This window comes from Actinacidiphila cocklensis (assembly GCF_907177275.1).
In the GTDB taxonomy this organism is placed as follows: domain Bacteria; phylum Actinomycetota; class Actinomycetes; order Streptomycetales; family Streptomycetaceae; genus Actinacidiphila; species Actinacidiphila cocklensis.
This window is the reverse complement of sequence record NZ_CAJSLV010000060.1, coordinates 57414-115084: the sequence shown is the minus strand read 5'-3', so window position 1 is coordinate 115084 and position 57671 is coordinate 57414. Positions and strand designations below refer to the sequence as shown.

29 protein-coding genes and 6 pseudogenes are annotated in these 57671 nt (G+C 70.1%); 30 read left to right on the top strand and 5 right to left on the bottom strand.

Annotated elements, in window-relative coordinates:
* Nucleotides 1-22 precede the first annotated feature (22 nt).
* From NFU81_RS21500 to NFU81_RS21420, 16 genes and pseudogenes are all read left to right on the top strand, one after another.
* Nucleotides 23-863: pseudogene (locus tag NFU81_RS21500) on the top strand (NF041680 family putative transposase); the annotation flags it as partial.
* A gap of 166 nt (nucleotides 864-1029) precedes the next feature.
* Nucleotides 1030-2121: an integrase core domain-containing protein gene (locus NFU81_RS21495; RefSeq protein ID WP_251492319.1), complete on the top strand. Its 1092-nt coding sequence runs from the start codon at nucleotides 1030-1032 to the stop codon at nucleotides 2119-2121.
* Between the two features lie 895 nt (nucleotides 2122-3016).
* Nucleotides 3017-4762 carry a glycoside hydrolase family 27 protein gene (locus NFU81_RS21490; RefSeq protein ID WP_251492317.1) on the top strand — a complete coding sequence of 582 codons (1746 nt, stop codon included), beginning with the start codon at nucleotides 3017-3019 and terminating at the stop codon, nucleotides 4760-4762.
* A gap of 1107 nt (nucleotides 4763-5869) precedes the next feature.
* On the top strand, nucleotides 5870-9898 hold the full coding sequence (eccCa, locus tag NFU81_RS21480; RefSeq protein ID WP_422665245.1) for a type VII secretion protein EccCa: 4029 nt from the start codon (nucleotides 5870-5872) through the stop codon (nucleotides 9896-9898).
* On the top strand, nucleotides 9895-11289 hold the full coding sequence (gene eccD / locus NFU81_RS21475) for a type VII secretion integral membrane protein EccD (protein ID WP_251492315.1): 1395 nt from the start codon (nucleotides 9895-9897) through the stop codon (nucleotides 11287-11289). The genes eccCa and eccD overlap by 4 nt, the downstream gene beginning before the upstream one ends.
* Nucleotides 11290-11299: 10 nt before the next feature.
* Entirely contained in the window at nucleotides 11300-12592 is a 1293-nt protein-coding gene (gene eccB / locus NFU81_RS21470) for a type VII secretion protein EccB (protein ID WP_251492313.1), read from the top strand.
* A gap of 5 nt (nucleotides 12593-12597) precedes the next feature.
* Nucleotides 12598-14874 (top strand): hypothetical protein, encoded by a 2277-nt coding sequence (locus tag NFU81_RS21465; RefSeq protein WP_251492311.1) that lies wholly within the window; start codon nucleotides 12598-12600, stop codon nucleotides 14872-14874.
* Nucleotides 14871-17948, top strand: coding sequence for a right-handed parallel beta-helix repeat-containing protein (locus NFU81_RS21460; protein WP_251492310.1), 3078 nt, complete (start codon nucleotides 14871-14873; stop codon nucleotides 17946-17948). Before NFU81_RS21465 ends, NFU81_RS21460 begins: the two co-directional genes overlap by 4 nt.
* 127 nt (nucleotides 17949-18075) lie before the next feature.
* A complete protein-coding gene (locus NFU81_RS21455; RefSeq protein WP_251492308.1) occupies nucleotides 18076-18411 on the top strand; it encodes a WXG100 family type VII secretion target in 336 nt (111 codons plus the stop codon).
* 67 nt (nucleotides 18412-18478) lie between these two features.
* Nucleotides 18479-18769, top strand: coding sequence for a WXG100 family type VII secretion target (locus NFU81_RS21450; RefSeq protein WP_251492306.1), 291 nt, complete (start codon nucleotides 18479-18481; stop codon nucleotides 18767-18769).
* Nucleotide 18770: 1 nt separating this feature from the next.
* The gene (locus tag NFU81_RS21445; protein ID WP_251492304.1) at nucleotides 18771-19394 is read left to right on the top strand and encodes a hypothetical protein; all 624 of its coding nucleotides are present in this window, start codon (nucleotides 18771-18773) and stop codon (nucleotides 19392-19394) included.
* Nucleotides 19395-19466: 72 nt separating this feature from the next.
* Nucleotides 19467-21581 (top strand): hypothetical protein, encoded by a 2115-nt coding sequence (locus tag NFU81_RS21440; RefSeq protein ID WP_251492302.1) that lies wholly within the window; start codon nucleotides 19467-19469, stop codon nucleotides 21579-21581.
* A 49-nt stretch (nucleotides 21582-21630) separates the two neighbouring features.
* On the top strand, nucleotides 21631-22062 hold the full coding sequence (locus tag NFU81_RS21435) for a YbaB/EbfC family nucleoid-associated protein (RefSeq protein ID WP_251492300.1): 432 nt from the start codon (nucleotides 21631-21633) through the stop codon (nucleotides 22060-22062).
* Nucleotides 22055-22441: a hypothetical protein gene (locus NFU81_RS21430; protein WP_251492299.1), complete on the top strand. Its 387-nt coding sequence runs from the start codon at nucleotides 22055-22057 to the stop codon at nucleotides 22439-22441. The genes NFU81_RS21435 and NFU81_RS21430 overlap by 8 nt, the downstream gene beginning before the upstream one ends.
* 56 nt (nucleotides 22442-22497) lie before the next feature.
* The gene (locus NFU81_RS21425) at nucleotides 22498-34311 is read left to right on the top strand and encodes a WXG100-like domain-containing protein (protein ID WP_251492298.1); all 11814 of its coding nucleotides are present in this window, start codon (nucleotides 22498-22500) and stop codon (nucleotides 34309-34311) included.
* 88 nt (nucleotides 34312-34399) lie between these two features.
* Nucleotides 34400-35551: a ricin-type beta-trefoil lectin domain protein gene (locus NFU81_RS21420; protein WP_251492296.1), complete on the top strand. Its 1152-nt coding sequence runs from the start codon at nucleotides 34400-34402 to the stop codon at nucleotides 35549-35551.
* Between the two features lie 36 nt (nucleotides 35552-35587).
* Here NFU81_RS21420 and NFU81_RS21415 read toward each other — a convergent pair whose 3' ends face one another.
* On the bottom strand, nucleotides 35588-35749 hold the full coding sequence (locus NFU81_RS21415; RefSeq protein ID WP_251492294.1) for a hypothetical protein: 162 nt from the start codon (nucleotides 35747-35749) through the stop codon (nucleotides 35588-35590).
* A gap of 479 nt (nucleotides 35750-36228) precedes the next feature.
* Between NFU81_RS21415 and NFU81_RS21410 the strand changes: the two genes are divergently transcribed.
* Nucleotides 36229-37284, top strand: a complete 1056-nt coding sequence (locus NFU81_RS21410; RefSeq protein ID WP_251492292.1) for an integrase core domain-containing protein — start codon at nucleotides 36229-36231, stop codon at nucleotides 37282-37284.
* Between the two features lie 355 nt (nucleotides 37285-37639).
* On the opposite strand, the pseudogene NFU81_RS21405 reads toward NFU81_RS21410, so the two are convergent.
* Together NFU81_RS21405 and NFU81_RS21400 are read right to left on the bottom strand one after the other, a co-directional pair.
* A pseudogene (locus NFU81_RS21405) lies at nucleotides 37640-37876 on the bottom strand (helix-turn-helix domain-containing protein); the annotation flags it as partial.
* A gap of 82 nt (nucleotides 37877-37958) precedes the next feature.
* Nucleotides 37959-38273, bottom strand: a complete 315-nt coding sequence (locus NFU81_RS21400; protein WP_251492288.1) for a hypothetical protein — start codon at nucleotides 38271-38273, stop codon at nucleotides 37959-37961.
* Nucleotides 38274-38354: 81 nt separating this feature from the next.
* Here NFU81_RS21400 and NFU81_RS21395 point away from each other — a divergent pair, with 81 nt between their 5' ends.
* The 4 genes from NFU81_RS21395 to NFU81_RS21385 all read left to right on the top strand — a co-directional run bounded on the left by NFU81_RS21395 (nucleotide 38355) and on the right by NFU81_RS21385 (nucleotide 41499).
* Nucleotides 38355-39647, top strand: a complete 1293-nt coding sequence (locus NFU81_RS21395) for an IS256 family transposase (protein ID WP_251492286.1) — start codon at nucleotides 38355-38357, stop codon at nucleotides 39645-39647.
* Nucleotides 39648-39973: 326 nt separating this feature from the next.
* On the top strand, nucleotides 39974-40768 hold the full coding sequence (locus NFU81_RS21390; protein WP_308208313.1) for a helix-turn-helix domain-containing protein: 795 nt from the start codon (nucleotides 39974-39976) through the stop codon (nucleotides 40766-40768).
* A gap of 23 nt (nucleotides 40769-40791) precedes the next feature.
* A complete protein-coding gene (locus NFU81_RS41015) occupies nucleotides 40792-41055 on the top strand; it encodes an integrase core domain-containing protein (protein ID WP_308208312.1) in 264 nt (87 codons plus the stop codon).
* A 285-nt stretch (nucleotides 41056-41340) separates the two neighbouring features.
* Nucleotides 41341-41499, top strand: a complete 159-nt coding sequence (locus NFU81_RS21385; RefSeq protein ID WP_251492284.1) for a hypothetical protein — start codon at nucleotides 41341-41343, stop codon at nucleotides 41497-41499.
* 256 nt (nucleotides 41500-41755) lie between these two features.
* Here the strand turns inward: NFU81_RS21385 and NFU81_RS21380 are convergent, their stop codons facing one another.
* Complete coding sequence (locus tag NFU81_RS21380; protein ID WP_251492282.1) at nucleotides 41756-42145, bottom strand: hypothetical protein; 390 nt, start codon at nucleotides 42143-42145, stop codon at nucleotides 41756-41758.
* 194 nt (nucleotides 42146-42339) lie between these two features.
* Between NFU81_RS21380 and NFU81_RS21375 the strand changes: the two genes are divergently transcribed.
* The 9 genes and pseudogenes from NFU81_RS21375 (at nucleotide 42340) to NFU81_RS21335 (ending at nucleotide 56953) form a co-directional block, all read left to right on the top strand.
* Nucleotides 42340-43050 carry a helix-turn-helix domain-containing protein gene (locus NFU81_RS21375; RefSeq protein WP_308208311.1) on the top strand — a complete coding sequence of 237 codons (711 nt, stop codon included), beginning with the start codon at nucleotides 42340-42342 and terminating at the stop codon, nucleotides 43048-43050.
* Nucleotides 43051-43578: 528 nt separating this feature from the next.
* Nucleotides 43579-45048: a non-reducing end alpha-L-arabinofuranosidase family hydrolase gene (locus tag NFU81_RS21370; RefSeq protein ID WP_422665244.1), complete on the top strand. Its 1470-nt coding sequence runs from the start codon at nucleotides 43579-43581 to the stop codon at nucleotides 45046-45048.
* Nucleotides 45049-45482: 434 nt separating this feature from the next.
* Nucleotides 45483-46578 (top strand): annotated as a pseudogene (locus NFU81_RS21365) (integrase core domain-containing protein).
* 708 nt (nucleotides 46579-47286) lie between these two features.
* A complete protein-coding gene (locus NFU81_RS21360) occupies nucleotides 47287-47754 on the top strand; it encodes an integrase core domain-containing protein (protein WP_251492280.1) in 468 nt (155 codons plus the stop codon).
* A 368-nt stretch (nucleotides 47755-48122) separates the two neighbouring features.
* Nucleotides 48123-49379 (top strand): annotated as a pseudogene (locus tag NFU81_RS21355) (IS256 family transposase).
* 408 nt (nucleotides 49380-49787) lie between these two features.
* The gene (lacZ, locus tag NFU81_RS21350; protein WP_422665243.1) at nucleotides 49788-53528 is read left to right on the top strand and encodes a beta-galactosidase, LacZ type; all 3741 of its coding nucleotides are present in this window, start codon (nucleotides 49788-49790) and stop codon (nucleotides 53526-53528) included.
* Between the two features lie 208 nt (nucleotides 53529-53736).
* Nucleotides 53737-54824, top strand: a pseudogene (locus NFU81_RS21345) (integrase core domain-containing protein).
* A gap of 39 nt (nucleotides 54825-54863) precedes the next feature.
* A pseudogene (locus NFU81_RS21340) lies at nucleotides 54864-55169 on the top strand (cytochrome P450); the annotation flags it as partial.
* Complete coding sequence (locus NFU81_RS21335) at nucleotides 55166-56953, top strand: enoyl-CoA hydratase/isomerase family protein (RefSeq protein ID WP_251492274.1); 1788 nt, start codon at nucleotides 55166-55168, stop codon at nucleotides 56951-56953. The pseudogene NFU81_RS21340 and the gene NFU81_RS21335, both read left to right, overlap by 4 nt.
* 132 nt (nucleotides 56954-57085) lie before the next feature.
* Here the strand turns inward: NFU81_RS21335 and NFU81_RS21330 are convergent, their stop codons facing one another.
* Nucleotides 57086-57619 carry a CbrC family protein gene (locus NFU81_RS21330; RefSeq protein WP_251492272.1) on the bottom strand — a complete coding sequence of 178 codons (534 nt, stop codon included), beginning with the start codon at nucleotides 57617-57619 and terminating at the stop codon, nucleotides 57086-57088.
* Nucleotides 57620-57671 lie beyond the last annotated feature (52 nt).

Here is a 57671-nt window from a genome sequence, read left to right as displayed (position 1 = left end):
ATGAGGTTATCGGCAAGGGCACGGCTACGACCTGGCCCGTCTGGCCTTCCTGCTCGCCGACCTGCCCGTGGAGGTATGCGGCAGGCTCCGCTCGGACCGCGTCCTGGCCCGTGACCCCCGCCCCGCACAACGCGGCACCCCGGCCGGGCCGCCCCCGCATGCACGGCGCCCCGTTCGCCCTGGCCAGGCCCACCACCTGGGGGGACCCGCAGACCGAGACCCGAACCGACACCACCCGCAACGGCACCGCGACCGCCCAGGCATGGGACCGGCTCCACCCCCGGCTCACCCGCCGCTCGGCCTGGATCACCGACCAGAACGTCGAACTCCCCCTCCTGCACGGCCTCGTGATCCGCCTCACTGTCGAGCACCTGCCCGGCGGACGCAATCCCGACCCGGTGTGGCTGTGGTCCTCCCGAACCGGAGCCGACCCCTCCCACGTCGACCAACTGTGGCAGGCCTACCTGCGCAGATTCGACCTGGAACACACCTTCCGCCTGATGAAGCAGACACTGGGCTGGACCGTGCCCAAGCTCCGCGACCCGACCAGCGCGGACCTGTGGACGAGGCTCATCATCGCCGCACACACCCAACTGTGGCTCGCCCGACCAGCCGCGACGGACCTGCGCCGCCCATGGGAACGCCCGCTTCCCTCCCGCAAGTTGACACCCGCCCGGGTCCGGCGAGGGTTTCGCAACATCCACGCGAAGACCGCCCGCCCCGCGGCAGCGCCAAAACCCTCCCGCCCCGGCCCAGGACGCCCCCGCGGATCGAGCAACCCTACGAGAGCACCCCGCCACACACCGGGGAAAACCGCCAAACGCGCCGAATCACTCGAAGTGCACTACGGCCGCCGACGATAAAGATCAAGCTAATGCCCGAGCACGAGCAACTCAGCGTCCTCTGCTCCCCGCTGCGGCACTGTGGGTGCCGATAAATCATCCGCCCAGGTCACGGCCTTGATCGCTGGTCTGCTGCTGGCCCTCGATGTCTGCACCTGCGCACGGCATCGAGGCATCATGATCTATCGTGCTCCCGCGCCTGGCCTATCTCGCCGCGACCAACGCCTTCGCCGTCCTTCGCCTGCTACCGGTGTGCGATCGCGACAATGACATCGAGATCCTTGCCCTCCGGCATCAACTGCTGGTTCTCCAAAGCCAGGTCGGCAAGCCCACCTTCACCGACACCGACCGGGTGATCCTCTCCGGCCTGCTCCATCACCTCCCGACGGACAAGCTCCGGAACTTCCTGCTGCTGCTACGTCCCGACACGATCATGCGATGGCACCGCGACCTACTCAAACGGCGCCACGCCGCGACCTGTGCACCCAAGCGGCGCGGACGACCACCCACTGTCCGCTCCATCCGCGCCCTCATCCTCCGTCTGGTTCGCGAGAACTCCTCGTGGGGGTATCGGCGCATCCACGGCGAGCTCGCCGCCCTGGGCATCAAGGTCGCCGCGTCCACCGTCTGGGAGATCCTCAAGGACCACGGCATCCCACCGGCTCCGGAACGCCAGAACACCACCTGGGCCGCCTTCCTGCGCGGCCAGGCCAGCGCCCTGCTCGCCTGCGACTTCTTCGAGAGCTGCACCCTGACCGGGGCGCGCCTGTACGTCTTCGCCGTCATCGAGCACTCCACCCGCCGCATCCGGATCCTGGGCGCCACCGCACACCCCACCGCAGGGTGGGTGGTACAGCTCGGCCGCAACCTCCTCATGGACCTCCAAGACGCAAGCAGCACAGCCAAGTTCCTCATCCGCGACCGCGACTCCAAGTTCACCGCCGCCTTCGACGCCCTGCTCGCCGACGCCGGAATCGAGATCGTCAAGAGCGGTGTCCGGATGCCGCGCATGAACTCCATCATGGAGCGCTGGATACAGACCTGCCGGCACGAACTCCTCGACAGAACCCTGATCTGGCGCCAGAGCCACCTCCTCCACGCACTCGAGGAGTTCGAGACCTTCTACAACGGGCACAGACCCCACCGGGCCCTGGACCAAGCCGCTCCACTCCGACCACTCTCCCACCCACTCAACGAACCAGCACAGATCAGACGTCTCGAAGTCCATCGACGAGACCGACTCGGCGGGACACTCCACCAGTACCACCATGCCGCGTGACCAGGCCGGATGATTTATAGGCACCCGCAGGGCCGAACGCCCCTCCCCCGCGCCCCCGACATGAGCCTCGGCCACCAGGGACCCGGCGAAGAGAACGCGTACGTCCGTCTTCCCTGTCGAGCTGGAGAATCGGCGGATGCCTTGACCAGCGCATGCGGGAGTCCTACTGTCATCCCCGCTCATATATGAGATTTTTGGGACCGTCGCCGCCTGGACGCCCCGGGAGCGGCCACTGCTCGCCGTAGGTCACTGTCGACGCGTCGCGCAGCTGCGCACTCTCCCGCCGTGGGCTGTTTGCTTCTGTGCTCTTTTTCCGAGAGCCCCTGACCGAGAAACAAGCACGACAGCACGCTACGCACCAGCTTCTCCGACGAACGCCGCCGACTACCTCTCGGTGGCCGCCAACGTGGCCACCGTGGCCGGCCACGAGGCGCCGGCGATGTGAAATCCGGCCGCCGGTGCTTCGTCCTCGGCTCCAGCCCGACCGGCTGGATCACCGACGACACCATGTACGCCGGCGCCAGCTCGCCGAGCGGACCATGGAGCGCCAACCGCACCTTGGCCCCCGCGGGCACCTGGACCGCGTACTCCTCCGTGCCCCGCGACGACGAGGAGCTCACAGCCGTGCCGGGAAACTCCCGGCCTGTCCCGCTCGGAAGCAAGAGTCTGGGCCAGGCCGCCCAAGCGCACCGCCGCTGCAACATCACCGCCGCAGCAACCACTTGGCCAGACCCACCGATCAACGAACTACAGCTGCCGTGGCCGTCCGCAACTGAATTAATCTGTCCGATCACGTTCACTTGGGTGGATGTATTGACACCTGATCGAACACTAGGGCTCAATACGGAACCGTATAAAACACCTGACGGGAAGTGAACCGACTCGAAGGAGAGTCATGTCCAAGCGCGCGCTCGTCGCGACGGTTGCCCTGGTGTCGTCGCTCTTCATGTCCACCCTGGCGGGCTCGCCGCCCGCGCAAGCCCAGGACAACGGTGCGTCGCGGACGCCGCCGATGGGCTGGAGCAGTTGGAGCTCCATCAGAAACAACCCGACCGAGGCCAAGATCAAGGCCCAGGCTCAGGCGATGCACGACTCGGGCCTGATGTCTGCGGGTTACAAGTACATCAACCTGGACGACTACTACATCAAGAACCCCGGCACCACCGTCGATCAGTACGGTCGCTGGGTCGTCGACACCGGCAAGTTCCCGGACGGCATGAAGAACCTGGGCGACTTCATCCATGGCCTGGGTGAGAAGTTCGGCATGTACGTGACGCCGGGCATCCCGAAGGCGGCGTACGACCAGAACACCCCGATCGAGGGCACGTCGTACCACGCACGGGACATCGTCTCGAGTACGTCGACCTTCGAGTCGAACTACGGCGGGTTCGGCGATGTCATGTACTTCATCGACTACAACAAGAACCCCACCGCGGCACAGGCGTTCGTGAACTCGTGGGCGAACCTGTTCGCCTCCTACGGGGTCGACTACATCAAGATCGACGGCGTGCACACCAGCGACCAGAACGACGTCATCGCCTGGTCGAAGGCGCTGAACCAGACCGGCCGCACCATCCACCTGGGCCTGTCGAACACCCTGGACATCAACAACATCAAGACCTGGCAGCAGTACTCCAACAGCTGGCGGACGGGTGGGGACATCGAGTGCTACTGCTCGACCCTCACCACCTGGAGCAACGTCGGGCCCCGTTGGGCGAACCTGGCTCAGTGGGGGCAGTACGCCGGTCCGGGTGGCTGGAACGACCCGGACTCGATCGAAGTCGGCAACGGTGACCACAATGGTCTGACCGTGAACGAGCGGCAGAGCCAGATCACTCTGTGGGCGATCACGCGGTCGGTGATGATGCTGGGGAGCGACCTGACCAACCTGGACGCCGGTGACCTCAACATGCTGAAGAACGCCGAGGTCACCAACGTCAACCAGACCGACTCCGTGGTGGCGAGCCAGATCTCGAACAACAACGACCTGCAGGTGTGGGCCACGAGGCAGAAGAACCCGGACGGCAGCTACACGGTGGCGTTGTTCAACCGTTCCGACCGGGCCGGCAACGCGACGGTGACGGCTAACTTCTCCGACCTCGGGTTCAGCGGTTCCGCCACGGTGCGCAACCTTTGGGGCAAGTCGAACGAGACCCTCACCAACTCCGTCAGCCGGAGTCTGGCCCCGCACGAGTCCGCGTTGTTCAAGGTCACCCCGTCCGGCTCCTCGACTCCGGTCGGCGGCAACCTGACCAGTGGCCTCTCCGGCCGCTGTGCCGACGACCCGAACAGCACCCTGGTGAACGGCACTCAGATGGCCGTGTGGGACTGCAACGGCGGCGCCAACCAGAAGATCACCTACAGCTCCTCGGCCAAGACGCTGAAGGTGCTGGGCAAGTGCTTCGACGCCCACGGCGGCGCTACCACCGCCGGTACGCACGTTGAGATCTACGACTGCAACGGCGGCACCAACCAGCAGTGGAACGTCAACTCCGACGGCACGATCACCGGCGTTCAGTCCGGGCTCTGCCTCGACGTCACCGGGGCCACCAACCCCAACGGCTCCGGCCTGGAGTTGTGGAACTGCAACGGAGGCGCCAACCAGAAGTGGACCCTCGGGTCCGGCGTCAAGGTGGCCTGACGAACCGAGTCGTGACCATCGTTCCTGATTGAACGGGCTGTTCGCACGGACCGACTTCTGGTCCGTGCGAACAGCCCGTTCAGATGAAGGCAGAACTGGACGGGCTCAAGTCCCGATGCCGTGAAGCAGTACTGGCGCGGCAGCTGAACGGGCGACGGGGCGGATTCACAGCGGGCGATCGAGCATTTCTGGCAGCGCTCCTGCACGGCCTCCCGAAGGGTGTTCTTCGGCGCTTGCGGCTACTGGTGCGCCCGGGACACGGTCCTGCGCCGGCACCGTGACCAGGTCACCCGCCGGCACGCCGCCCGATCCCGACCCCACCGCGGAGGCCGACCGCGGTAAAAAATCCTGAAGGACGCCGGCATCCCACCGCGCCCTGGGGTGCCGGTGTTCGCCGAGGGCTGGGGGGTGACCCCGGTGCGAACGGGACGGCCCGGGTGATGTTCTGGGGCACAGCACGATCGACCGGCGCGTGATCGAAGACGGCCATGACGACACCGAACAGGCCGCCTCCGGCGCCGGTCGCGGCCGTCGACCTCGCCGTGGTCAGGAGGAGTCCCTGTGAGTCGCGCCCTTGCTGTTGCCAGTCAGCACAACTTCCTTGTCTCTGGGGACCGCGGAGGCGCTCGGCCTCGCGGCCGGCGGCCACGACCCGGCCCTCGTGCGGCTGCACGGCTACCCGCGGACCTGGCGGGAGGTCATGCCGGCCGCGACCGGTGTCACCGCGGTGGTCGTCCCGAGCTCCGGCCGCCGGTCGTACGGGGAGCACTTGGCCGAGATGAGCGGGATCCTTCCTGGCCTCCTGGCTTCATGGGCCGGTCATGACCGTTCCCCAGCCGGGCTCGGGGCCGGGTCTCCTTCCGACGTCAGGACCGCCGCGGAGCCTTGCGCGCGCTGCTGTCCGCGCGGCCTCCGGCCCGGCAGCTCGATCCTCGCGGCCGCACCCGTGCGGCGTGCGTGTGCCGGGTCTGCCCGTTCGGCCAACTTGCCTGCCTCCCGGGGCGGAAAACGCCCGCGGGGGCGGGGTGGCCGAAGGTGCTCTGCCTAGGCTCCAGACGAGGTCAGCAGGCCGTAGGCCGTAGAGAGAGCAGGAAGCGGGAGAGCAGGGTGAGCACCGCAGTTGCCAAGCGCGCTCCGCGCGCCGAAGGCCCGCCCATGCCGGAGGGGCAGGTCGAACTCGCCGAGCCTCCCGTGCTCGGAGAGCCGGCCGGCGCCGACTTCGGCTCGGTGATGATGTACCTCCCCATGGGCCTGGGAACCGGGGCCATGGTGATGATGTTCTCGGTCGGCAACGCAGGGCCGTCCACCTACCTGATGTCCGGAATGATGGGCATCGCCATGGTCGGCATGACCTTCACACAGGTCGGCCGCCAGGGCTCGGACCGGCGCCGCCGCATGCGGGCGGAACGACGGGACTACCTGCGCTACCTCGGCCAGAAACGCAAGCAGGCCCGCCAGGAGGCCGAGCGGCAGCGTGCGGCGCTGATGTGGGACAACCCGGCACCCGGCGATCTGTGGGCGTTCGCCAGGGGACCTCGTCTGTGGGAACGCCGTCCGGGCCATGAGGACTTCGCCCGCGTCCGGATCGGACTCGGCACCCGCCGCGCGGCCTTGGAGTTCGTGCCGCCGCAGACCAGGCCGGTGGAGGACCTGGAGCCGCTGTGCGCGATCTCGCTGCGCCGGTTCACCAAGGCGCACCAGACGGTGCCCCTGCTGCCCGTGCCCGTGTCGCTGCAGCGTTTCACCAGCGTGGAGTTCACCGGTGAGACCGACGGTGCACTCGCCCTGGCCCGCGCGATGCTCGGCCAGCTCGCGGTTCTGCACTCCCCCGACGAACTGCGGATCGCCGTGCTCGGCGATGCCGGCGCGCACCGCGAGTGGGACTGGCTCAAATGGCTTCCGCACAACGCCCATCCGCACGAGGAGGACGGTGCGGGACCTGTCCGACTGGCGGCCGGCGACCACGACTCGCTGCTCGGCCTGCTCGGACCCGACGTGCGCGACCGCCCTGACCACGACCCCGAGTCCTCGCCGAGCGTCGCCGAGCCGTTAACGGTGGTCGTCGCCCAAGGCGTGCAGATTCCCGCCGCCTCCCGGCTGCTGGGCGCCGGCATACGCGGGGTGGTGCTGCTCGATCTCACCGGCGCGGTACCCGGAGGCCCGAAGGTCCTCCGGCTCGCCGTCCACGGCGACCGGGTCGACTTCCCCGTCGACACCGAGATCGCCTCCGGCCTTGCCGACCGGCTCGGCTCCACGGAGGCGGAGACCCTGGGCCGTGTCCTGGCCCCCATGCGCACCAGCGGTGGCGTCGATCTCGTGGACCGTCCGCTGGAGTCCGACTTCGACCTGACCACCATGCTCAACATCCGTGACGTGCGCCGTTTCGACGTCCACAGCACATGGCGCCCGCGGCTGGCCCAGCACGCCCGGCTCAAGGTGCCGATCGGCGTCACCGAGGACGGGGAGGTCGTCGAACTCGACCTCAAGGAGTCCGCGCAGGGCGGCATGGGCCCGCACGGGCTGCTGATCGGTGCGACCGGCTCCGGCAAGAGCGAGCTGCTGCGCACGCTCGTGATGGGACTGGCCGCAACCCACTCCTCGGAGATCCTCAACCTGGTCCTGGTGGACTTCAAGGGCGGCGCCACCTTCCTCCACCTGGATCGGCTGCCGCACACTTCGGCTGTCATCACCAACCTCGCCGACGAGCTGCCCCTCGTCGACCGCATGCGGGACTCGATCAACGGCGAGATGATCCGCCGCCAGGAGCTGCTGCGCGAAGCCGGTTTCGCCTCGCTCTACGAGTACGAGAAGGCGCGTGGTGCGGGCGCCACGCTGGCCCCGCTTCCGTCCTTGCTGATCATCGTGGACGAGTTCTCCGAACTGCTCGCCGGCAAACCGGAGTTCGTCGAGCTGTTCGTGTCGATCGGCCGTCTCGGACGCAGCCTCGGCGTCCACCTGCTGCTTGCCTCCCAGCGCTTGGACGAGTCGCGCATCCACCGGGTCGAGGGCCATCTGTCGTACCGGATCGCGCTGCGCACCTTCTCCTCCATGGAGTCCCGCAGCGTGATCGGCGCCTCCAGCGCCTACGAGCTGCCCTCCGCCCCCGGCAACGGCTACCTCAAGGTCGACACCACCAACCTCGTACGGTTCAAGGCCGCGTACGTCTCCGGCGCCGCTCCCGCACCCCCCGGCCCCGAGGAAGCCGTGCGACGGGAGGGAGCCGTCCTCGAAGTGACGGCGTTCGGCCTGGAGCAGCAGGGCCGGCTCGCCTCGGCCCGCGCGGAGGAGGAGCAGGCGGCCCTGCTCCTCCTCGCCGAGGGAGCACGGCGCGACCAGGGCACCGAGGCCGGTACGGCCGCCGACGGCGGCGACAGCAGGGACGACAGCCTGCTCGACATCCTCGTCGGACGGCTGGAGGAGAGCGGACCCCCGGCCCGGCAGGTGTGGCTGTCCCCGCTGTCCGAGTCACCCGCCCTGGACCAGCTGCTTCCCGGCATCGTCCCTGACCCCGAGCGCGGCATGGGCGCGGCCGACCCCCGTGTCCAAGGCGCCCTGCGGGTACCGCTGGGGCTGGTGGACCGGCCCTTCGAGCAGCTGCGCGAACTCCTGGTTGCCGACCTTTCAGGGGCCGACGGGCACATCGGTCTCGTCGGTGCGCCGCAGACCGGCAAGTCGACGCTGCTGCGGACCCTGATCCTGTCGCTCGCGCTGACCCACACGCCCGCGGAAGTCCAGTTCTACTGCCTGGACTTCGGCGGCGGCGGCCTGGTGTCCACCGCCGGCCTCCCGCACGTCGGCTCGGTGGCCACCCGCCTGGAGCGCGACCGGGTCCTGCGCACTGTCGAGGAGCTCTCCCAGCTCGTCGAGCAGCGGGAGCAGCTGTTCACCTCCAGGGGGCTGGAGTCGATGGCCGCCTTCCGGGCGCTGTGCGCCGACGGCGTGGTCGAAGACCCCTACGGAGACGTCTTCCTGGTGGTCGACGGCTGGGCCACGCTCCGTCAGGACTTCGAGGACCTGGAGCAGCGGGTGATGGAACTCGCGGCCCGCGGGCTGTCGTTCGGCCTGCACATCGTGGTGTCGGCGGTGCGGTGGTCCGAAGTGCGGCCCCGGGTGCGGGATCTGCTCGGCACCAAGCTGGAACTGCGCCTGGGCGACGCGATGGAGTCCGAGGTCGGCACCCGGGCCGCGGCCGGCGTGCCCCATCAGCCCGGCCGGGGCCTGACGGAGGCCGGGCACCACTTCCTGTCCGCGCTGCCCCGCCTGGACAGTTCCTCGGGCACCGACGACCTGACGGCCGCGACCAAGGCCGCGGTGGCCGAGATCGGCACGTTCTGGAACGGCGGCAACGCCCCGGGCGTACGCCTGCTCCCGACCGCCCTGGACGCCCGCCGGCTTCCGGCGCCCGCGGACACGCGCGACCTGAAGTTCTGCCTCGGTTGGGACGAGCAGCGGCTCGCCCCCCTCTGGCACGACTTCGGCGCCACCCCCCACCTGCTCGTCTACGGCGATGGCGAGACCGGCAAGACCAACGCCCTGCGGCTGGCGATCCGTGCCGTCACCAGCCGCTACGGCCCCGAGGAGGCCCGGATCCTGCTGGCCGACCCCGGACGCGGACTGCTCAAGGAGGTGCCCGAGAGCTACCGCGTCGGCTACGTTGTCGACAGCGACGGGCTCGGCAGGCTCTCCGAGAGCGCGGCGGCCTCCGTGGACGGGCGGCTGCCCGGCGCCGACGTGACCCCCGAGCAGCTGGACAAGCGTGATTGGTGGGCCGGTCCGCAGCTGTTCGTCCTCGTCGACGACTACGACCTCCTCGTCGGCGCGCCCGGTTCGCCGTCGCCGATGAGCCCCCTGGTGCCGCTGCTCGCACAGGGCCTCCACATCGGGCTGCACCTGATCGTCGCGCGCAGCACCTCGGGCGCGATGCGCTCCGTGATGGACCCGCTGATCCGCCGCATGTGGGAGCTGGGCAACCCGGCGCTGCTGTTCTCCTACCCCAAGGAGGAGGGCAAGTTCATCGGTGAGGCCAGACCCCGCACCCTGCCGCCCGGGCGGGCACAGCTCGTCACCCGGCGCACCGTCAGGCTCGTCCAGACCGGCCTCGTGCCGGCGGGCCCCGTCCCCACAGGAGCACGATGACCACGGCCGCACCGCTGACGGGCAGGCCGACCGAGGTCTGCCGCGTCACCGTCGAGACTCCTGATGGCCGGGCCGACCTGTCCGTGCCGGTCACCACCTCGGTGTCCGCCCTGATCCCGCTACTGCTCAAGCGCCTTCCCGACGCGGCCGCCGCGAACGGCACCGCGTGGGTCCTGCAGCGGCTCGGCGAGGAACCCCTCGCGCCGGACACCACCCCGGAGAGCGCCGGCCTGCGCCATGGCGACATCCTGCACCTGCGCCCGGCCGACTCGCCGCTGCCCGCCGTCCACTTCGACGACCTCGCCGACGGCGTCGCACGCACTGTCGGCGACGGGCTGGGAAGATGGCGCCCCGAACTCACCCGGAACCTCGCCCTCGTCCTGGCGTGCCTGGCTCTGGCCGGCCTCGCCGCGGCGCTGCTCGGCCGGGGCGTCGACCACCGCACGGCTCCCGTCGCCGGTGTCGTCGCCGTGGTGCTCGGCATCACCTGCGCGACGACGGCCTGGCTGCGCGCCGACCGCAACAGCGTCCTGGTCGCCGGGCTCGGCGCGTTCGGCTTCGCGGGCCTCGCCGGGACGACGCTGCGCGAGAGTCCGGCCGGCGGCCACACCCCGGGACCGACAGGTGTGCTGCTCGGCGCAGGATGCGTGATCGCGCTGTCCGGCGTGCTGTTCGCGCTGCGTGCACTGCCGCTGGTGGTACCCGGCGCCTTCCTGCTGACCGCGGCCGCCGCGGCGGCGGGGGCCGGACTGGCCGAAGGCGTCCCGCTGCGTGGTGACCGGGCGGCCGCAGTGGTCGCCGTCGCCCTGTTCCTGCTCGGCCACGCCGCACCGCGGCTGGCCCTGCGTACGGCCCGGCTGCGCGTGCCCCGGCTGCCGCACGACGCCGAGGAACTCCAGCAGGACATCGAGCCGGAGACGGGCACTCAGGTCTCCGACCGGGTCCGCGTCGCCACCGCCTGCCTCGACGCGATCAGCATCGCGTCGGCGCTGGTCTGGGCGGTCTCGCTGTGGCTGCTCGCGGTGCACGAGCACGAGTGGGCGGGATGGCTGCTGCCTCTCGTACTCAGCCTGGCGGTACTGCTGCGCGCGCGTGGCACCAACGGCACCCTCCAGCGGGTGCCCGCCGTCCTGGCCGGAACGTACGGGCTGGGGATCGTCGTCGTGCGGGCCGCGCACGCCGGAGCGGCGGGGCGGGCGGCCGCCCTGGCGGTCCTGCTGGCCGCCGCTGTCCTGCTGCTGGTCGGTGCCTGGCGGCTGCCGCGTGCCCGGCTGCTTCCGGTCTGGGGCCACCTCGGCGACCTGGTGGAGATCGTCGCGGTGATCGCCCTGCTGCCGCTGCTGCTGCAGGTACTCCACGTGTACGCGTACTTCCGCGGTCTCGCGGGATAGGCGGGCGGACGTGCAGACACGACGTGATCACGTGCAGGCCTACCAGTTCGCGATGGGCCGCCTGGCCTCCGCGCTCGTCAGCGGCGACGCGGGCCGGGGGGAGAGCCCTACCCGGCGGTCCGCGCTGGGCTCGGTCTTCGGGGCGGCCCTGGTGGTCCTGCTGTGCGCGGGGTTCGGCGTGTACGGCCTGATCCGGCCCGCCCCGAAGAGCGACTGGCGCAAGGACGGCACCGTCGTCCTGGAGGAGGACACCGGCAACCGCTACGTGTACGTGGGCGGTGTCCTGCGCCCCCTGCGCAACTACGCCTCCGCGCTGCTCATCACGGGCGAGCGGACCGCCCCTGAGACGCTCTCCGCGAACGCGCTGGCCGGGATCGCGCACGGCGCGCCGGTGGGTATCCCCGGCGCGCCCGACACCGTGCCCGAGGCGTCCGCGCTGGCGGCCGGTCCCTGGGCGCGCTGCCTGCCCGGCCCCGGGTCCGGCGGAGCCGGGCAGAGCCTTGCCTTCGGCCCTTCCACCACCGCTCTGCGCCCCCTGCCTGCCGACCGGCAGATCCTCGTCAGCGACCCCGGCGGTACCCGTTACCTGGTCCTGCGCTCGGTCAAGTACCCGGTTCCCGACCGCGCCGCCCTCATCGCCCTCGGCCTCGACGACCAGGCCGCCTTCACGGCCACCGCCGACTGGCTCGGATCCCTCCCTACCGGCGCCCCTCTCGCGGCACCCCCGCTGCCGGGGGCCGGGACGGCAGCGGGCGAGGTCGCCGGCCGTGCCGCCCGGGTCGGGCAGCTCTTCCGCACCAGCACGGGCGGCACCGAGCGCCACTACCTCCTCCGCCCCGACGGGCTCGTCCCGGTCAGCCCGACCGCGTACGCGCTGCTCGCCGCCCGCCCCGGAGCGCCCGAGCCCAGGCAGGTCGAGCAGACGGACATCGCACTCGCCCCGGTCTCGGCGAACCGTGCTGCCACCGACCGGATCCCGGACGTCCTGGGCGTCCGCCCCCTGCGGGACGAGACCGTCTGCGTGGAGCAACTCCCCGGCGGACGGCGGACGCTGACCGTCGGCCGCACCGGTCCCTTGCGGGTCCTCCTGCCCGCGGGCGGGGGCGTCCTGGCCGTACCGGCCGGCGGCCGCAGCCTGTACCTCATCACCGAACAGGGGCTGAAGTACCTGATCGCCGACGACGACGCGGCCCGCGCCCTCGGCATCGGCGGGACCAGCAGGCGCATCTCCCTGCCGCCGGGCGTCCTCGCCCTCCTGCCCGACGGTCCTGTGCTGAGCCGGTCCGCGGCGGGGAAGGGGTGAGCCGGGTGGGCAGGCTCCGATTGCGGGCGACACCGGTCGGCGACGCCGTACTGATCCATCCCCGGGAGCGCATCGACGCGCGAGCGGCCGGTTTCGCGGGCGGGCTCGCACGCGACCCGCAGCACACCCTCGTCGTCGTGGACCTGCCCGCGGGCGCCCTCGCCGAGGAGTGGCCCGCGGTGGCCAGGATGCTGTCGTCCTCCCGGTACGGCGGGTTGCGGATGGTCTTCGGCCGGGACACGGGCGAGGACGTACGCCGGGCCGCGGGGAAGATCGCCGACCGGCTCGGCCGCGAGGTGGTCGCCCCCGACGGTGCCGTCCTCCCGACCGCCGGGGGCGGCCTGTTCGTACCCGGTGACGACGCCGCCTGGCTCCGGTTCCGGCCGGGCCTGGCCGCCGAGACCGACTCCCACCGGTTCCCCACGCCGGATTGGGAGTTCTCCCTGCCGGGCCGTGCCCGGGCGGTCGGCCGCCACACGACCGCCCAGCCCGTCGCGTCCGGCGTGTGGCTGCGCCACACCGACCGCGGCCGGCTCGCCGAACACCACCGGCGCGCGGTGGTGACCGTCCCCACCGACCCGCGCCGGCTCCTGGTCGTCCTCGGCAGCCCCGACGCGCCGCCCCTGCCTCTCGACGACGTGGCCCGCTACTGGGAAAGCGTCCTGCCCGACGCCCGGTCCGCGGTCAGGTTCCATCTGTACGGCACGCTCGACATCCCCGAGTCCCTCGCTCCCGGCCAGTGCCTCGCGGACGCTCTCGACCACGAGGTGATTCTCTGCGCCGAGCTGCCGTCCGGCGCGCCTGGACGGGCTGCGGACGAGGAATCGCCGGCCTACGTCCCGGCCGGGGGCGGCGCCTCACCCCTCGGGCCGGACGAGGCGGCCGGGGACACGCGGATGCCGCCGGCCGGAGAGGCACCGTACGCCCCCGACGGCCAGCCGGACACTCTGCCCGGCGAGGGCGGCATCGGTGCGGGTACGGCTCCCGCCGGGGTGGCCGGCGGGGAGGAGATCACGGCCGCCGCCGTTTCCCCGCCCCCGGCGGCGGGTGCGGCAGTGCCCGCAGCCGAGCCGCCGCCCGCCGAACAGGCCCTGCCGCGCGTGCAGACGGAGTCCGGACGCGCGACAACCCAGGCCGCCGCCGCACGCGAGATACCGGCACCGCAGGCTCCGGGCACCGAGTCCGGCTCCGGCCTGGCTCCGGACCTCACCCCACCGCTCCTCGAAGCTGTCACGGCTGCGGCCGGAAGCCCCGAGCCGCAGGCCGCAGGTCGGCATCCGGCCGCTGCGTCCGAAGCCGGGCCGCGGCCCGCACCGCCCCAGCGGACCGTACGGCCGGCAGCCCCCCGCTTCCGGCTGGAGTCCGGCATACCCGCGGCGGAGTCGGAAGCGGTCCGCGAGCCGCAGGCCGGTCCGCACCCGTCGCCCGCCGCTGTTCCGTCCCCCGACCCGGTGGCCGCCCGGCCGGCTGAGGCCGGAGGCGTCACGGTGCAGCCCGTTCCCGACACCGCCGCGTGCGCGATACCCCCCGAGCGGGGGATCGCCAGGGAACGGGACTGGATGCGCAGGACGTTCAGCGATCAGTACAACGCCATCGCCGGCTCCGTGCAGCGGGTGATGTCCGAATCGCCGGGACTGCGCGGCGGCTCCAGGACGGAGGCCGCGGAGGCGCTGACCGAACTGGTCGCCGTGCGACTGTACTTGTCCGGCGACAGCCGCCGCGTCGACGCCGCCGTACGCACGGCCGCCGCGGGACCCCACGTGCCGCTGGCCCGCCTGGTGACGGCCGGACTGCGCAGGCTGCCCTCCTACCGGGGACCCGCCCTGCTGCGGACCCGGCTCACCGACGCGGAGCGCTCCTGGTACCGGGAGGGCCGGCCGGTCACCGAATGGGGGTTCTGCCACGCCCGTACGTCGCTGCACACGGGGCCGCGCGGCAAGGGCGCCACCGACATCCTGATCTGGTCCATGACCGCCCGGCGGACCGGTTCGCTGGACCCGGATCCGGCCGACCGGGTGCTGTTCCTGCCGGGAACCACCTTCAAGGTGCTGCGCACGGAAGGCAGCACCGTTCTGATGCGGGAGCTCTCGCCGTCGGAGACCCGCGGCGACGGCGGCCGGCCCACGAGTTACGACGAGATCGCCCTCAAGGGTCTGGGGAACATCCTGGACGCTCTGGAGAAGGCAGCCACCGACGCGACGGCGCAGAGCGCGGATCCGCCCGGACTGGTCCTCGACCCCGATCCGGGCCGCACAGGCGGCACAGAAGGAGCCAAGCCGTGAGCAGGCAGCTGCTGTTGGTGTCCCCTGACCGCCCGGGAGCCCACCGTTCGATCGCCGGGGCGCTGGCCGAGGCGGCCGACGGAGCGCTGATCACGATCGCCCCCGGACGGTACGAGGAGGCCCTGGACATCACCCGTGCGGTCACCCTGGCCACCGAGTCCGGCGCGGGGACCGTACGGGTGCACTCGGCGGCCGGGAGCACCGTCGTCGTGGACGCGGAGGCGGTCCGGCTCACCGGCCTGGTCCTGTCCTGCGCCGACGCCGAGGCCCCCGTCCTCGACCTGCGGCGCGGACAGTCCGAGCTGGACGGCTGTGTGATCGAGGGCGCGGCATGGACCGCGGTGCTGGCGTGGAACGAGGGCGTCCTGGCGGCCCGCGGCTGCCGGGTGGCCAACCCGAACGGCGCGGGCGTCGTCGTCACCTCGCGCGGCGGCAACGTCATCGAGGACACGGAGATGACCGGGACCGGATCGTCGGCGGTCGTGGTCGCCGAGCAGGGCCGGCTGGACGTACGGGAATGCCGTCTGGACCGCCCCGGCGGCAACGGCATCTGTGTCAACGGCCAGGCGAGCGCGACCGTGGAGTCCACCCGGATCACCGGCAGTGCCAAGCCCGCCGTCGCCGTCGAGCAGGAGGCACGAGCCGCACTGCTGCGGGTGACCGTCTCCGGCAGCGCGGTGGCGGACGCGTACCTGACCGGGCGGGGGGAAACCACCCTCACCGACTGCGACTTCTCCGGATCGGCGGGGCAGTCCGTGCACATCGCCGACGGCGCCACGCCCCACCTGCGCCGCTGCACGGTGGCCGGAGCGGCACGCGGCGGCATCCAGGTCACAGCGGGCGCCCGCCCGCGCTTCGAGGACTGCGAGATCACCGGCTCCCCTGTGGGGCTCCACATCACCGGTGCCGGAACCACCGCCAGTGCCCAGGGACTTGCCGTCCGGGACGCCGCGACCGTTGCCGTCCAGGTCGCCGACTCCGCCGCCGCGGAATTCGAGCGGCTCACCGTCACCGGCACCCATGGCGCCGGTATGCGGGCACAGGGCCGCGCGCAAGTGACCCTGCGGGACAGCGCGATCGACCTGAGCGGGGACGGCCCGGGCGTCGCGCTGACCGAGGCCGCCAGTGCCTTCCTGGCCGGCTGCACACTGCACGGCTGCGGTGCTGTCGTCGGCGAGGGCACCGAAATGGTCGCCCACGACAGCGAGTTCACCGACTCAGCCACCGATGCGATCCGGGTACTCGGCAACGGAACGCTCACCGCGTTCGGCTGCCGGATGACGGGCGCGCGCGGGCACGGGGTCAACGCCCACGCCGACGCGCGCGCCGACCTGAGCAACTGCCTTGTCGCGGACAACGCCCGGGACCGGCCGGCCGCCGCGGGCCGGCACGAGCAGGGCGACGTCATGCCGGAGGCTCCCGTCACCCGGCAGGGGCCAGCCGGCGGTTCCGACACCGGGCCACTGGCCGAACTGGAGTCCCTGGTCGGCCTGGAGAGCGTGAAACACGAGGTCACCGGGCTGATCAACCTCAACAAGATGACCCAGCGGCGTACCGAGATGGGCCTGCCCATGCCGCCGATGAGCCGGCACCTGGTCTTCGCCGGCCCGCCCGGCACCGGCAAGACCACCGTGGCCAGACTGTACGGGGCGGTCCTCGCCGAACTCGGCATCCTCAGCGAGGGGCACATCGTCGAGGTGGCCCGCGCCGACCTGGTCGCCCAGATCATCGGCGGCACCGCCATCAAGACCACCGAGGTCTTCCACCGTGCCCTGGGCGGGGTGCTCTTCATCGACGAGGCCTACACGCTCACCAACCAGTCGCGCGGGACCGGCCCGGACTTCGGCCAGGAAGCGGTCGAGTCGCTGATGAAGCTGATGGAGGACCACCGCGACGAGATCGTGGTGATCGCGGCGGGCTACTCCGAGCACATGGACCGCTTCCTGGCCTCCAACCCGGGCATGGCCTCGCGTTTCGCCCGCACGGTCGAATTCCCCAACTACTCCTCGGACGAGCTGGTCACCATCGTCCGCAATCTGTGCGCCAAGCACTGCTACGAGCTGGCCGACGACGCGGTGGGCGCCGTGCACCGCTACTTCGAGGATGTCCCCAAGGGCTCGACCTTCGGTAACGGCCGTGTCGCCCGGCAGGTGTTCGAGACGATGATCAGTACCCAGGCGTCCCGGCTGGCCACGCAAGCCGGCGATCACGACGGTGAGTTGAGCCGCCTGGTCGCCGCCGACGTTCCTCGGGCGCCCCAGGCGGCTGCCCCGGTCGCATCCCCGACAGCGGACCCCGCTCCCGCGGTCACCACGCCCGTCCCGGCCGCTGCGGCTCCCCGCCACCTCGCCGCGCTGACCGGTGTCGGACCGGTGTCCGAGGCGCTGACCGCCCGTGCCGACCTCCTGTCCAAGCTCGGCCAGGGAGCCGCCGGTCTGGCGGATGTCGTCCTGGAAGGCCCACCGGGCAGCGGACGCAGGGCGGTGGCCGCGGCCTACGGCCGGGACCTCGCCGAGTGCGGTGTGGTCCCGTCGGGGGCGATCGCACACCTGCCGCTGTCAACCGTCCCCGCCCGTTGGCCTGTTCAGCCACGCCGCTATCTGGCTCATACCTTCAGGCAGGCGTCGGGCGGCGTCCTGGTGGCCGAACTCGACCCCGCCTTCGAGGACCGCCCGCCCGGCGAACGCGACACGGTCATCGACGCGCTGGCAGAGGAAGCCGCCGCCCGCGACTCCGGAAGCGCCGTGCTCATCCTGTCCGGGAGCGGGGCGGGCCTGATGGAGCTGATGCACGAACGCGCAGACCTGGCAGCGGCGTTCGCCGAGTACCTGCGCCTGCCGGCCTGGACCGGTGACGGTCTCGCCGAACTGACCCGCCGGCGGCTTGCCGCACTCGGGTTCACCATGAGCGACGAGATCGTGGAGGCACTGGCGGCACAGGACCCTGACCACGGAGCCCGCGGAGCGCACCGGCTCGCGGACCGTATCGCCGGACGGGCCCGAGCCGGCGAGCTGGTCCTCGACGACCTGATCGCCGAACTCCCCTCGGTGGCGGACCGCCAGGCGGTCCGCTGACCGGAAGAAGAGGCAGACAGACGGCTCGGCAGGGCAGCCGGCCCACCATCGGGCCGGGTTGCCCGGCCGATCTCACGGACCATTGTCATGACAAGCACGAACCACACTGATCAGAAGAGGAGTGGCCATGGCCGGCAATGCCGAGACCTCGGTGAACCTCGCGGGTATGAAGTCCGCGCAGAGCAGTTTCCAGACCGCCCTGGACGAGGCCAACAGCTCGTACACCCAGATGGCGAGCCAGATCGAGGCCCTGCGAGCCAGTTGGACCGGCGACGCGTCCAGCACCTTCCAGAGCGCCATGGACAGCTGGCTCCAGGACTTCTCCGCGGTCCGCAGCCAGCTCGGCCTGATGCTCGAGAAGCTGCAGGCCAACACGGGCAGCTACGCCAACACCCACGAGACCACCGTCACCGCGGCCGGAACACTGCAGAGCGGCATGTCCCAGCGGCTGCCCGGCTTCTAGAACCGCTTGCACCCCCGCACCTCTGCAACCCGTCCCCCGACACCCCGACACCCCGAGGAACGTCACCATGCCCACTTACACCGTGCAGATGGACCAGGTCGAGTACGTCGTCGGCGAGATGGCCGCGATCAGCAAGAAGCTGCAGGAGACCCTGACCAACCTGGACGACGCATCCAGGATGAACCTCAGCGAATGGACCAGCGACGCGCGCGGCACGTACGACGTGGTCAAGGCCAAGTGGGACGCCGCTGCCGCCGACATGGTCGTCCAGTCCCAGAACGCCACGAGCGCGCTCGGCGACATCAACGACGCCTACCACTCGGGTGAGCGCCAGGGCATGAGCCTGTGGGAGCAGTGACATGAGTGCTCCCGATCCCTTCGCGGGAGTGAGCTCCAACCCCAACCCCGCCCCCTCCGCTCCGCCCCCCAGCCCACCCGCCTCCTCACCCGGGCTCACCCAGAACACGCCCCATGCCGCCCCGACCACCCCGGACGTCCTGCACCACGGCTACGTCCCGGATCCGCGGTCGTTCGTGCCGCCGCCCGTGCCCGGTGCCAAAGGCGCATCGGGCGGGACGTCGGTCAGCACCCCGTCGCTCGACCTGCTCGCCCAGAACATCGACATGCTGATCGCGCCGGTGCGCGAGGCCATCCTTCGTCTCGCCACCGTCAACATCGCCCCGGGTGCCTTCTACCACGCCAACACCATGCGGCAGAAGGTCAACGGTCCCAACGACGACGCGGGCCTCATGAAGAGCCTCGGCGATTCCCTGAAGGCCCTGTCCACCGGCCTCACCGACATGCGGGACGGGGTACGGAAGCTGAGCCACGACTACACGACGACGGAGGACGCCAACGGCATGAAGGCAGAGGACCTGGCCAAGGCGCTCGGCAACACGCCGGTCGACTTCAACACCATGATGACCGCCGCCGGCGGCTCCGCGCCGAACAGCAGCAGCGACCCGCAGCCGCCAACGGCCTGACGTGGATCCGCCGTTCCGCCGGGCGCCCGCCGGGACACCGGCGGGCCGGTGGGCGCACAGAGGAGAACGACGATGGTGGATTACAACAGCGGCGGTTTCGTCGAGGACGGCAACGGAGTCATCTTCGGTAACCCCGACGGGACTTCCAACGGCAGCGTCGCCGATTACGACACCTGGGACTGGAAGCAGATCAAGGCGGCCATCTGCGGCATGGCGTCAGGACCCGTCACGCCAGAGAACATGACCCACGCGCGGGACGTCGCCAATCCCCAGTCGCTGCAGGACGCCGCCGTCATATTCCACCACGTCCAGCGGGTTCTGGAGGGCGTGGCGAAGAGCCTGGTCGACCAGACGGCCGCGCTGGCGGGCGACGACGGCCCCTGGAAGGGCGGCGCAGCCGACTCCTTCGTCGTCATGACGACCAACTTCTCGAACCAGGTGAAGGCGAACGCCGCCGTTCTGTCGGGTGGTTCGACCGGCTACGACTCGGTTCCCCAGCAGCTGGCCGACAACGCCGCCGCCCTCCAGAGCGCGCAGAACAAGATCGTCGAGATCGAGTCCTGGTACGTCCAGCAGGCCATCAACATGGGCGTCTCGTCGAGTGGCACCACGGTCTCGGTGAGCCAGGCGCAGGGGGTCGTCCCGATGATGAACCAGGACATGCGGAGCGTGCTCAAGAGCCTGGCCTCCGCATACCAGGTCACGGTGGACAAGATCATCACGCCCGTCCCGGTGAAGCCCCCGACGTCCGGCGGCGGGGATCCGGGCGGTGGAAATCCCAGCGGCATCGACCCAGGCGGCGTGGATCCGAGCGGCATTGATCCGGGCGGCGTGGATCCGAGCGGCCTGGACCTGGGCGGCGGAGATCCGGGCAGTGGCGGCCTCGCGGGCATGCCGGGTGGACCCGACCCCCAGAGTCTTGCGGGCTTGTCGGCCATGCCCGACACCGGAATAGACACCGGAGTCGGCGCGGGGGGCGGCATCGGCGATCTCGGCGGTGGCCCCGGCCCCCTCGGCGGTGCAGCCGCGTTCCCTGCCGGCCTGGACGTCACCGGCGGGAGCGGATTCGACGGTACGGGCTTCGATGGCGCCGGTAACGGCGGCTTCGACCCGTCGGCCCTCGACAACGCGATCAACCCGTCCGCCTACCGCGGACTCGCAGGACTCGCAGGACTCGGCGGACTCGGCGGACTCGGCGGACTCGCCGGACTCGGCGGACTCGGCGGACTCGGCACCCGCCGCTTCGCCGCCGCCGACGAGGCACTCGACGGGATGTCGACGGCCGACCCCGCCGCCTTCGGGGGCACCGGTCTCGGCGAAGACCGCGCCGCCGCACTCGCCGACGGACTCGCGGAAGAACGCGCGAACGCGCTCGGCGACGGACTCGCCGGCGAACTGGCGACCGAGTCCGGGATGCCGTCGGGGCTGGCGACGTCGGCAGGGATGCCCTACATGCCGGGCATGGGCGGTGGCATGGGCGCCCCCGGCGGCGGAAGGGACGCGGCCGGGGAGCGTACGGACGCCTCGGGGCTGCTCGACCCGAGCGCCGAGCCGTGGGAGGGCGAGGAGACCACCGGCAGCGACGAGGCCGGCTCACCGGAGGGCTCCCTGCCCGGTGTTCCCTACCTGGCCGGATTCGGCGCCCCGGACACCGCCGCCCGCACCGCCGGGGTCCGCAGGGCCGGCGAGGACCGCGAGGGCGGCGGGGAGCGGACACGGACGGCTGCCGCACCCGTGGCGGCCGGACCCGCCGGGCAGCCGCTGCCCGGCGACGAGAGCAGCGCCGCGCTTCCCCGGCCCGGGTCCGCCGGCGGCGGCGGCGGCGGCGAGGAGGACATCTCCGCCTGGGAAGTCGGAGCAGCGGGCGCGGGCGCCTTCGTACCGCTGCTGTGGGCGCTACCCGCGGAGCAGGGGGCGGCGTCGGGCTCCGAGGCGGAAGAAGGAGGTGAAGCGGGCGAGCCCTTGAGTACCTGGCAGCCCGAACGCCGTGCCCCTGGGGCGTCGTCCTCCGTCAGCGCCGTCCAGCCGCTCACCTTCAGCGAGGAGGAGCCCGAGGAAGAGGCGGAGGAGCCTCCGGCGCAGGAGCCGGCGGAAGGAGGGGAGACCGGGCGGGGAATCGCGGACCTCCTCGTCCAGGAGGAGAGCGCCTGGGGCGCCGTCCCAGGCAGGCCGACCACGGCGTTGTAGCTCCGCCCTCACCCGCAGTCCGCAGCTCCCCAGAAGAAAGCAGGTGCACGTGCCCGGCCAATACGACCAGCAGATCGAGGACTTGCTGGCGCAGTACAACCGGCAGCGTGAGTCCGCTGCCGGGATACGGCGCCGGATCAACGCGACCACGGCGACCGTCACCGGCCCCCGCCAGGCGGTCAAGGTCACCGTCGGCGCCCAAGGCGAGGTCACCGCGATTGAGTTCCCTACCGGCGCCTACCGGCGGATGCCCCCGAAGGAGCTCGCCGACGTGCTGCTGGCCACCATCGAGCAGGCCAGGTCCGAGGTGCTGCAGAGCACTGCCTCGATCCTCGCCGACGAGCTCCCGGCCGGATGGGACGTGCTCGGCCTCCTCCAGGGCAAGGCCGATCCGGCGACCGTCCTGCCCGAAGAACCGGTGATGCCGCAGAACGCACACGACGCCATCGACCGCGGATTCCGAGGGAACTCCCATGGCTGACATCTCTGTCGACACCGAGGGTCTGGACAGGGTCGCCCCGGAGTTCCTGATGGTTGCCGGAGCTTTCAAGGACATCGGCAGGAGTTTGCAGGCCAGCGTCTCCGCCAATAGCGACGCCGTGGGTCACGACGCGGCGGCGGAGGCGTTCAGGGCGTCGCACGACCCGGACTCGCATGCCCTGCTGAAGGCCGTCGAGGGCATCGGCAACGCCTGGGAAGAGGTCAAGGACAGACTCCAGATCACCAGCAGCGGCCTCGGCAGGGTCGAGGAGCAGGCCGTCGAGCAGTCCCACGCCCTCGCTCCCGGCTCCGGTTCCGGTTCCGGTTCAGGCGGTGGCTCCGGCTCCGGCGGTGGGGCTCCGAAGGGGACGGTGCGTTAGGGCGGGTTCTGTGCAGTGTGCGGTCTGAGGTGTGAGGTCTGAGAGGGTGATCGTGAGTGGCTGACGGCGACATCGAGATGCCTCCGGAGCTGGCATGGGTGGGAACGCTGGCGGTCGGTCAGGAGTGGCCGCAGAGCAGCGAGTCCCACCTGTTCCAGCTGGCCGGGGCGTACGGCGAGGCGTCGCGTCAACTGGCCGGGCTGTGCGGGTCGTTGGGCTCGGTGGGCGCGGGCGTTCTGGAGAGCGTCGACGGCCGGATCGCGGAGGGTTTCCGCGACTTCGTCACGCAGTTGGAGTCGTTGGCCCCGGGGCTGGTACAGGCGGCGAACCAGCTGGGCGATCTGAGCGATCAGACCGCGGTGCAGGTCGAGTACACGAAGCTCATGATCATCGTGCAGCTGGTGCTGCTGGCGCTGCAGATCCTGCACTACCTGTTCTTCGCTCCCGAGGCGATCCCGGCGGCGGTGACAGGGGCGCGGGCGGTCGTGCTCATGCTGCTGAAGTCGCTGGTCGAGGGTGTGGCGGTGGGCACCGCGCTGGGTGTGGCCAGTGACGTGCTGGTCCAGCTGATGCAGTTCATCTCCGGTCACCGCAAGCAGTGGGACGCGCAGGCGACGGCGTCCGCGGCGGAGTCGGGTGCGGTGAGCGGCGGCACGAGTGGTGCGGTGTTCGGTGCGGGCCGGCTGGCGGCGCCGAAATTCGCGGGCTCGCTGGCGGGGAACGTGGTCCACAGTGCCATCTCGGGTGTGGTGTCGTCGGTGGCGATGTCCGCGATCGACGGGGATTTCGGCGACGTGGCGACCTGGATCGGTTCGTTCACGTCAGGTCTCGCCGGCGGGTTGGAAGGCGGGAAGAAGTTCCGTTTCGGCAAGGGCGGCAGTGGCTCAGGCCGGGTGAACACGGATGTGCCGAGTCTGGCGGGGCTCGCCGCTGCGGGACTGGGCCTGGCCGCGTCGGGGGCGGCCACGATGGATCCGGCCGGGTTCGCGGGCAAGCAGGACATGTTCGGCATGAAGTCCGCGCTCACGGCGAGTCACACCGCGACCGCCGGCACCACGGCCCGCGCCGGTGCGGGTCGTGGTGCGGGTGCGGGGGCCGGTGCGGGCAGGACGGTCGGCGCGGGGGCGCAGGGCACGGAGACGCAGGGCACGGGGCAGGTCCGCACGTCCGCATCCCGCGGCACCACCCCTGGCGCCGGCAGGGAGGGCGGCGCCACCGGAGCCCGCGAGGCGGTCAGCGGGATCACTGCCACTGCCACGACGTCGGGCACCGCGTCCTCCTTCGGCGCCGTCGGGGTCCGGGGGGCGGCTGATTCCGGTGCGGTCGCATCCGTCCGCACCACCTCCGGTACCGGAGGTGGAACCGGAACCGGTGGCGGAGCAGGTACCGGCCCCGGGTCGGCTGCCACGGGCGCGAACCGTCCCGCCACCACCTCCGGTGACGCAGCTGCCGCGGCAGAGCAGGGCCACACCACCGGCACCACCCGAGCGGGATCGGCCATGCGCACGGCGTCGGGTCCGGCCGCTGCCGTCGCGACCTCCGCCGGATCGACAGCGACAGCGACGAGCCGCGAGGCCGCGGCCGCGCAGCCGCGCACCGGTGGGACCGAGACGGGCGCCACCGCACGAGCCCTGCAGCCGCCGGCCGCAGCAGCGGGCGTGGACCCCGTCCCCCGTCCCGTTCCCGAGGCCGAGCCCGTGCCCCAGAGCGATGGCGGGGCCTTCGTACCGTTGCCGGCGTCCGCTGCCGTCCCCGGGCCGGTCGTCTCGCATGTGGTCTCGTTCGGTTCGCAGGACGCCACCGGCCTCGACGCCGGTGCGGCCGACGGGCTCAGGGAGCTGGCCGCCCACGTGGCACGTACCGCGGACCTGCGAGCCCGCACAGGAGCGCCGCTGCCGGAGATCACCATCACCGGCCACGGCACCTCATCAGTCGCAGGACAACCGCACTTCGGCCAAGCACTGCAACTGGGTGCCGAACGCGCTCGGCAGACCTACGACGTCCTCGCACAGCACCTCGACCACCACCTGGCCGCACTCGGATCACCGTTGCGGGCCGACAACCTGTCGATCCACCAGCGATCCCTCGGCCCGGCACTCCCCCACGGCACCGACCCCGCCCACGACACCCCCCAAGCCCGCCGCCGCACCGTCATCACCCTCACCCACACAGCCGACGACAACCCCCCGCCCCCGCGCACCACACCACTGAGCATCGAGAACGACCTCCCGGAGCGGGTGAACAGACACCTGACCGACCACCTGTCCGCCGAACCCGTCCCGGACGAGCGGGCCATCGAGGCCTACCGCGAACTGCACCGCACAGCCGGCCCCGCCTTCACACGTATGGACTTCACCGCCCGCGCAGAAGCCGTCGCACGCCACCTCGCGAAGATCGAGTTCAGCGGCACGAAAGGCGGCGCACGCCCGGAGGCCCTCGGCCGTGTCGCGGAGGAAGGACCGTCGGGATCGGCCGGAGCGTCCGGGTCACGTCGTCCCGCCGCTGCCCCACCCGCGTCGCATCTGCTGCCGGTCGGGGAGCAGTTGGATCGGCGGCGGCCGCCGGAGGTCGATCACGGGGCGCCTCCGCCGCCGGTCGTGACCGGGGCCGTGCGGTTCAGCGACGGCGCGCGGATACCCGCGTACATGACGGGTGAACTGTCGGAGCAGATCGGGGCAGATGCGACCGCCCTGGGGGCGGGGCAGCACGAAGTACGCGGTGCCGATCTGGCCGTGGCGGAACTCGCGGACTGGTTCGGCCGCGTTGCGGGCGTCCGGCCCGCGCATCCGGAGGTTCTGCTGGATCTGGTGGGGCGTGGCCTGCGAGGTGATCTGCGGGAGTTCCTCGGCGAGGTGAAGTCGTTCCCCTACCGGACCGCGGATGGGCTGCCCGTGCACCTGCGGTTGACCGCGCGCTCGTACGGCAATTGGGAGCGTTTCACCTTCGGACTGGGCAGTCCCACAAAGCTCGACGTGATGCAGCGGTCCAGCGCCGGCAGCGGCAGGGTCGCGGTCAACGGCACTTCCTGGGGCATCGCACCGACCCTGCCCCTGGCGCTCGCCGGCCTCCCCGCCGGCGGGTGGGGCCGGGCCTACCTCCAGTTCTCGTTCAGCAAGCAGGCCCGCTTCAATCTGCAGAACCAGCTGACGAACCAGACCGAGACCCGCAGCACGGACGGCGCGCATGTCCATCTGGACGATCTCGGCTACGAGTTCCATGTCGTGGACCGCCTCGGCCGCCCTCTCGGTGCGGACGGGACGCCGATCGCCGAGGGGAGCACGGACCGGGAACCCGAGCGTTTGAGGTTCGCCGTGCGCGACGGCCTCATGGCGCGGCTTGCCGCCTCCCTCACCTCCGCGGCGCCGGAGACCGGGTCCGGCTTCCCGGGGACGATCGCCATGAGCGGGCGAACCCGTTTCCGTGAGGCGGTCGTCGAGGCGATCGGCCCTGTGCGGCACATCAGGGACGGGGCGCTCGAACTGGCCGGGATCCCCGCGGGTTCGAAGGGAGCAGGACCGATCACCGACTTCTTCTCGGTTCCGAATCTCCAGTCGGTCATGCGTTCGCTGTACCAGGGACCGACCCCCGTGCCGTACGGCGGCCGCAACCGCGCCGAACCGCGCGGGGTCCTCTGGGTGCACGCCGAGCCGACGGAGTTGGTCCGGCTCAGTGACACAACTGCCGCGGAAATGCGGGACATCGTGACATCGATGCTGCGCAACGAGCAGACGCTGGGAAAGTCCCGCGGTACGGAGGTCGGTGGCTCGGCCGGCCCCGGCTTCAACCTGGCCCATCTGGCCGCGGCGTTCAACCTGCGCGTGCTGGCAGGAGTGAATATGCGGTACGGGGTGTCGCATACACGCAGCGCGGTTTTCGGAGGCTCGGGTTCGGTCAAGGTGGGCGCGCAGGCCAAGGGCACCCCGACCGGCCTGTATCTCGTGCGGCAGAGGGTGACCGTGACGGGACCGGCCCGCGGGCCGGAGCACCGCGGACTGCCGCTGCTGTCGCCTTCCGCGCCCCGTGAACTGCCGCGCACCGAAACGTACGAGACGTGGGCGGTGGTGCGGCTGACCCGCAGCGAGGCGGACCGTCTGGCGGGGCAGCCGCTGCCGAGGCCGGAAGGACCGGAGCCCGCGCCACTCGCCGTCACGCAGCAGATGCTGACCCTCAGCCGGGTGCAGGAGCTGACTTTTCGCGACGGTTCCGCCTCCAGACTGGTCGACGGCCGGCCGGTGAGCTATCCCGAGTATTTCTCCGATGCCGTGCTGAGGGAGATCCGCAGCGCCTATCCGGATCTCGTCGCGCCCCTGGAGGAGCTGTATCCGGGAAATCCACGATGGCGCAACAGTGGCCATTTCGAGACGGTGCTGCACAACACGCTGGAAGTGCACAAGGCGCTGTCGTATCAGAACATGGCGGCGAACCTGGGCGCGATGGCGGACGGAGGACTGCGGATCGACCTGATCGAGTCGCATCGGCTGACGCGCGGTCATCGCCAGGTGTGGGTCGACGCGACGCTGACGCAGCCGCGGTACGAGGGCCTGCAGCAGGATCTGCGGATCCGTTTCAGCGCTCCTGGAAGCGAGAATCTGAGCGGGCAGCAGAGCAGTGCCCGGTCCGTGCAGGTCGGCCTCGAAGGCGTGGCGTCCGTACGCGACAAGACCCCGGGTGTCGCCGGCAATCCGCTGGACGCGGGGACGGTGTCCGTGGGCGGTCGGTACGGCACCGGCGTCGAGTCCGAGAGCGGGTACGGATCGTCGGTCGGCTCCGAGGCGACCTCGATCGGTACGGGAGGCTCGCACATCTTCAGTTACGACGTCTCTTTCAGGGTCCGGCGTGACGGCTACTGGCGGCTGCGGGGGTGGCTGCGCGGTGCGCTGTCCGCGCAGTTGCTGGGCGCGCAGCCGTTCGTCTTCACCGAGCGGCGCAGCGAGCTGGCCGTGACCCGGGCTGCCGGTGCCGGCGGACCCGATGAGCCGGCTCAGGGCCGGGTGGTCGTGAGCGTGCCGGTCGGTCTCACCCGCACCGCCGTCGCCGATCACGTCCTGGAGCAGCCGCGGGTGGAGGCGATGCGGGCCGAGGACGCCCGCGACATGGCACTGCTGACGCCGCGGTGGCTGGAGAGATCCGCCGCCGGGCTCGACGGCCCCGCTGCCGGGCTCGCGGACTCGGTCCTGGCGCATCCCCATGCGACAGTCGCGGTCACCGACGGTGAGACGTTGGCCCGCGTCACGCAGGAGGTGGTGGCCGAGGCTTCGGGAGGCTCGTGGCTGGTGACCCAGCCGGGAGCGCCGGGGCACGAAGCGGTCCTGCGGTCGGTGGGGTACCAGGGCAGGATCGCCAACTTCGAGGCGAACGCCGCACCGCTGGGGTCGCGTACGAAGCTGTTCACCCCGGCGCCGTACCTTCCCCGTACCACGCGGGTGGCGCAGCGCAGCGCGCTGATGCCCGGCCTGACGGCCCTCACCCCGGTACTGAGAATGGAGGTCGAGGACACCGTCGGCGGGGCCATGCAGATATCCGGCCGCAATGCCAGGACCACAACGGTGACCTTCGGCGGGCAGGTCAACGGGATGCAGTCCGTGGCGGCGGGAACCGGCGTCGTCAGCACCGACGGGCTGGCCCTGACTCCGTTCCGTCTCGACCGGACGGCGGTCGGGGCCGTCCTGCGGTCCGCCAGTGCGGAGATCAACCGCAAGGACGTCGGCGGCCACCAGGTCGTGGTGACCGCCCCGGTCCGGCACGAGATCGCGGTGGCTTCCAGCCGGGTCGGTGCGGGGGCCTACGAAGGGGGTCTCGTTCCGCGGTCGCTGGCGGGGGTGTCGGGCAGGACGCTGGTGCAACCGGCCGGCTGGGTCGGCGTCATCCCCGAGAAGAGCGCCCACCAGCTCGGAGCGATCACAGACGGCTTCGGGGACGTCCCCAGGTACAACGACGTGGTGCCGTGGACGCCTTACCCGTGGCTGAACCAGCGGCCGTTCGGCGGCTGGCCCGCCACCGCGCTCAACCCGGCCCTCGCGCTGCACGAGTTCGGGACGCGACTGCACGGGCTGGGGCTGTCGGACACGGACCTGGAGCAGCTGCGCCGGCTCGTGTCGGGCCGTGCGGTCCGCGCTCTGAGCAACGAGCTGGTGGGGAGGGGGATGTCCGCGCCGGCCAGGATCAGTCGCTGGGAACATCTCCGGCTCGGTTCGCGGCAGGTCCGGCTGCGAGCCGAACTGGTCCCCGCAGAGGTCGTCCGCCTGGAAGGCCTGGGCCACAGCGTGGAGTTGGAGGAGCATCGGCACGCGACGGAGACGGTTCTGCAGGGCCGCAGCCGCGCCTCGGGGACGATGGCCACCCTCACTCTGGTGGAGGGCGCGAGCACCGGTGACGCGCTCGCCAGGACCGCGGGGCCGGCCGTTTCCCACACGGGTGCCTCGATGACGACGACCTCCGTGACGCAGAGCGACAGCACCGTCTTCGGCTCGACCGTGACGAGTACGGAGGTGCACGCGGTGTACGAGACCCGGTACGACCTGCGCCTGGAACTGGAGATCACGGATGCCGGGCCGAGCCGTCCGGCTGACGCGGGCGGTGCGCGGGGGCGCGACGAGTGGTGGCGGTCCTGGGTCGTCAGGACGCGGCACAGCGTCGTGGTCGGGCGCAACGCCGGTACGCTCACGTGGCACGCCCCGCTGAGCCTGATGTGGGCGGGCCAGGATCCTGCGGCGCCCGGTGACGACCCGCTGAGCCCCCGGCAGCTGGCGCTGCCGCCGGGCAGCGGTCCCCGCCGGTTGGCGCGGCTGCCCGAGACCGGTGCGCGCGGATGGCAGGCCGTTCCCCACCCCGACGGTGCGGACAGGCCGTTCGAGATGCCGGAAGAGGGCTTCGCGGTCCGTGGCATCGCCGTCGGCCTCGGGGCGCTGGACACGGCGAACACCCTCGTCCTGGCGGCTGCGCAGGACTTGTCGCTCGTACTGCCGGACGGTGGTGAGATCGGCGAGGACCTGCTGGCGCGCGCGAAGGACACGCCGCTCACCCGGGCCGGCACCGGGCCGGCGCAGAGCCTGACGGACGGTACGTCCGACACGGCGTTGACGGCCTTCTACCAGCAGACCCTGACGCCGCAGGGCTATCGGGTCGCCGGGCTGACACACCGCGGCTTCTTCGGAGGCGTCGACGGCAGCCTCACCCTGTATTCCCGACCGGACTTCTCCGGTGCCCGGCTCCTGGCAGTCGCGGACGGCGTCAAGTTCGAGACGCCCAAGCGGCAGGCGCACGGCAGCGGTTCGGCTGTCGCGCACACCGATTCCTTCGCGCGCACGCTGGACGCCGGCCCGACCGTCGCCACGGACATCGGCACGACCCAACCGGGTGGTGTTCTCGCTGGCCAGGTGACCGACTCGGCGACGTCGACCCTGACGCTCGACCGGCTGAGCTCGGTGAACATCAAGCCTGACAACGTGGTTCGGGCGTATGTGTTCGCGGTCCCCATGAGGTGGCTGAGCGTCGCGCAGGCCCACCACCATGTGCAGGACAGCGCCATGGTGGGCCTCGTCCACAGTGTCTTCGGCAACGCGCGGCGGGTGCCCCAGGCCATGGAGACCGACACCCTCGCGCTCGTGTGGGTGCGGCATGACGTGGCCACCAGGCTCGGACTGCTCACCCACGCCAACCACCCCGAGCCGGCGAGGGCGGCGTGGGACGCGGTCAAGCAGGCCAACGACGCCTTCACCGGCGCGGACAAGGCCTACTGGGATCTGCGCCGCGGTGGCCGGGCCGCGGACCGGCGAACCCGGCTGACGGAGGCCGGGGATCTCGCGGCGACGCTGGAGCAGCGCGACACCGACACGGTGCAGGCCGTTCGCGACGCCCGGGACACGCTCGACGCCGCCCTGGCGGACAGGGACGCGGACGACGCAGAAGCCGCCCACGACGAGTGGGAGGAGCTGCGTCGCGACCGGGTGCCGCAGGCCAGAGAAAGGCTGGCCGCGGCGCGTCAGGCGGCCGCCGACGAGGTCACCGCCGCCCGCCGGGCGCTGGCCGCCGCACAGGCGCGGATGGACGAGGTCGCCACGGACCTGGACACGCTCAGGCGACGCGCCGTTGCTCTCGCCGCCGAGCTCGGCCGGGTCCGGCGGGGCGCCGACCGGCTCACCGCCTGGTACCAGCTGTCCCCGGAAGAGCGGGCGGATCTGCGGGCGAGTGGCACCGGAGAGCCGGACGCGGTCAGGTTCGTACCGCCGAGGGCACCGGAGCTGAACATCACCGCGGCGCCCGCGCCCAAGAAGGCCCCGGCGGCGCCGGCCCCGCGGCCGGACGTACGGCTCGACGATGTGAACCGGGCTCACGCGACCGCGCCTTGGGAGCGGCAGGGCGAGCCTGCCGGGAACGGGTGGTCCTTCGACGCGGCCTCCGACCACCGGCTCATGACCATGACCGATGACGCCGGGCGCAGCCACGTGTTCGACCTGCACCGGCCCGAGGTCGGCAACGGGGGCGCCCTGCGCATGCCCGGGGCCGAGGGGGACGGTGTCGTGGGCACGCAGCCGGTCGCCGGCAACGGCTTCTGGGACGCGGTCGCGGTGGCGGGCGGCCGCCCGGACGAGGCGGCCGCACTGGCGCGAGGGGCCTCCGCCTCGGATCTGCCGGCGGACATGCGTCTCGACCCACGAGCGGTCTTCCGCGTCCAGGAGCTGGCGACGGCGGTTCCCGAGCTCCTGCGGGGGACTCCGGGGCTCCCGGAGCGGGTCGTCCGGGACGGCGGCCATCTGCCTGCGGACGTGCGCGAGAGCCTCACCCCGCAGCAGCGTCATGCTCTCCTCAGGGCGAATCTGCGGGCAGCCCGCCGCTGGGACGACAGGACCGCGGACGTGGCGGCCGCCCTGGCCGCACGCAGCGGTGGCATCGAGCTGACCGTCGTCGACGAGGACGGCTCCTACCGGGTCCACGGCCCGGCCGACCCCGATTCCGGCGCGATCCGCACGCGGGCGTTCGTCTACCGGCGAGGCGACGTCTATCTGGCCGCGGTCCCGCGACAGGGCGACGTCCTCGTCACTGGCCGGTCCGACTCCGGCTCCGCAGGTGGCTCCGGCTCCGAGGCCGTCTCGCATGTGGTCTCGTTCGGCTCGCAGGACGCCACCGGCCTCGACACCCGTGAGGCAGACGGTCTCAGGGAACTGGCAGCCGACGTGGCACGTGCCGCGGACCTGCGCGCCCGCGCAGGAGCACGACTGCCCGAGATCGTCATCACCGGACATGGCACCGCATCGGTCGCAGGGCAACCGCACTTCGGCCGCGCACTGCGACTGGGAGCCGAGCGGGCACGGCAGACCTACGAAGTCTTCGCCCGACACCTCGACGAACACCTGACCGGACTCGGATCAGCCGTACGAGCCCGCGACCTCAGGATCCACCAGCGGTCCCTCGGCCCGGCGCTCCCCCACGGCACCGACCCCGCCCACGACACCCCACAAGCCCGCCGCACCACCGTCATCACCCTCACCCACACAACCCACGAACCCCCCACACTCCCGCACAGCACACCACTGAGCGTCGAGAACGACCTCCCGGAGCGCGTGAACAGACACCTGACCAACCACCTGTCCACCGACCCGGTCACCGGCGAACAGGCCATCGAGGCCTACCGCGAACTGGAACGCACCGGCGGCCCCGCCTTCACACGACTGGACTTCAGGGCACGGGCAGAAGCGGTCGCACGCCACCTCGCGAAGATCGAGTTCAGCGGCGTGAAGGGCGGCGCGGACTCCGCCTCGGCGCAACGTGATTCCCAGGATGCCCAGCGGATTCTCGACACGGCTCAGGTGATGACGGCACTGAAAGACCGGGGGTGGGCGCCGAAGTGGACCGTGGTCGACGGGGCACGTACCCGCAGTACGGTCTACACCAGCCTCGACAGCCTCGCGGCGGAGCTGGGCTTCCCGCGGGCGCAGCAGTCCGTGGGGACGTCGGCACCCGGAGGTGCTGCGTCCACCGTCCCGGCCGCAACCACGTCGGCTCGCGTCCGCCCACCGGTACCTGCCCGTTCGACCGGACTCACCACGGCCGGTCAGCAGTCCGGTCCCTCGTCCGGCCACCAGCCAGGCCCCTCGACCGGCCGCCCGCAAGTGCCGCCCAAGCCGCGCCATTTCATCAGCCCCGCAAGGCAGTCCGACCCCGCGGCCGACAGACAGCAGGCCTCCTCGGCCCCGGCCCCGCGGGACCACCCCGTCGCACCCCCTCCACCCGTCGAGGTGCGGCAGAGGGAAGTCGCCGAGCGCATCCGGTGGGAGGACTTCGCTGCGAATTCCGCCCAGGCCCGGGTCGAGTTGGCGGAGCAGGGGCAAGCACCCGGCAGATACCTGCGCCCGCGCGCGAACGGCGCCCTGGAGGACGGGGCGTTCACCCGGATTGCCGGTTCTGTGAACATCCGCAACAGGAGCCAGCTCGTGCCGCGCCTCATCCGCCAGCTCTACAGCTGCCTGGAGTGGACCGGCCGGGCACCCATCGCGGTCTTCACCCACGAGGCCCAGGGCAAGGGCGATTTGATGCTCGGCGTCAAGACCGCCGACGCGCTGCGTGAGCACTTCCCGCGGAACGAGGCGAACAGGAACGACATCGTTCTTCTGACCGCCGAACCGGCACGCGTGAAGGAGCCGGATCTCTTCAGGAACTCCGGCCACCCGTTCGTGGCGCTCGACGGAGTGAAGCCCGTCGCCCCCCCACTCGGTACACGCGTGGCCCCCACCCACGTGATCGTGGCCCCGCAGTTGGCCGTCACCAAGGACTTCCAGCAGAGCGTCGGCGCCTGGGGCAGCACGATCTCCGCGATGACCGAGTACTCCAAGAAGGATCCGCTGCCACCGGAAGCCGCCGGAACCGGCTACACCACCGGTCTCGGAGCGGACGAGGTCGGCATCACCTTCGACGCCGGCCTGCGGGAATACCGGCAGCGGCAGAGCCGCATCGCGGACGCCGGGGGGAGGCGGGTCGCCCGGCTGGAGAATCTCCGGGCGCTGGAGTCCGGCGAGTTGCGCACCGCGCTGTTCCCGCCGGAGCAGGGACGGACGGTGGACGAGTACGCCGCCGCCCCTGGTTCCCGGTTGTACTTCGCCTACTCCAACAAGAGCGCGCTGCGGTTCGCGCTCACCGTGGCCGAGGTCGAGAACGGGGAGAGCAACGACGTGCACGTCGTCCAGTCCTCGCCCGGCCCGATGCCGACGGACCTCGACAACGCGGTGAAGGGCACCCTCGCGGGGCTCGGGGTGGCCAGGGTCCGGCTGGTGAGTATCTCCTCCAAATCGAGCCCGCAGGTCACGGTCACGGTCACGGAGCAGACCACCGGCGGCACCGGCAAGACGATGCACTGGATCACGACCGACCGTGTCCCGCACGACGACATGCTGACGCTGCTCAAGGCGAGCGAGCCGATCGTGATGACGACCGGCAACCAGAGCACATCCGAGGCGCTGTCGGCCGGCAAGACCATCATGTACGAGAGCATCGGGATGCGGCAGAGCATCGCCTTCCGGGAGTCGCTGTACAGCAGCGCCGGGGTAAAGCAGCCGGATATCGACAGCCTCGCCGCCGTCAGCAGGGACTACGACAAGACGGGTGCCCGTCCCGGCCAGCCCGAGTTCAAGGCCGCCGCGGCAGTTCTGAAGAGGTTGCAGCAGGAGAACCTGATGGGGGCCTTCAGCGACCAGGCCGCCGCCACCAGGGACCTCGGCCGCTGGATCGGCGGACAGCACCTGCGCGACCTCCTCATGGAGACCGGGCTCCGCCCCACCCTTCTCCAATGGGAACAAGCCCTTGCAGCAAACCCCCGGGACCCCGCGGCCTACAGGAGCTTCGTCGCCCACCTCCTCGGACTCCCGGACGGCAATTGACCGTTCTTCCGACCGGCGGGGCCGACACCCCGCTTTCCCTGCCGGTCTTGAACCGGTGACCATCACACGCGAAGGCGGACAGTCAGACATGGAAAACAGGACCGGACCGGCGGAACCGAACGAGGAGGCGGCCGTCTGGGAGCAGCCGGTGCCCTGGCTCGGGGAGGCGGAGTCCGGGACCACGCCCGAGCCGGAGACCGATACCTCCACCGTTTCCGCCACCGTTTCCGCGGCGGCACCCGAACTCCCGGCGTCGACGCCTGCACCGGCGTCCGCGGATGTCGGCGGCAGTGCTGCCGTCGAGGGGACGGCCATGGGTGCGGTCTCGCCCGCGGCGGGGACTTCCCTGCCGCTGCCGGCCGGAGCCACCGCCGAGGCGGCCGTACCCGAGGGCACGGAGCCCGGCCAGGACCATCCGGAGCGCAACGCGCGGCTCGTCGGGGCCGTGATCGCCGCCTCCGTGCTGGCGGCCCTGGGACTGGGCGCTCTCGCGTTCGTTCCGAGCGGCGGTAAAGGTGACGCCCCCGGACCGCGCACGCAGCACATCGATGCCGCTGCCGCTCCGACGGCCGGCTCCGACGGGTTGCCGCTCCCGTCCCCCTCGTCCTCCGCGGCTGCCCCCCACCAGGGCGGTGCACCGGAGGTGACGCCGCACGTCACCCGTGGCCACCCGCATCAGGGCAGTCCCTCACAGCCCGGCAGCAGCCCGTCGTCCCGGGTCGCGCGCCCCGCCTCCGGACAGTCCACCGCTCTCAGCGGCGGGAAGGCCCCTGCCGGCACGGCCTCCGGCGCGACGGGTTCCAAGGCCCCGACCACCGCACCGGTGCACGCACCGGCCACCGCACCGACCGCAGTACCCGGCGACACGATCGTCAGCTACGCATCCTCGCTGTGCGTGGGCGTGTCCGCCCGCAAGGGCGCTGACGGCTCGCCGCTGGCGCTTCAGGGATGCGCTGGCAAGGCGTGGCAGAAGTGGGTGTTCGCGTCGGACGGCAGCGTCCGGTCCATGGGGCTGTGCATGGACATAGCCAACGCTTCGACCGACGACGGCGCCACCATCCAACTGGCACGCTGCAACGGCGGATGGGCGCAGCAGTTCAACCTCAACAGCTCCCTCGACCTGGCCAACACCCGGCTCGGCATGTGCGTCGACGCCAAGGACATGGGCACCGCCGCCGGTACTCCCCTGCAGTTGTGGGAGTGCGAAGGTACGTCCAACCAGAAGTGGCACCTCGGCTGAGGCCGTCCCGAGGGGGCCCGCCGGCGGTGGGCAGTCTCACTGTGCGGGCGCAGCCGTCAGGACTTTCATCAGTCGACGCATTGTCGGAACGAGAGCGGGGCGGAGGGACTTCGTGTCGGCCACGACCGGGCGCAGGTCGGCCTGATCGCCGCTCGGCCGGAAGCCGGAGCCTTGCCATTGGTTGGTGCCGTCGATCACGAGGGAGCCTACCGCCCCGCCGTCCAGGACTCGGATGGCCTGGCGAGAGGTCTCCCAGGCCCGTGACAGGTTCAGTGACGCCAGAGGTGGAAGCCACGGCGAAGGTGCCCTGGCCAGGGACCGCGAGGGTGGCGTCCTGGACGCGGCCCTCGTCCTTGAACTCGGCCCGGGGATCGGTCTCCTTGTGGAGGTCGACCGTCACTGTCGCTGTGTACTGAGTCGTCCAGCCGTCGCCTGCGGACACCGTCCCGGACAGCGTGCAGAACGCATGCTCCAGCGCCGCGCCTCCAAGACCGCGTTGGAGATCTGGCGTGCCGGTGGCGATGGGCGATCGCTGATGGGGTGTGAGCAGTGCCGGGGAGGACTATCCTGCGGGGCTCAAAAACACGAATCGTCGCCTGGTTCTGTAGTCCGTCGCTGTGAGGAACCCGGCCAAGGTCCCTGAGCAGCGGCTCTTCCTCGTCTGGGACCCATGTTTCGTGATCTTGTCCACGGTGTACGCCGTCACCCGCCGCCTGCTGTCGCTGCCGGCGTTGCTGCTGCGGCGTGACGTTGCCAAGGACGCGGAGTTGCTGGTGCTGCGGCATGAGAACGCGGTCCTGCGCCGACAGGTCCCGCGCGTGCGCTACGAACCAGCCGACCGCCTGTGGTTCGCCGCGCTCTCGCACCTGATACCGCGCCGCCGCTGGGCCCAGGTCTTCCCGATCACCCCCGCCACGCTACTGGCCTGGCACCGCAAACTCGTAGCGAAGAAATGGGACTACAGCCGGCGACGCCGACCCGGACGCCCACCCACAGCCACCGCCGTCAAAGCCCTGATCCTGCGCATGGCTGCCGACAACCCGGAATGGGGCCACCGGCGCATCCACGGCGAACTCACCCGCCTCGGCCACCGGATAGCGGCCTCCACTGTGTGGAATATCCTGAACCAGGCCGGCATCGATCCCGCCCCGCGTCGCACCGGACCGACCTGGAAACAGTTCCTCACAGCCCAGGCCGAGCACATCGTCTCCGTCGACTTCCTGCACGTCGACACCATCAACCTCACACGCATCTACGCCCTGGTCCTGCTCGAACACCGCAACCGCCGTGCCCACCTGCTCGGCGTCACCGCCAACCCCACCGGCCCATGGACAACCCAGGCTGCCCGCAAATTTCTCATGGACGCCATGGACACCCCGAACCGGAAGTTCCTGATCCGCGACCGCGGCAGCCAGTTCACCGACGCCGGCCTGCGCGTCCTGAAAAGCCCGCCCCAGGCCCCGAAAGCGAACGCACACTGCGAGCGGTTCATCGGCACCCTCTGCCGCGAACTCCTCGACCAAACGCTCATCATCAACGAACAGCACCTACGCCGAACCCTCACCGGCTACCTGAAGCACCACAACGAACACCGGCCCCACCGCGCCCTGAGCCAGCTCTGCCCATCACAAGCCGAAACCGGACCACCACGCCCCATCGACCTCACCGAGCACCGAGTCCACCGCACGGCAGTCCTCGGCGGACTCATCAACGAGTACCAGATCGCCAGCTGACGATACGACGAACCCGCAGATCAGCGGCCGAATCCTCTATTTGAGCCCCACACGATCTGCCGCACGTTTTCGTTGCTCATACAGCGATCCACGCAGGCTCTATCCCGCGCAGCCACGAGGTTTCCGCCTGGCCTCCAATTCGCACTTGCCCAGCCCGTCACCGACGCGTGAGCGGGAAAGCGTGCGGCCCGGACGCGGCGTTTGGCCCGGCGCCATTCGCGGTCCTCGCACTGGGCCATCAGCAGTTCGGCGCCGATGATCTTCGCTGAAGTCACCAACCCACGACCAGCACGAGCATCCCGCGCTCCGCGCACACCAGACCCGTGACCTGCGACTTCACGATGCACACCACTCACTGAGGGTCCAGGCAGGCCAGACGGATCTCGTTGAACCGGTGGATCACGTCACGGACGGTGTCCTCGTCGGCCTGCACCAACTTCGCGATCACCGGGACCCGGTTCCCGCCGGCCGAGGCCAGCAGCATTGTCGCGCGCCGGTGGCGCACCGAACTGCTGCTGCCCCGGCGAACGATCTGCTGCAGCTTCTGCCCTTCCTGATCTGTCAACCTGCGGACACGGACGGGCTCTGCCACCACACCTCCAGCGGTCGGACGGACGTCACCGCACATCCAACCGCCGCGGGGACTGCCGCGCCGACTGTCCCGGTCAGGGGCACTACTTCTCACGCAGGTCCTCGACCTCAGCGGCCAGCACGGCCATGTCACGCACGTGCGTGTAGTACCGAATTGCGTACTCACCTTCGATCGCCCGGAGGACCTTGCCGAACATCGCCGTCAGGCGCATGAGGCCTGCGCGGTGCCGTTCGGTGAGAGGCCCTTTGAGGACGCTCGTGGCGTAGCCGCAGGCGTCCGCATCGAGCATCACCATGTCCTGATCTTCGATGTCCAGGCCGCGGAAGCCAGGCGGGAACGGCCGGGCCATGTGCTCGGCCATCATCCGTGAGAGCGCATCCAACTTCTCTTCGAACATGTCGGCGATCATCCCAGGCGCGCCGAGGTATCCGGGTCTGTAAAACGATCGGTGTAACTCCTGATCAAGGAAGATGCATCGATGACCAGCGACAACGTGACCGAGGCCGAGCCTGTCAAGGCCGTTGAGCCGCAGCCGGCGAAGGCGGTGGACGACCAGCTCATCGACGAGTTGGTCGGCCGGGCGCAGGCCGAGGGCCTGCAGCTGACCGGCGAGGGCGGCCTGCTCCAGCAGCTGACCAAGCGGCTCCTGGAGTCCGCCCTTGAAGGCGAGATCACCGACCACCTCGGCTATGACAAGCACGACCCTGCCGGGAAGAACGGCGGCAACAGCCGCAACGGGACCCGGGCCAAGACCGTGCTGACAGACGTCGGACCGGTCGAGATAGCCGTGCCCCGCGACCGCGAGGGCAGCTTCGAGCCGAAGATCGCCAAGAAGCGGCAGAAGCGCCTGTCCGGCGTGGACGAGATGGTGATCTCACTGTCCGCGAAGGGCCTGACGACCGGTGAGGTCCAGGCCCATCTGGCCGAGGTCTATGGCGCCGAGGTCTCCCGCCAGACCATCTCCACGCTCACCGACAAGGTCATCGACGGCATGGCCGAGTGGCAGAACCGGCCCCTCGACCCGGTCTATCCGGTGATCTTCATCGACGCGATCCACGTGAAGATCCGCGACGGCGCCGTGGCGAACCGGCCGATCTACGTGGCCCTGGCCGTCACCGTCGAGGGCCGGCGGGACATTCTCGGACTGTGGGCCGGCGACGGCGGAGAGGGCGCCAAGCACTGGATGCACATCCTCACCGAGATCAAGAACCGCGGCGTGAACGACGTCCTCATGCTCGTCTGCGACGGGCTGAAGGGCCTGCCCGACGCGGTGGAGGCCGTCTGGCCCCGCACCACCGTCCAGACCTGCGTGGTCCACCTGCTGCGGAACTCCTTCCGCCATGCCGCCCGCCAGGACTGGGACAAGATCGCCAAGCTCCTCAAGCCCGTCTACACCGCCCCGACCGAGGAAGCCGCACTCGATCGGTTCGCGGAGTTCGTCGACGCATGGGGCAGGAAGTATCCGGCGATTGTCCGGCTCTGGGAGAACGCGTGGGAGGAGTTCACACCGTTCCTCCGGTTCGACACCGAGATCCGTCGCATTGTCTGCACCACGAACGCCATCGAGTCGGTGAACGCCAGGATCCGGCGGGCGGTCAAGGCCCGCGGCCACTTCCCGAACGAGACCGCGGCCTTGAAATGCGTCTACATGGCCATCATGTCGCTCGATCCCACCGGCAAAGGCCAGGCCCGCTGGACCATGCGCTGGAAGACCGCCCTGAACGCCTTCGACATCACCTTCGACGGCCGACTCTCAGCAGCCCGCCAGTAACCCCAACAACCCTATTACACCGCTCGTTTGACAGACCCCGCCTCGCTGAACATCGCCATCGAAGCCGAGGACGTGCAACTCTCCCTCACCGCTCACGACGCCGCCTGACCCTGTAGGTGCCAGACTCTTCATCCACGCTGATCGGGGGCCATACGGTGCTGTTATGGGCTCCTTGTCAGTCGGTGGTACCGGTAGTGCCCCACTCGGTAGTTATCGGCCAGTTCCGGCCAGCGCCAGGATGGTGTGCCTGTGGGGTGCCAAAACTGGCGCATGGCCCCTGATCAGGCTCTTTGCAGTTCCAGGCGATCATGGCATGCTCGGATCGCATGGCGTTGCGCGTGCTCTACCTGATCTTCGTCCGGCTGCTCGGGCTTCTTCTGCTGCTGTCGCGGTCGCACGACGCCAAGAACGTTGAGCTCCTCGTGCTGCGCCACGAGGTCGCGGTGCTTCGTCGACAACTCGGCAGCCGGCCGCGCCTGATGTGGCCGGACCGCGCCATCCTCGCCGCCCTTGCCCGGCACCTGCCGAACAGGCTGCGTCGCCACCGCCTCGTCACCCCGGGCACACTACTGTCCTGGCACCGCCGTCTGCTGCGCTGGAAGTGGAAGCAGAAGCCCTCCCGGACTGGACGCCCACCGATCTCCGAGGAACTCACCGCCCTGATCCTGCGCCTCGCCGAGGAGAACCCGACCTGGGGCTACACCCGCATCCAGGGCGAACTGCGTCGCCTCGGCCACCGCGTCGCAGCGTCCACCATCCGACGTATCCTCCGCAGCGCCGGCCTCGGCCCCGCACCCCGACGAAGCCGCGGTAGTCCGACGTGGCGGGAGTTCCTTCAAGCCCAGGCATCCGGACTGCTGGCTGCAGACTTCTTCCACATCGACACCGTGACCCTGCGGCGCCTGTACGTCTTTTACGTGATGGAGGTCGGCACCCGCACCGTGCACATCCTCGGCGTCACGGCCCACCCCACCGCAGCCTGGACAACGCAACTCGCCCGCAACCTGCTCACCGACCTCGGCCAACGCGGCGCCGGCTTCCGCTACCTGCTGCGCGACCGCGACAGCAAGACACCCAGGCCTTCGATGCCGTCTTCACCTCGGACGGCACCAAGATCCTGAAGAGCGCACCACAAGCCCCACGAATGAACGCCCATGCCGAAAGAGTCATACGCACCATCCGGGCCGAGTGCACCGACCGGCTCCTGATCTACAACAAACAACACCTGCGGCACGTCCTGGCCGAGTACGCCGAGCACTACAACGGCAGCAGGCCGCACCGTGCCCTGCAACTCCGCGCTCCCGCTGACGACCGCAACGTCATCCCCTTCCCGGAACAGCGCATCCAGCGCATCCAGAGCCACAACGTCCTCGAGGGACTCATCCACGAGTACCGTCAGGCCACTTGACGAGGATCGCCGCTGCCAGAGAAGACCAGGTCAGAACGCATGAAGGACTTTTGACTCCCTACAGGCAGGAGACGCAGAGCTGCGAACACGTTCGTCACGCTCACCTATGCAAGTTCTCAACAGCACGAGTGATCATCATGCCGATGTGATCGTCGTGGCCGCCAGAGCACTACAGCAGCCACTACATCCGAGAACACCCAGAAACCGGCGCACCGCTCTGGCCAGGGTGGATGAGGTTGTCGGCAAGGGCACCGCCACCGAGCCCGGGTCCCCGAGTTTGAGCCGGTGGACGAACTCGACGACCAGCCGCTCACAAGCCCGCTCTGCATCCCGGACGAAGACGTCCTCGCCGAGGCCGCATCCGAAGCGCGGGCCTTCGGCGCCGGCCCGGTGGCCGCCCTCGACGAGCTGGCGCGCGGCCTGCTCGGGCAGTTGGCCGACTAGCAGCAGTCGATCGGCGAGCTGGGCCGCGTGCTTACCACGGCAACTGAAGGCCGAGCTACCTGGCTGGTCCACCGACGCCGGCCGCACCGAGGACATCGGGTGGCGCCAGGCCCGCACCACGCTGCTCGAGGCCGTCGCACGCCACCACCACGCTCACCTGCTCGCCGCCATCGTCGAGCTCGGCGGTGAGCTGGAGCTCCCAGCTATCCGTAACGGGCGCTTCAGGGGGGCGCGGTCATCCCAGAACGCTGCGCGGTCAGCGCCGGCCGCCGCCGATGCGGCGGTCGTCGGCCAGTGCGGTCAGCGGGCCGAACTCGCGGGCAAGCTGGTTCCACGTCAGAACCTCGCCACAGCGGGCCGGGAACTCCTTCGGGTCGAACTCGGGCATGGTCCAGGTGCCAGTGCCCCGGTCCCGCAGCCACAGGTCCCCGTCACCGTCGACCACAGTCGGCGGGACCGGTACGGGCTCGGCCTGATCGGTGGGCTCCCAGGTGACCCGGCCCGGGTGGGAAACGCGGCGCAGCTCGGTGGTGGCCAGCCGCGCGGCCAAGTCACGGGTAGACTCGTCGGCGTCCTTGACCGACGCGAGTCGGAATGCGTCGTCAAGTACGGGCAGGGCTGGATTCTTGCTGCGCTTTGAACTCATACGCTGACTACCTCCGGTGGGGGGCGTCACATCCGTCATGGCACCCCGTAGAGGAACACGGTATCCGAGGCGGGGCCCGGGCCGGCTACGACCACTGTCCAGGTGGAGGCGCTGGCACACCGGGCGGTAGGGCTAACGAGCTCGTACATGGTTGGCGGTGAGGCGTCGAGCTCTTGATCGTTGATCATGGTCGGGTGGTGGAGAACGCGTCTCGTGCAGTGATCGTCAGCAACCGGCGAATCACTGGTCTGTCGGCCGCCCGGATCGCTGAACTGGGCCTTGAGGTAAGCCCGTTGTGGCACGAACGGCACCAGGCCAGGCTCGCGTCCAGGCCACGGAAACGGGCCTTGGGCGCCGGCGCGAAGCACCGGCTGGTGTTCATCGACCGGCTGCTGGCCACGCTTGTCCATCTTCGCCTCGGGGTCACCCACGACGTGCTGGCCTGCTGGTTCGGAACGCCGACCAGCCTGCAGAACCTCGCGGTCGGCATGCCCACCTCGACGCGGATCACCTCGAGGTACTCGAAGGGCACAGCCGGCCCTCCGCGGACTTCTTCCACACCCGCAGCTCGACCGCGGCCACTCAAAGAATCGAGCCTCCACCGAACCCGGAACGGTTCAGTCTTCCGCAGCCCGGTTCTTCAAGCCCCGGTCGTCATGGAACTCACCGGAATCGGTCCAGCTCTTACCGGCTGTTGGGAAGCCAGGTGGAGCGAGACTCCGGCCTGGCAGTTGGTCACCTCGCCTGCGATGCCGGTGCGGCGTCGCAGGGCCGACCTGCGGTGCCGACGGCCTTGGCGGGGTGGTGTTCGGCAGGCTCCCGGTGTGGGGATCGTCGAGCGGCCGGGGAGCACTGCGCCAAGGGTTGACACCGCACACCCCGGTCCCGCACAGTGCCGTCGTTAGAGCTGATGCTCCTCCCACAGACCGCCTCCCGGTTCATGTTAGCGCTAACAATTACCCTCGCGCCCCCTTGCCCACACCCCCACGCTGCAAGGAGATCCCCGCGTGAACACTCGTGACTCGCGCCTGTCCGACCACCTCGACACGCGACACCATTCGGCCCGCGTGCGGCGCTGAAGCCCCCTCGGGCGGTGTCACCGCGCGAGCCCGGCCCGCCGGTGCGCGGTTGAGAGCAGCCGCCGACAACCGCCTCGCTCGCCGCCTCGTGCCCGGTCGGCCCGGCACGCCTCCCTCGCCGCCTCCGGCCGGCCGGGTCGGGGCCGCTACGTCCCTGGCGTACTCACGGAAGCCGTCGGCCCAGCGCGCCTGCCCGGTAACACGTCGTGCGGGCCGGCTTCCTCGCCGGTCAGGGCACCGCATCCTGAACACCTTCCAGCTCAACGGCGGCACCCGCACGACCGCCTGACGGCCGCCGACGCGCAGCGGCGCGGCCGATGGCCTCCATGCCCCCCACTCAAGGAGAGTGTTTCTGTGAAACTCAGGTGTACGTTCAAACACTACAAGCCGATGCTGATCGCCCTGCTTTCCATGGTGCTGGCCGCCGCGGGGATCTCGTTCGCGACGACATCGGCGCAGGCAGCCACCGGCTGCAAGGTCGACTACAGCATCACCAGCCAGTGGTCAGGCGGATTCGGCGCCAGCGTGAGCGTTACCAACCTCGGTGACCCGGTCGCCAGTTGGCAGGTCGGTTGGACCTTCCCCTCGGGACAGACCGTCACCCAGCTGTGGAACGGCACCTACACCCAGAGCGGCTCCCAGGTCACCGTGACCAATGCCTCTTACAACGGCAGCCTGGCCACCGGCACCTCCACCAGCTTCGGCTTCAACGGCGCCTTCACCACCAGCAACTCCGTACCCAGCACCTTCACCCTCAACGGCACCACCTGCACCGGCAGCACCACATCCGGCGGAGCCACGACCGGAGGCACGACCACCGGCGGCACCACCACAGGTGGCTCGACCACGGGTGGCACGACCACCGGCGGCACCACGACAGGCGGTACCACCGGCGGCACTACGGGTGGCACTGGCGGCCCGTGCACCCTTCCGTCGTCGTATCACTGGTCGTCGACGGGCCCGCTGGCGCAGCCGGCGAACGGATGGGTCTCGCTGAAGGACTTCGACACCGTGGTCTACAACGGCAAGCATCTGGTCTACGGCTCGACCGTCAACCAGTCCGGGTCGTACGGCTCGATGGCGTTCGCGCCCTTCACGAACTGGTCGGACATGGCGTCGGCCCAGCAGATCGGGATGAACTCGGGCACGGTGGCGCCCACGCTGTTCTACTTCGCGCCCAAGAACATCTGGGTGCTGGCGTCCCAGTGGAGCCAGTGGCCCTTCTTCTACCGGACGACGAGCGACCCCACCAACCCCAACAGCTGGTCCTCGCAGCAGCCGCTGTTCACCGGCAGCATCTCCCCGTCCAACCCGATCGACCAGACCCTGATCGGTGACGGACAGAACATGTACCTGTTCTTCGCCGGCGACAACGGCAAGATCTACCGGTCGAGCATGCCGTACGGGAACTTCCCCGGTAACTTCGGCTCCTCCTACACCACCGTCATGAGCGACTCGCAGGCCAACCTCTTCGAGGCGGTGCAGGTCTACAAGGTCCAGGGTCAGAACCAGTACCTGATGATCGTCGAGGCGATGGGCGCGCACGGGCGCTACTTCCGCTCGTTCACCGCCACCAGCCTCAGCGGATCCTGGACCCCGCAGGCCACCAGCGAGTCCAGCCCCTTCGCGGGCAAGGCCAACAGCGGCGCCACTTGGACCAATGACATCAGCCACGGCGACCTGATCCGCAACAACCCCGACGAGACCATGACCATCGACCCCTGTAACCTCCAGTTCCTCTACCAGGGCAGGAACCCCTCCTCGGACGGCACCTCCTACAACCTGCTGCCCTGGCGGCCAGGTCTGCTCACCCTCCAGCGCTGACCCGCACGCGCCCCGATCCGCCGAGGCGCCCCGGCCGCACCCCGGCCGGGGCTCCTCCTCGGTAACGCCAGGTCGGTCCGTTCGCGAGAAGGACCCGCTGGAGACGCGGACCGACCCCACATGCTCCGAACGGCGGCCCTCGTGTGTCAACGACGCCTTCGCGGACATGGACCCTTCACGCCCCGCCCCGCCCCGCCCCGCCCCGGACGGACGGCGCACCGCGTCGAAGGCACCCGGCTCGGACCACGGCGGCTGCCGGCCCGCTGGAACTCCCCCTGGCTCAGCCCTTGGGGGGTGTGCGGAAACGCTGCCCCTGCCGAAAACCTCATCCTGCCTGGTGAGAGCCGGTGGAAGGAGGTAGCCAGGGTCGGAGCCCGTAGGCATTCGGATGGCACTCTCGCGCGGTTGGTAAGCCCCCGGCATGCTGATCAATTGTGTTGCTGCGACTGGCCTACCTGACCGTGACGAACGCGTTCGCGATGCTGCGTCTGCTGCCGATGAGCGATCGGGACAGGGACACGGAGATCCTCGCGCTGCGCCATCAGATCATGGTCCTGGAACGCCAACTCGGCCAAGAAAGGGTGCGGTTCACCCCGGGTAATCGCGCGTTCCTGGCGGCCCTGCTGCACCGGCTGCCGCGGGACGTGCTGCGCCGGGTACGACTGCTGGTACGCCCGGACACGGTATTACGCTGGCACCGGGATCTGGTCGCGCGCCACCACGCAGCTCGTTCCCGCCCGAAGCGATCGGGACAACCACGGACCGCACGCTCCATCCGGCTGCTGGTGCTGCGGCTCGCGCGGGACAACCCCAGCTGGGGCTACCGCCGCATCCACGGTGAGCTCCTCGTCCTGGGCGTGAAGGTGCCGCCTCCACCGTCTGGGAGATTCTCAAGGACACCGGCATCGACCCGGCACCGAACGGGCCTCCACTACCTGGGCGGACTTCCTGCGCTCCCAGGCCGACGTCCTGCTGCCTGCGACTTCCTGGAGACCGTCACCCTGTCCGGGGCGCGGTTATATATCTTCGCAGTGATCGAGCACGCCAGCCGGCGGATCCGCATCCTTGGCGCCACCGCACATCCCACCACGTCCTGGGTGACCCAGACCGCAAGGAACCTCGTCATGGACCTTCAAGACGCCGACTGCCACGCACGGTTCCTGATACGGGACCGGGACGGGAAGTTCCCCGCCCTGTTCGACACCATCCTCACCGAGGCGGGCGTGGAAGTAACCCTCAGCAGCGTACGTATGCCCACGCATGAAATCGATCATGGAACGGTGGATGCAAACCTGCCGGCGCGAGCTACTGGACCGCACCCTCATATGGAACCACCGCCACCTGCTGCATGCCCTCCGGGAGTTCGAACAGTTCTACAACGCGCACCGACCGCACCAAGGCATCGCGAACACCCGTCCGCTGCACCCGTTGCCCGCGCCAACCACTGATCCGGGGCAGATTTCCCGCCTCGACATCCGAAAACGCGACCGACTCGGCGGCGTCCTCCACGAGTACCAACATGCCGCATGACCTGCACGGAAGAGGTTGTCGGCAGGAGCGGGCTGAAAACCCGTACCGCTCCAGAATGGCTGCGTAGCCCCTGACCTGGGACGACGCTCCCATGCACCGATACGACACCATGAGTCCTCATGTTCGTGCGACTGCTCTACCTGATCTCCACACGGATCTTCGCCTGGCTGGTCCTGCTGTCTCGCTCTTCGGCGGCCAAAGACGCAGAAATATTGATCTTGCGGCAGGAAGTAACGGTGCTGCGGCGCCAGATCACCGCGCCAAGGCCCAGCTGGCCAGACCGCGCCCTACTCGCCGCCCTCGCCCGACTACCCCCCGGGTGCTGCGCAGACACCGGATCATCTCCCCACGCACCCTCCTCGCCTGGCACCAACGGCTCATCAAGAAGAAATGGACGCAGCCGCCGTCCGCGGGACGCCCTCCAGTCCCACAGGAACTGCGCCAGCTAATCACGCGGCTCGGCACCGAGAACCCCCACTGGGGCTTCCGAAGAGTGCACACGGCGAACTGCGCCGCCTCGGACACAAGGTCAGCCCCGCCATCGTCCGCCGCGTCCTGCGCGCCGGAGGCCTGTGCCCCGCTCCGCGACGACATCCCGCACGGGGCGAGTGGACCACATTCCTCAAGGCCCAAGCCAACGGCCTACTCGCCACCGACCTCTTCCACGTCGACACAATCGGACTCCAGAGGCTGTACGCCCTGTTCGTGATGGAGGTACACACCCGCACGGTGCACATCCTCGGCGTCACCGCCCACCCCACCGCAGCCTGGGCCACACAACAGGCACGACAGCTTCTCTGGCACCTCGGAGAACACGTCGCCGACTTCACCCACCTCATCCGCGACCGGGACGCAAAGTTCACCGCCGCCTTCACCAGCGAAGGCATCACCGTGGCCAAGACCCCTCCGCGCAGCCCCAACTGCAACCCGCACGCCGAGCGCTTCATACGTTCGGTACGCGAGGAATGCACCAACCGCCTGCTGATCTACGACCGCGGTCACGCCCAGAAGATCCTCCACGAATACGCCCACCACTTCAACGAGCATCGCCCCCACCAAGGCCGCCAGCAGCTTGCACCCCTGGACAACCCCAAGGTCCTACTGCTGCCAGCAGCTCGGATCAAACGCCGGCAAGCTGTCACAGGCCTCATCAACGAGTACCGCCAGGCCAGCTGACCCCGGACGAACCCCCAGCTCACAGATGGTGAAGCCGTTTTGAAGCGGTACGGGCTTCTGCCGGAGCACTGGGGCCGGTGGGCTCGCGGTTCGGAGCGCCGTGCGTGCTGAGCACGCAGGCCGGTGCGTCGGCCGCCCATTCAGCGATCGCCGTCGGCGATTTCGCGCCTGCCAGCACCGCGCACGCGGCGAGCGCGAGAACGAAGGAGAAGGCGCGGATCGGGCACCGTCACAAGGCAGGAGCAAGGCTCAGGACTTGTGGATCAACTCCTCTGGAGGACGCGCGAAGGGCGTACCTTCCCGAGTGAGTGACCACCAAGTCACCGAGTAGGCCCGCGCTGCGAACGCGGGTCAGGGAAGGCATACCCGTGCTCAGCGTAGTAAACGAAGATGGCACTACCGAGGCCGGTTCCCTGATTGATGAGATCGTCCGTGAGGGTGCTCGGCGGATGCTGGCCGCCGTACTGAAGGCGGAGGTGGACCAGTACATAGGCGAGCTCGCCGGGCAGCGTGACGAGGCAGGTCGCCGACTGGTGGTCCGCAACGGCCGGCACCGGCCGCGGACCGTGACCACGGCTGCCGGGCCGGTCGAGGTGGCCGCCCCGCGCGTGAACGACAAGCGGGTCGACGAGACGACCGGTGAACGTCAGCGGTTCTCCTCGAAGATCCTGGCGCCGTGGTGCCGGAAGTCCCCGAAGATCAGCGAGGTGCTGCCGCTGCTCTACCTCCACGGCTTGCCATCGGGCGACTTCGCGCCCGCGATGGAACAGTTCCTGGGCTCCCCGGCCGTGCTGTCGCCGGCCCCGGTGACCCGGCTGACGCAGCAGTGAACCGCCGACACCGCGCCGCCTTCCAGCGCCGTGACGTGGCCGGATCCGACTACGTCTACGTCTGGGCCGACGGCGTCCATCCCAAGATCCGCTTGTCCCAGACGCACTCCTGTCTCCTGGTCCTGATGGGCGTCCGCGTCGACGGCACCAAGGAACTCATCGCGATCGCCGAGGGTCTGCGGGAGTCCACCGAGTCCTGGGCGGATCTGCTGCGCGACTGTCGGCGGCGCGGGATGCGCGACCCGATGCTCGTGGTCGGCGACGGTGCGATGGGCCTGTGGAGGGCGCTGGCCGAGGTGTTTCCGCAGGCCAGGCACCAGAGGCGTTGGGTTCACAAAACAAGGAACGCCTCGAACGCGCTGCCGAAGTCCGTGCAGCCCGGCGCGAAGAAGGCTCTGCAGGAGATGTACAACGCCGAGGACCGTGGGCACGCCGAGAAGGCGGTCACCGCGTTCGAGAAGGCGTACGGGGCGAAGTTCCCCAAGGCCACGGCGAAGATCACCGGCGAGTCGACGAGTTGCTGGTGTTCTACGACTTCCCCGCCGAGCACTGGGTCCATCTGAGGACGACGAATCCGATTGAGTCGACCTTCTCCACCGTGAAGCTTCGGACCAAGGTCACCCGTGGCGCCGGCAGGCCCGGCCGCGGCCCCTCGCGATGGTCTTCAAACTCGTTGAGTCCGCCCAGGCCCGCTGGCGAGCGGTCACCGCACCGCACCTCGTCGCCCTCGTCCGAGCCGGCGCCCGCTTCGAAAACGGCCTCCTCGTTGAACGAGACGAGACCCTCGCAGCGTGATCCACCTCAACTGATCACAGATCTCGACAATTACTCCAGCCGCGATGAGTCCGACTCATTCGGCAGACGCGTTTGTGTCCGTGAAGATAAGTGCGATGCAGTCTGGCCAGCTCGACCGCGATTGTGCCACACTCCTGGCGCTGGGGTGGTCCCGCTACGGGCCTCAGCCGTGGCCTGCGACGAGGGAGGCGATCTGGTGTGCGGTGCCTCGGTTCCCGACCGTTGAAGAGCTCGCGCCCCAGCCGGATGTCGCGCGGTCGGCCACCTCGCACCCACCCCGCACCGACGATCCCGGTGCCGCTGGTGGTGCCCGCGTTGGGCGATGTCGAAGCACAGCCCGGACTGAACCGGCAGCGGAAGCTGCGGACCTGACGCTGCCATCACGGTTCCACGCATTCACGGGAGACGATGATGACCGACCCGCAGGACCAAGGACGATCCATCCGTCGGCGCACGGTTCTCGGCGGGGGGCTCGCCGCTTTGGGGGTCGTGGCCCTGCCGGGCGGGATCGCGTCGGGCGCGCCCGGCGCGGCACCCGAAGTCGCGGCCGCGTGGGTGGACCCGCCCAACGGTTACCCCGAGTGGAACAACAACATCGGGATCTTCGAGGTCAACTCGGAGCCGCCGCACGCGACCTCCATGCCGTACGCCGACCTCCAGCAGGCGCTGGACGCCGACCGCACCACGTCGCCGTACCGGCTCGACCTCACCGGGACGTGGCGGTTCAAGCACGTCGCCAAGCCCGCCGACCGTGACCTGAACTTCCACCGCACCGACGTCGACGACACCGCCTGGCCGACCATCCCGGTGCCCGCCAACTGGCAGCAGCACGGCTACGACTTCCCGATCTACACCAACTACACCTACCCCTGGTGGGGCGCCAACGGGCAGAACGAGAACGCCCAGCCGCCGTTCGCGCCGACGCGGTTCAACCCGGTCGGCCAGTACCGCCGGCGGTTCGACCTTCCGACCGCCTGGCAGGGGCGGCGGGTCCACCTGCACTTCGAGGGCGTCAAGTCCGGGTTCTACCTGTGGGTCAACGGAACGAAGGTCGGGTACCGCGAGGGCTCGTACACGCCGGCCGAGTTCGACGTCACCGACTACGTCCAGGCCGGCTCCAACCTGGTCGCGGTCGAGGTCTACCGGTTCCCGGACGGGGACTGGATGGAGGACCAGGACATGATCCGGCTGTCCGGGATCTTCCGGCCGGTCTTCCTGTACTCGGTGCCCGCGGTGCACCTGCGCGACTTCACGCTCACCACCCCGTTGCGGGACAACTACACCAACGCCGACCTGGCGGTGAAGGTCTCGGTGCGCAACCGCGGCGCGCAGCAGTCGGGGACGTACTCGGTGGAGGTCCAGCTCTACGACGCCAACCGGCAGGCCGTCTGGCCGTCGCCCCTGCGGGTACCGGTGAACGTGGGCGCGGTGCCGGTCGGGCAGGACGCGACGGCGCAGGGTTCCCAGGCCGTCCAGGGCCCGAAGCTCTGGTCGGCCGAGCACCCGAACCTCTACACCGCCGTGCTGCAACTGCGCGACCCGTCCGGCGCGGTCACCCAGACCGCGTCGGCACGGGTCGGCTTCCGCGAGTTCACGCTCTCGGGCGGCCTGATGCGGATCAACGGTCAGCCCGTGTCGTTGCGCGGCACCAACCGGCACGAGACGAACCCCGACCGCGGGCAGGCGTTGACCCGCGAGGACATGGTCACCGACATCAAGCTGATGAAGCGGCTCAACATCAACGCCGTCCGGACCTCGCACTACCCCAACAACGCGGTGTGGTACGACCTCGCCGACGAGTACGGCATCTACGTCATGGACGAGGCCAACCTGGAGACCCACGGCGTGCGGGACAACTACCCCGACTCCAACCCCGCCTGGACCGCGGCCGTCGTGGACCGGGCCGTCCAGATGGTGCACCGCGACAAGAACCACCCGTCGGTCGTCATCTGGTCGCTCGGCAACGAGGCTGGCGGCGGCAGCAACTTCGTGACGATGCGCAACGCGATCCGCTCGGCCGACCCGACCCGGATCGTCCACTACGAGGGCGACAACCGGCCCGAGGTCAGCGACATCCGGTCCCGGATGTACGAGAGCCCGTCCACGGTCGAGGGCCGCGCCAGGGACACCTCCGACACCCGCCCGTACGTGATGATCGAGTACTCGCACTCGATGGGCAACTCCAACGGCAACTTCAAGGAGTACTGGGACATCGTCCGGCGCTATCCGGTCCTGCAAGGCGGGTACATCTGGGACTTCGTCGACCAGGGCCTGCACCGGCCGATCCCGTCGGGCAGCAGCGGGACCTACCTCGCGTACGGCGGCGACTGGGGCGACAACCCCAACGACGGCAACTTCTGTGCCAACGGCATCCTCACCGCGGACCGGCGGCCGGCCGGCAAGGCGGCCGAGGTCAAGCGGGTCTACCAGGCGATCACCGTCTCGGCGGGCGCGGACGTCACCAGCGGGGTCGTCAAGATCACCAACGAGAACCTATTCACCAACGTCAACGAGTTCACCGGCCGGTGGGCGCTGGTCGCCGACGGCACAGCCGTCCAAAGTGGAGCGCTCACCGCCGCGCAGCTCGACATCGCGCCGTTGACGAGCAAGACCGTGCAGCTGCCCGTGCAGCGGCCGACCGCCCCGGCGCCGGGGGAGGAGCACTTCCTCGAACTGTCGTTCACCCTTACGACCACCACGGCCTGGGCCGACGCGGGGTACGAGGTGGCGCGGCAACAGCTCCCGGTGAACTTCTCCAGCCCGCCCGTCGTGCCGACGCCGGTGGCGGACGTGCCGGCGTTGACGGTCACCGAGGCCAGTGACCGCGTCACCGTGGCGGGCACGGACTTCACCGTCGTCTTCGCCAAGGCGACCGGCACGATCAGCTCGTTCGACGCGATGGGCGTGCGGCTGGCCAACTCCGGCCCGGTGCCGAACTTCTGGCGCGCGCCCACGGACAACGACCGGGGCAACAGCCAGCCCAGCCGCAACGGCACCTGGCGGCGTGCCGGCCTGGACCGGACCGTGACCGGGTTCTCCGTCAGCAAGCCGTCGGACCGCGCCGTCCGGATCGCGGTCACCGGCACCCTGCCGACCAGCACCACGTCGACGTACACCACGACGTACACGGTGTACGGCAACGGGGAGATCAAAGTGGACAACACCCTGCACCCCGGGGCGACCAGCCTGCCGTACATCCCGGAGGTGGGCACGATCCTGTTCCTGCCCGCGGACCTGGAGCAGGTGCACTACTACGGCCGTGGGCCGGAGGAGAACCACTGGGACCGCAACAGCGGGTCCGACGTCGGCGTGTACTCCTCGACCGTCTCCGGGCAGTGGACCGATTACATCCGGCCGCAGGAGAACGGCAACAAGACCGACGTGCGTTGGGTAGCGCTGGTCAACGGCAGCGGCCGCGGCCTGCTCGCGTTCGGCGAACCGCTGCTGGAGGTGAACGCGTCGCACTACACCCCGGAGGACCTGTCGACCGGTGCCCGGCACGACTACCAGTTGACGCCGCGGTCGGAGGTCGTGCTGCGGCTCAACCACCGCCAGATGGGTGTCGGCGGCAACGACAGCTGGGGCGCGCAGACTCTGGACCAGTACAAGCTGTTCGCCGACCGGGACTACTCCTACACCTACCGGCTGCGGCCCCTGCCGGACGTCGGCCAGGCCCTGGCGCTGTCCCGGCGACCGGTGGAGACGGCGGGCGGCGGCAGCGGTCCGCAGACCGGCGTGTACTACCGGCTGGTGGCCCAGCACAGCGGCAAAGCCGCGGACATCAACGGCGCGTCCACCGCGGCCGGCGCGCTGCTGATCCAGTGGCCGGTGTCCAGCGGGCTCAACCAGCAGTTCGACTTCGTCGACTCGGGTAGCGGCTACTACCGGATTCGGGCGCGGCACAGCGGCCTGGTGTTGCAGGTCGCGAGTTCGAGCACCGGCGCCGACATCAGCCAGCAACCCGATTCCAACGCCGCGAGCCAGCAGTGGCGCGTGGTGGACCAGGGCGGCGGCACGGTGAACCTGGTCAACCGCCAGAGCGGCCTGGCGATGGACGTGTTCAACGCGTCGACCGCCGACGGCGCCCGCATCTCGCAGTGGACCCCGGGCGGCGGTGCCAACCAGCGCTTCGCCCTCCAGCGCGTGTGAGCCGGTAGTCCGGGTGCGGACCAACCTGGCGCAGGTACCGAGGTACCTGCGCCAGGCCGGTCCCCATTGACCCTGTAGGTGCCGGATATTGCATCCGCGCCGGTCACAGCCCTGGTTCGGGGTCCGCGGTGCGCGGTGGCAGTTGAGCGTCCGATGCAGGGAAGGCTGCTCGTGGAGCCGCCTCGGCCGGCTGCGAGGATGCTCGACTGTGCTGTTGCGACTTCCGTATCCCTCACCCTGTCGACCGCCGTCAGCTTCATACGACTGCTGCCGATGAGCAGCCACGAGAAAGACCTGGAGATCCTGGCCCTACGCCACCAACTGGTCGTCCTGCAGCGGCAGACAGGCAAGCCGCAACTCACCTGGCCCGACCGGGCACTCCTCGCGGCGCTGCTCCACCACCTTCCCCGGGAGCGGCTGCGTCAGCTCCACCTGATCGTCTCCCCCGACACCGTGCTGCGCTGGCATCGCAAGTTGCTCCGACGCCGCCACGCGAAAGCCTCCCGTCCCAAGCGCCCGGGCCGGCCCCGCACCGTCCGGTCCATCCGCGTCCTGGTCCTGCGCCTCGTGCACGAGAACCCCAGCTGGGGGTACAGACGCGTACACGGCGAACTCGCCGCACTCGGAATCAAGGTCGCCGCCTCCACCGTGTGGAGCATCCTCAAGGAACACGGCATCCCGCCCGCGCCCGACCGGCAACACACCACCTGGGCGACCTTCCTTCGCTCCCAGGCCGAAGCCATCCTCGCCGCCGACTTCTTCGAGACCAAGACCCTCACCGGCGCGTCCCTGACCGTCCTGACGGTGATCGAGCACGCGACCCGACGCGTCCGCATCCTCGGCGTCACTACGCAACCCACCGCTGCCTGGGTCACCCAACTCGCCCGCAACCTGGCCATGGACATCCAAGACTCCGGAGCAAGGATCAAATACCTGATCCGCGACCGCGACGTACGCTACCCCAGCAGCTTCGACTCCGTACTCGCCGATCAGGGCGTCGAGGCCGTCAAGACCGGGGTGAAGATGCCCCGCATGAACGCGATCATGGAACGCTGGATCCGCTCCTGCCGAGCCGAACTACTCGACCGCACCCTCATCTGGGACCAAGCCCACCTGCACGCCCTACGCGAATACGAACAGTTCCACAACGAACACAGACCCCACCGAGCACTCACCGGCGCCGCACCCCTACGCCCTCTCCCGGAAACCCTCGAATCCAACCAACTCGCCCACCTCGACGTCCGCAGACACGATCGCCTCGGCGGCATACTCCACGAGTACCAACATGCCGCATGACCAGCGCGGACGTGGTTCTCGGCACCTACAACGCCGGCCGGCTGTGACATCGCAGAGGGGCAGCTCGTCCACGCGATCGTCGGGGCCGCGCACCGCGACCCCCGGCGGCATCGCGACGCCGACGACTTCGACGTCCGCCGCACCGACCAGGGGCACTTGGCGTTCAGCGCCGGCGTCCATTACTGCTTCGGGGCGCCGCTGGCGCGGCTGGAAGCGCAGACGCTCCTGGCCGGCCTGCTCCGCCGCCCCGCACTCATCTCGGCCGGGGAGCCGCGGTGGGCGCCGGGCCTGGTGTTTCGCCGGATCATCGACCTGCCCCTGAGCCTGGGCGGAGCAAGCCGATGACGCTGACCGCCCCCGACGCCCCGGCGTTCACCGCGCTGGACGTCCGCCGCGACGGCGCGGTTTTGCATGTGCAGTTGTGCAGCGGCCCGGGGAACGTCCTCACTGCGGAGTGCATCCGGGAACTGACCACCCTGCTCAGTGCGGTGCGTGACGAGTCCGAGGTCCGGGTAGTCATCCTGGCAGGCGCGGGCGACGACTTCTGCCTCGGCGGCGACCGCCGGGGGATCACGGCGTCCCTGCAAGCGGACCCCAGCGGCGCGGCACTGCGAGCATCAACCCAGGGTGCGCGAGAACTATGCGAGGTGCTGGAAGCCTTGCCCGCGGTGACGATCGCCCGGCTCCACGGCAGGGTCGTCGGCGCCGGCCTCGCGCTTGCCGCCTTCACCGACCTGCGCATCGCCGCCACCACCTGCCAACTGCGGCTGCCGGAGATCGGACTGGGGATGGCGCCGGCGTGGGGCGGGGCACTGGGCCGGCTCATCTCCGAGGCCGGGGCGGCGCGCATTCGGGAGCTCCTGCTGACCGGTGCACCGGTGGACGCCGCGGCGGCCGGGCGGATGTCGCTGGTGCACAAGGTCTGCGGCGAGGAGGATCTGGACGCCGAGGTGGAGGCCTGGGCCAGGCCGCTGTCTCGGTGGCCGCAGCAGGCGGTCGCCACCACCAAGCTCATGCTCCGCGCCCACGCTGGCAGGGACCGTCTCGTTGACGGCGCACCTTCGACGCATTCGTCCTGGCAGCGTTGGCCACAGCCGGGCCGTAGGCGTTTGCCAGGCCCACCCCGTTGGCCGGGCCGCGGGCCGTGGCTCAGTGCTGTACGGACGCACGCCCGCCTGCGTGTGCGCCATCGTGGCATGGGGCGGACCCCTTCTTGTACTTTGCCGAGCGGGCGTACGCGGCATCCGTATGCTCCCCGCATGAGGCTCTTTCGATCGCGGGGTCGAGCCGACGCCAGCCAGGTGACGAGATCCCCCGTGTCCCAGGCGACAGCCCTGTATATGGCTGGGCGCTATGTCGCGGCGGAGGCCGAGGCCCGCGCCGTAGCCGCGGCCCGGTCCTGGCGGCCTGACGATCAGTACGCGCTGGTGGCGTCGAGCATCGCCGCGCTCGCGATGAGCGCCCAAGGCCGCCAGGCCGAGGCCGCCGCCGCGTACGACGTTCTGCTGCCGGACTTCGGCAGGGTCTTCGGCGCCGAAGACCCGCAGACCCTGAAACTGCGCTCGGACCGCGCCCGGGTGATAGCGATGCTGGGCCGTCACGCGGAATCCGAGGCGGAGTGCGCGGCCGTCGGCCGGGGGGCGGCGACCGGCGCAGGTCCGGAAATGCTGCTCGTGGCGGTTGCCGCTCGCATTGGGCTGATCTTCGCCCTCAACGCGCAGGGGCGACACGTCCAGGCCGAGGAGTTGGCCCGCGAGGCGCTCGGCGCCCGTCACGAAGCGGACCGGTTCACCTTGCTCCTGCGGCTCGGTCTGGCTCGCAGCCTCAACGGACAGGCCCGCCACGAGGCTGCTCTCGCCGAGGCGGAGCGCGCCGATGATCTGTTCCGCAGCCTGTCCGAGGAGGAGCGCCGCTCAGAGACCGGCGCCGTCGAACTGGCCATGGCTACTGCAGTCCTGGGCCTGGGCCGCAGGAACGAGGCTCGTACCTGGGCTGCAGCCGCCCACGAGGCTTGCCTGGTCTGCTTCGGCCCGGACCATTACTACACCGCTGAAGCCCGGGCGCTGCTCGACCGCATAGACGGCGACCGAACTGCGGCGGACCCGCTGGGAGCCGCACCGCTGGACTGACGGGGAAGATGGCGCCGATCGGCGTCACCCTCGCCGGTGGCCGATCTCGTCGGCACACCGACGGCCGTGTCCACCCATCAGGGCGAAGGCCCGCCCCCCTGGGATCTGGAGGTACCGCAGACCGTAACGGCCCTACGATGCGTCGACGTAGGCGAGATGGGCCGTGCAGACCGTGCAGCGGAAGAGCATGGCAGTCGCCGATTCACCCAGGTGGTTCAGGAACTGCTCAAGCTGGGCTTCGTCCCGCCAGCCGTCGAGGCGCATGTCGGCCCGCAACTGGGCGAGAGCATCAGGTCGCGCCGCCAGTACGGCGTACCCGACTTCGCCTACGTAGGCGGCCGCGGCCTGGCAGTGGACGAGCCAGTGGGGATCCTGCCAGGCGTGGAACCCAGGGGTGCGGCGGGTGACCTCATGAAGGACCTCGTCGCTGACACCGTCGAGCCCAATGGAGTCGACGAACTCGCCCGCGAATCTCTCGGCCGCGCTTCCGTCGGCGATACACCACGGGCAGAAGTGCCCGTCGACCTCGCGGGCGGTGTAGAAGGTCGCCGTGTAGATCCAGCCCCTGTCGCGCTCGCAGCACGCACATGCCTCGGCGGCAGCGCGGATCGACCCACTGGCGACGGGATCCGGGTGATAGCGGAAAAACGGCAGGTCGACCTTCACCGCAGCCTGCCCCTCCACACCCTCGTATCCACAGCCACTGTTCCCATGCCAG

What these genes read in the sequence shown, in the direction of transcription:
- NFU81_RS21490 (WP_251492317.1), top strand. Translation starts at nt 3,017, where the DNA reads ATGTCCAAGCGCGCGCTCGTCGCGACGGTTGCCCTGGTGTCGTCGCTC.
- eccD (WP_251492315.1), top strand. Translation starts at nt 9,895, where the DNA reads ATGACCACGGCCGCACCGCTGACGGGCAGGCCGACCGAGGTCTGCCGC.
- NFU81_RS21455 (WP_251492308.1), top strand. Translation starts at nt 18,076, where the DNA reads ATGGCCGGCAATGCCGAGACCTCGGTGAACCTCGCGGGTATGAAGTCC.
- NFU81_RS21450 (WP_251492306.1), top strand. Translation starts at nt 18,479, where the DNA reads ATGCCCACTTACACCGTGCAGATGGACCAGGTCGAGTACGTCGTCGGC.
- NFU81_RS21445 (WP_251492304.1), top strand. Translation starts at nt 18,771, where the DNA reads ATGAGTGCTCCCGATCCCTTCGCGGGAGTGAGCTCCAACCCCAACCCC.
- NFU81_RS21440 (WP_251492302.1), top strand. Translation starts at nt 19,467, where the DNA reads ATGGTGGATTACAACAGCGGCGGTTTCGTCGAGGACGGCAACGGAGTC.
- NFU81_RS21430 (WP_251492299.1), top strand. Translation starts at nt 22,055, where the DNA reads ATGGCTGACATCTCTGTCGACACCGAGGGTCTGGACAGGGTCGCCCCG.
- NFU81_RS21420 (WP_251492296.1), top strand. Translation starts at nt 34,400, where the DNA reads ATGGAAAACAGGACCGGACCGGCGGAACCGAACGAGGAGGCGGCCGTC.
- NFU81_RS21400 (WP_251492288.1), bottom strand. Translation starts at nt 38,273, where the DNA reads ATGTTCGAAGAGAAGTTGGATGCGCTCTCACGGATGATGGCCGAGCAC.
- NFU81_RS21395 (WP_251492286.1), top strand. Translation starts at nt 38,355, where the DNA reads ATGACCAGCGACAACGTGACCGAGGCCGAGCCTGTCAAGGCCGTTGAG.
- NFU81_RS21390 (WP_308208313.1), top strand. Translation starts at nt 39,974, where the DNA reads ATGGCGTTGCGCGTGCTCTACCTGATCTTCGTCCGGCTGCTCGGGCTT.
- NFU81_RS41015 (WP_308208312.1), top strand. Translation starts at nt 40,792, where the DNA reads ATGAACGCCCATGCCGAAAGAGTCATACGCACCATCCGGGCCGAGTGC.
- NFU81_RS21380 (WP_251492282.1), bottom strand. Translation starts at nt 42,145, where the DNA reads ATGAGTTCAAAGCGCAGCAAGAATCCAGCCCTGCCCGTACTTGACGAC.
- NFU81_RS21360 (WP_251492280.1), top strand. Translation starts at nt 47,287, where the DNA reads ATGGAGGTACACACCCGCACGGTGCACATCCTCGGCGTCACCGCCCAC.
- lacZ (WP_422665243.1), top strand. Translation starts at nt 49,788, where the DNA reads ATGATGACCGACCCGCAGGACCAAGGACGATCCATCCGTCGGCGCACG.
- NFU81_RS21335 (WP_251492274.1), top strand. Translation starts at nt 55,166, where the DNA reads ATGACGCTGACCGCCCCCGACGCCCCGGCGTTCACCGCGCTGGACGTC.